The sequence below is a fragment of the Paraburkholderia sprentiae WSM5005 genome (genome assembly GCF_001865575.2).
Lineage (GTDB): Bacteria > Pseudomonadota > Gammaproteobacteria > Burkholderiales > Burkholderiaceae > Paraburkholderia > Paraburkholderia sprentiae.
The window spans coordinates 3,510,724-3,568,394 of record NZ_CP017561.2; the positions used below are offsets into that span (position 1 = coordinate 3,510,724).

The 57,671-nt window shown below is 63.7% G+C and carries 42 protein-coding genes, 1 tRNA gene, 1 pseudogene and 2 riboswitches (2 of these 46 only partly in view); of the genes and pseudogenes, 16 read left to right on the forward strand and 28 right to left on the reverse strand.

Going from position 1 to position 57,671, the window contains the following annotated elements:
• The 7 genes from BJG93_RS16125 to BJG93_RS16155 form a co-directional block, all read right to left on the reverse strand.
• Window positions 1-1,016 carry the 5' portion of a class I SAM-dependent methyltransferase gene (locus tag BJG93_RS16125; RefSeq protein ID WP_027199230.1) on the reverse strand. 1,012 nt of this gene lie to the left of the window's left edge, so only the first 1,016 of its 2,028 coding nucleotides appear in the window; its start codon is at window positions 1,014-1,016; its stop codon lies off the left edge, out of view.
• Window positions 1,013-2,302, reverse strand: a complete 1,290-nt coding sequence (locus BJG93_RS16130; protein ID WP_034479747.1) for a class I SAM-dependent methyltransferase — start codon at window positions 2,300-2,302, stop codon at window positions 1,013-1,015. The genes BJG93_RS16125 and BJG93_RS16130 overlap by 4 nt, the downstream gene beginning before the upstream one ends.
• Window positions 2,299-3,351: a pseudaminic acid synthase gene (gene pseI / locus BJG93_RS16135; protein ID WP_027199232.1), complete on the reverse strand. Its 1,053-nt coding sequence runs from the start codon at window positions 3,349-3,351 to the stop codon at window positions 2,299-2,301. Before pseI ends, BJG93_RS16130 begins: the two co-directional genes overlap by 4 nt.
• Window positions 3,352-3,406: 55 nt before the next feature.
• Window positions 3,407-4,117 (reverse strand): pseudaminic acid cytidylyltransferase, encoded by a 711-nt coding sequence (gene pseF, locus BJG93_RS16140; protein WP_027199233.1) that lies wholly within the window; start codon window positions 4,115-4,117, stop codon window positions 3,407-3,409.
• A complete protein-coding gene (gene pseC / locus BJG93_RS16145) occupies window positions 4,114-5,280 on the reverse strand; it encodes a UDP-4-amino-4,6-dideoxy-N-acetyl-beta-L-altrosamine transaminase (RefSeq protein ID WP_027199234.1) in 1,167 nt (388 codons plus the stop codon). The genes pseF and pseC overlap by 4 nt, the downstream gene beginning before the upstream one ends.
• Window positions 5,277-6,272 carry a UDP-N-acetylglucosamine 4,6-dehydratase (inverting) gene (gene pseB, locus BJG93_RS16150; protein WP_027199235.1) on the reverse strand — a complete coding sequence of 332 codons (996 nt, stop codon included), beginning with the start codon at window positions 6,270-6,272 and terminating at the stop codon, window positions 5,277-5,279. Before pseB ends, pseC begins: the two co-directional genes overlap by 4 nt.
• Before the next feature lie 276 nt (window positions 6,273-6,548).
• The gene (locus BJG93_RS16155; protein WP_027199236.1) at window positions 6,549-7,148 is read right to left on the reverse strand and encodes a formyltransferase family protein; all 600 of its coding nucleotides are present in this window, start codon (window positions 7,146-7,148) and stop codon (window positions 6,549-6,551) included.
• A gap of 5 nt (window positions 7,149-7,153) precedes the next feature.
• On the opposite strand from BJG93_RS16155, the gene BJG93_RS16160 reads away from it, so the two are divergent.
• Window positions 7,154-7,774 carry a YdcF family protein gene (locus tag BJG93_RS16160; protein WP_051374447.1) on the forward strand — a complete coding sequence of 207 codons (621 nt, stop codon included), beginning with the start codon at window positions 7,154-7,156 and terminating at the stop codon, window positions 7,772-7,774.
• Between the two features lie 219 nt (window positions 7,775-7,993).
• On the opposite strand, the gene BJG93_RS16165 is transcribed toward BJG93_RS16160, so the two are convergent.
• Together BJG93_RS16165 and BJG93_RS16170 are read right to left on the reverse strand one after the other, a co-directional pair.
• Window positions 7,994-9,370 (reverse strand): ATP-binding protein, encoded by a 1,377-nt coding sequence (locus BJG93_RS16165; RefSeq protein WP_051374448.1) that lies wholly within the window; start codon window positions 9,368-9,370, stop codon window positions 7,994-7,996.
• Window positions 9,334-10,008, reverse strand: coding sequence for a response regulator (locus BJG93_RS16170; RefSeq protein ID WP_027199237.1), 675 nt, complete (start codon window positions 10,006-10,008; stop codon window positions 9,334-9,336). The genes BJG93_RS16165 and BJG93_RS16170 overlap by 37 nt, the downstream gene beginning before the upstream one ends.
• 199 nt (window positions 10,009-10,207) lie before the next feature.
• Here BJG93_RS16170 and BJG93_RS16175 point away from each other — a divergent pair, with 199 nt between their 5' ends.
• The 5 genes from BJG93_RS16175 to BJG93_RS16195 all read left to right on the forward strand — a co-directional run bounded on the left by BJG93_RS16175 (window position 10,208) and on the right by BJG93_RS16195 (window position 18,109).
• On the forward strand, window positions 10,208-11,464 hold the full coding sequence (locus BJG93_RS16175; protein ID WP_034479749.1) for a TolC family protein: 1,257 nt from the start codon (window positions 10,208-10,210) through the stop codon (window positions 11,462-11,464).
• Entirely contained in the window at window positions 11,442-12,509 is a 1,068-nt protein-coding gene (locus BJG93_RS16180) for an efflux RND transporter periplasmic adaptor subunit (RefSeq protein ID WP_154671866.1), read from the forward strand. The genes BJG93_RS16175 and BJG93_RS16180 overlap by 23 nt, the downstream gene beginning before the upstream one ends.
• A 56-nt stretch (window positions 12,510-12,565) precedes the next feature.
• Entirely contained in the window at window positions 12,566-15,562 is a 2,997-nt protein-coding gene (locus BJG93_RS16185) for an efflux RND transporter permease subunit (RefSeq protein ID WP_231337409.1), read from the forward strand.
• A 171-nt stretch (window positions 15,563-15,733) separates the two neighbouring features.
• Window positions 15,734-16,882, forward strand: a complete 1,149-nt coding sequence (locus BJG93_RS16190; protein ID WP_407675301.1) for an MFS transporter — start codon at window positions 15,734-15,736, stop codon at window positions 16,880-16,882.
• Window positions 16,883-17,284: 402 nt separating this feature from the next.
• Window positions 17,285-18,109, forward strand: coding sequence for an SAM-dependent methyltransferase (locus tag BJG93_RS16195; RefSeq protein ID WP_231337410.1), 825 nt, complete (start codon window positions 17,285-17,287; stop codon window positions 18,107-18,109).
• A gap of 275 nt (window positions 18,110-18,384) precedes the next feature.
• Here the strand turns inward: BJG93_RS16195 and BJG93_RS16200 are convergent.
• A tRNA-Arg gene (locus BJG93_RS16200) sits at window positions 18,385-18,460 on the reverse strand.
• A gap of 308 nt (window positions 18,461-18,768) precedes the next feature.
• Here BJG93_RS16200 and BJG93_RS16205 point away from each other — a divergent pair.
• A complete protein-coding gene (locus BJG93_RS16205) occupies window positions 18,769-19,680 on the forward strand; it encodes a c-type cytochrome (protein WP_027199243.1) in 912 nt (303 codons plus the stop codon).
• Between the two features lie 117 nt (window positions 19,681-19,797).
• Here the strand turns inward: BJG93_RS16205 and BJG93_RS16210 are convergent, their stop codons facing one another.
• On the reverse strand, window positions 19,798-21,888 hold the full coding sequence (locus tag BJG93_RS16210) for a UvrD-helicase domain-containing protein (RefSeq protein ID WP_027199244.1): 2,091 nt from the start codon (window positions 21,886-21,888) through the stop codon (window positions 19,798-19,800).
• A gap of 284 nt (window positions 21,889-22,172) precedes the next feature.
• Here BJG93_RS16210 and BJG93_RS16215 point away from each other — a divergent pair, with 284 nt between their 5' ends.
• The 8 genes from BJG93_RS16215 (at window position 22,173) to BJG93_RS16250 (ending at window position 33,495) form a co-directional block, all read left to right on the forward strand.
• Window positions 22,173-23,222, forward strand: coding sequence for an oxidoreductase (locus BJG93_RS16215; protein WP_027199245.1), 1,050 nt, complete (start codon window positions 22,173-22,175; stop codon window positions 23,220-23,222).
• Window positions 23,223-23,420: 198 nt separating this feature from the next.
• Complete coding sequence (locus tag BJG93_RS16220) at window positions 23,421-23,771, forward strand: hypothetical protein (protein WP_027199246.1); 351 nt, start codon at window positions 23,421-23,423, stop codon at window positions 23,769-23,771.
• A 219-nt stretch (window positions 23,772-23,990) separates the two neighbouring features.
• A riboswitch (glycine riboswitch) is annotated at window positions 23,991-24,093 on the forward strand.
• A 21-nt stretch (window positions 24,094-24,114) separates the two neighbouring features.
• Window positions 24,115-24,274, forward strand: a riboswitch (glycine riboswitch).
• Between the two features lie 79 nt (window positions 24,275-24,353).
• Window positions 24,354-25,472 carry a glycine cleavage system aminomethyltransferase GcvT gene (gene gcvT, locus BJG93_RS16225; protein ID WP_027199247.1) on the forward strand — a complete coding sequence of 373 codons (1,119 nt, stop codon included), beginning with the start codon at window positions 24,354-24,356 and terminating at the stop codon, window positions 25,470-25,472.
• 61 nt (window positions 25,473-25,533) lie between these two features.
• Window positions 25,534-25,914, forward strand: a complete 381-nt coding sequence (gene gcvH, locus BJG93_RS16230) for a glycine cleavage system protein GcvH (protein WP_027199248.1) — start codon at window positions 25,534-25,536, stop codon at window positions 25,912-25,914.
• 70 nt (window positions 25,915-25,984) lie between these two features.
• Complete coding sequence (gcvP, locus tag BJG93_RS16235; protein WP_027199249.1) at window positions 25,985-28,921, forward strand: aminomethyl-transferring glycine dehydrogenase; 2,937 nt, start codon at window positions 25,985-25,987, stop codon at window positions 28,919-28,921.
• Window positions 28,922-29,069: 148 nt separating this feature from the next.
• Complete coding sequence (locus BJG93_RS16240) at window positions 29,070-30,200, forward strand: alginate lyase family protein (protein WP_027199250.1); 1,131 nt, start codon at window positions 29,070-29,072, stop codon at window positions 30,198-30,200.
• A 28-nt stretch (window positions 30,201-30,228) separates the two neighbouring features.
• Window positions 30,229-31,617 carry an L-serine ammonia-lyase gene (locus BJG93_RS16245; protein ID WP_027199251.1) on the forward strand — a complete coding sequence of 463 codons (1,389 nt, stop codon included), beginning with the start codon at window positions 30,229-30,231 and terminating at the stop codon, window positions 31,615-31,617.
• A 138-nt stretch (window positions 31,618-31,755) separates the two neighbouring features.
• Window positions 31,756-33,495, forward strand: coding sequence for a thiamine pyrophosphate-binding protein (locus BJG93_RS16250; RefSeq protein ID WP_027199252.1), 1,740 nt, complete (start codon window positions 31,756-31,758; stop codon window positions 33,493-33,495).
• Window positions 33,496-33,592: 97 nt separating this feature from the next.
• On the opposite strand, the gene BJG93_RS16255 is transcribed toward BJG93_RS16250, so the two are convergent.
• The 6 genes and pseudogenes from BJG93_RS16255 to hemE all read right to left on the reverse strand — a co-directional run bounded on the left by BJG93_RS16255 (window position 33,593) and on the right by hemE (window position 45,063).
• Window positions 33,593-34,741 carry a branched-chain amino acid ABC transporter substrate-binding protein gene (locus tag BJG93_RS16255; RefSeq protein ID WP_027199253.1) on the reverse strand — a complete coding sequence of 383 codons (1,149 nt, stop codon included), beginning with the start codon at window positions 34,739-34,741 and terminating at the stop codon, window positions 33,593-33,595.
• A gap of 87 nt (window positions 34,742-34,828) precedes the next feature.
• Window positions 34,829-38,758 carry a trifunctional transcriptional regulator/proline dehydrogenase/L-glutamate gamma-semialdehyde dehydrogenase gene (putA, locus tag BJG93_RS16260; protein ID WP_027199254.1) on the reverse strand — a complete coding sequence of 1,310 codons (3,930 nt, stop codon included), beginning with the start codon at window positions 38,756-38,758 and terminating at the stop codon, window positions 34,829-34,831.
• Between the two features lie 614 nt (window positions 38,759-39,372).
• On the reverse strand, window positions 39,373-39,546 hold the full coding sequence (locus tag BJG93_RS16265) for a hypothetical protein (RefSeq protein WP_154671867.1): 174 nt from the start codon (window positions 39,544-39,546) through the stop codon (window positions 39,373-39,375).
• 101 nt (window positions 39,547-39,647) lie between these two features.
• A pseudogene (locus tag BJG93_RS16270) lies at window positions 39,648-41,080 on the reverse strand (YeiH family protein).
• 170 nt (window positions 41,081-41,250) lie between these two features.
• Window positions 41,251-43,497 (reverse strand): primosomal protein N', encoded by a 2,247-nt coding sequence (locus BJG93_RS16275; protein ID WP_027199255.1) that lies wholly within the window; start codon window positions 43,495-43,497, stop codon window positions 41,251-41,253.
• A gap of 465 nt (window positions 43,498-43,962) precedes the next feature.
• Complete coding sequence (hemE, locus tag BJG93_RS16280) at window positions 43,963-45,063, reverse strand: uroporphyrinogen decarboxylase (RefSeq protein ID WP_027199256.1); 1,101 nt, start codon at window positions 45,061-45,063, stop codon at window positions 43,963-43,965.
• Window positions 45,064-45,353: 290 nt separating this feature from the next.
• On the opposite strand from hemE, the gene BJG93_RS16285 reads away from it, so the two are divergent.
• Window positions 45,354-46,145 carry a transporter substrate-binding domain-containing protein gene (locus BJG93_RS16285; protein WP_027199257.1) on the forward strand — a complete coding sequence of 264 codons (792 nt, stop codon included), beginning with the start codon at window positions 45,354-45,356 and terminating at the stop codon, window positions 46,143-46,145.
• A 489-nt stretch (window positions 46,146-46,634) separates the two neighbouring features.
• Here the strand turns inward: BJG93_RS16285 and BJG93_RS16290 are convergent, their stop codons facing one another.
• The 11 genes from BJG93_RS16290 to BJG93_RS16340 all read right to left on the reverse strand — a co-directional run.
• On the reverse strand, window positions 46,635-48,365 hold the full coding sequence (locus BJG93_RS16290) for an AMP-binding protein (RefSeq protein ID WP_027199258.1): 1,731 nt from the start codon (window positions 48,363-48,365) through the stop codon (window positions 46,635-46,637).
• Window positions 48,366-48,608: 243 nt separating this feature from the next.
• Complete coding sequence (locus BJG93_RS16295) at window positions 48,609-49,034, reverse strand: F0F1 ATP synthase subunit epsilon (RefSeq protein WP_027199259.1); 426 nt, start codon at window positions 49,032-49,034, stop codon at window positions 48,609-48,611.
• Window positions 49,035-49,190: 156 nt separating this feature from the next.
• The gene (gene atpD / locus BJG93_RS16300; protein WP_027199260.1) at window positions 49,191-50,585 is read right to left on the reverse strand and encodes a F0F1 ATP synthase subunit beta; all 1,395 of its coding nucleotides are present in this window, start codon (window positions 50,583-50,585) and stop codon (window positions 49,191-49,193) included.
• Window positions 50,586-50,686: 101 nt separating this feature from the next.
• Window positions 50,687-51,571, reverse strand: coding sequence for a F0F1 ATP synthase subunit gamma (gene atpG, locus BJG93_RS16305; RefSeq protein WP_027199261.1), 885 nt, complete (start codon window positions 51,569-51,571; stop codon window positions 50,687-50,689).
• A 129-nt stretch (window positions 51,572-51,700) separates the two neighbouring features.
• Window positions 51,701-53,242, reverse strand: a complete 1,542-nt coding sequence (gene atpA / locus BJG93_RS16310) for a F0F1 ATP synthase subunit alpha (protein ID WP_027199262.1) — start codon at window positions 53,240-53,242, stop codon at window positions 51,701-51,703.
• Window positions 53,243-53,298: 56 nt separating this feature from the next.
• On the reverse strand, window positions 53,299-53,838 hold the full coding sequence (locus tag BJG93_RS16315) for a F0F1 ATP synthase subunit delta (RefSeq protein WP_027199263.1): 540 nt from the start codon (window positions 53,836-53,838) through the stop codon (window positions 53,299-53,301).
• A gap of 2 nt (window positions 53,839-53,840) precedes the next feature.
• On the reverse strand, window positions 53,841-54,311 hold the full coding sequence (locus BJG93_RS16320; protein WP_027199264.1) for a F0F1 ATP synthase subunit B: 471 nt from the start codon (window positions 54,309-54,311) through the stop codon (window positions 53,841-53,843).
• Window positions 54,312-54,447: 136 nt separating this feature from the next.
• Complete coding sequence (atpE, locus tag BJG93_RS16325; protein ID WP_007180033.1) at window positions 54,448-54,717, reverse strand: F0F1 ATP synthase subunit C; 270 nt, start codon at window positions 54,715-54,717, stop codon at window positions 54,448-54,450.
• A gap of 81 nt (window positions 54,718-54,798) precedes the next feature.
• Window positions 54,799-55,650: a F0F1 ATP synthase subunit A gene (gene atpB / locus BJG93_RS16330; protein ID WP_027199265.1), complete on the reverse strand. Its 852-nt coding sequence runs from the start codon at window positions 55,648-55,650 to the stop codon at window positions 54,799-54,801.
• 165 nt (window positions 55,651-55,815) lie between these two features.
• Complete coding sequence (locus BJG93_RS16335) at window positions 55,816-56,361, reverse strand: ATP synthase subunit I (protein ID WP_027199266.1); 546 nt, start codon at window positions 56,359-56,361, stop codon at window positions 55,816-55,818.
• Between the two features lie 580 nt (window positions 56,362-56,941).
• Window positions 56,942-57,671, reverse strand: the 3' portion of a protein-coding gene (locus BJG93_RS16340) for a ParB/RepB/Spo0J family partition protein (RefSeq protein ID WP_027199267.1). It continues 158 nt past the right edge of the window; the window shows 730 of its 888 coding nt (coding positions 159-888); the start codon falls outside the window, past its right edge; its stop codon occupies window positions 56,942-56,944.

The following is a 57,671-nucleotide window of genomic DNA, read 5'->3' on the forward strand; positions in this document are numbered from 1 at the left end:
TCGATCAGGTAGTTCGAATCGACGGCAACCAGCAGATCCGCGCCTGCGGCGAATAACTGGGTATCGTCGGTACAGTAGTGGTAATCGCGAGCGGCCGCTCCCAGTTCGCTTAGAACTTTCGCGCAACGACGCTCACCGTCGGTGCGGTTCGCCGGCCTGTCCTTGATGACGCCATTGAACTGAAGCCCGCTCGCGCGCAATGCTTCGCAGCTCGCGACGAACACCATCAACGAATCGGCGTAGATGTCCTCGTTGCAGTGCGCACTGAAGTTAGCCGACCATGTCGTGCCAAATACAAGCAGCGGCAGACCCGGTTTGAAGCCGTATTTCTCGTCGAGAGCCCGACGGCAGTCACCCTTCCTGTTGCGGAACTGGGCGTAGCTGTCCCAGCCCGGGTTACCCGTGATCACGAAGCGATCTTCCGGGTAGCCCAGATCGAGGTAGCCTTCCATACCCCGCCGGCCGAACACGGCAAGCTTGTCTGCGACGATATCGTCGTGCACCGTATAAGGGTCCGCGAGGGCGAGGCCGTGCGCGACGTGGAGCGTCGGGATATCGCGTGATTTGGCCCACGTCGTGGCGACCTTGCCGTCCCCGGTCGCGTCCTCACTCGTGACGAACAAGGCAATGTCATAACGGCTCGCGGCTTCGTTCAGGCGGTCGAGTAACGCGGCTGTCTCGTGCAGGTCGGCAGCGAGCGTCCCGGCGATGACTGTCGACGTCGGCGCCAACGCGCCACCCGGCTCGCGTGCCTCGTTACAACGTGTATTCAGATACTGGACGAACTGCGCCTGCATCAGCGCGGTCTCGACCGCGAATCTCGTATCGCGCGACGGATCGAACATATCCTCCAGGTAGACGACCGTGCTACCCGTCGCTTCGATGCCGGTGCGCATCAGCGGTTCGGTCAGGTCGGCCGAGAGAATCACGACCATCGGTTCGTGCATCTCCAGGAATCGACGCAGCGCGTCGAATTGCGTGCCCCACAACAGGCTAACGATGGCTTTTTGCCTCATTGCCGACCTCCATTGAACAGCCCGAAATGCTTTTCCAGCAACGCCTTGACCAGGTTGTATTCGACGCCGACCGTGACGTCGACGCCGCCCTTGAAGCGGAACGGCGCGTCGGCCGCCCAGCCGCGCGCGATCTCGGTCGCGCGCCGGTCGATGCGCTCCTGCTCGATCCACGCTGATAACTGCTCGAACGCGTCCGGCGGGATCACGCCACCGAAGTTGAAGTCGGGTTGGCGCGCCATCAGCGTCTTGAACAGTAGAAAGAAGAAATGCCGGCTGCGCAGCGGCTGCAGTAGCCGTTCGAGCTCCGTCGCATACTCGTTCAGCGTAAGCGGCAACCAGGGCAGCAGTGCCGCGAAGTCACGCTTGTCGAGCGCTGCGTCGCGCGCGGCGACGTCGGCGGCGAAACGCGCGTTGCCCTCGGGATCGGGGCAGTTGTCGAACACGACGAACATGCGGCCCGTCACGCGCGGCGTCAGATGCGCGGTGAGCGACTCTTCGAGGAACAGGCCCAGGTCGAACAGGTTCTTGTCCCGCGCGAACCACGACAGTGCCCGCTTGAAGCGCTGCGTCGCATCGAGTTCGGCATATGAGAGCCAGTTGACGTTGCCACCGCCCAGAAATGCGCCGTACGGCACCGCAGCGACAAGACGCAATCCTGCACTGTTGGCGAAGTCGACGAGTTCGTCGACGCTCGCGCGCGCCATGTAGTACGCAAAGTCGCCATTGTTTTCGGTCCGCTTCAGCGCGTCGGGCCACTTCGTCTGATCCGTGCCATAGGCGGCGGTCGTGTGATCGCGCGAATGGATGTCGAAGATCAGCCGTCCTTCTGGACGCACGACACGCTTCCATTCGAGAAGCGACTCGCGCCAGTTGGGAAAATGAACCAGCACGTTGAGCGCTACCGCGCAATCGAATTCGTTGTTGCTGCACGGTAGCGAGGTGACGTCGCCCACCTTCAGTGTGATCGGCGCGCCGGCCGCCAGCCGGCGCGTTTCATCGAGCATCGCCTGTGAGCTGTCGATCCCTGTCAGGCGGTAGCCGTCAGCGACCAGCGGCAGCGCCGCCCGCCCCGTGCCGACGCCGATATCGACAATCTCGGACCCGCGCACGAAGCGCCTGATCGTGGCAATCTCGACGGCGTTCTTGAGACTGTTGGTCGATTCGCTCTGAACCATGCGGCCGGAGTACCAGTTGACCATGCCGGGGTCCTGCCAGGCCCCGGTCTTCCAGCGAATGAGGTCCGACAGTGCGTGCTCGGTAGTGGGCGTTGCCAGCCGATTGTTCATTTCAGAATGTCCCAGGAAAGGGGGGTGCCGCGCTTGAGCGGTTGTCTGACTTTCGTCCCAAGAACGACGTCCAGGTATTTCGGCGAAAGACCCATGCCTGGCCGGATGGCGCGGACGTTTTCAGCCGTCAGCGTCTCGCCAGCCGCGATGTCGCGCACGACGTACAGAGACCGCCTGAAAATCGAGGAAGCGCGTTCCTGCTGCGTCGGTCCGTACGCCACGTGGCCGAGCGCCTGCCAGGCGCGTGCCGACTCGACGACGAGTGCCTTCATTTCCTCCGGTTCAAGCGAGAACGCCGAATCGACACCGCCGTCAGCACGGCGCAGCGTGAAGTGCTTTTCGATCACGCTCGCACCGAGCGCGACAGCGGCCACGGCGGCGCCGGTCCCCATCGTGTGATCCGACAGGCCCACTTCGCAGCCGAACAGTTCGCGCAGGTGCGCGATCGTGCGCACGTTGCTGTTCTCGGGCGACGCCGGATAGGAACTGGTGCACTTGAGCAGCACGAGCTGCTCGCAGCCGGCCATGCGCGCGGTGCGCACGGCCTCGTCGATTTCAGCCACCGTCGCCATGCCCGTCGAGATGATGAGCGGCTTGCCGGTCGCGGCAACCCGGCGGATCAACGGCAGGTCCGTGTTTTCGAAGCTGGCGATCTTGTAGGCCGGCACGTCGAGCGTCTCGAGAAAATCGACCGCTGTTTCGTCGAACGGCGTTGAGAACGCGAGCATGCCAAGTTCGCGCGCCCGCTCGAAGATCGGCCGATGCCAGTCCCAAGGCGTATGCGCTTCCTCGTAGAGACGGTAGAGCGAGGTGCCCGTCCAGAGGCTGTTCGGGTCCTCGATATGAAACTCGCCGGCGTCGAGATCGAGCGTCATCGTATCCGGCGTGTAAGTCTGCAGCTTGAGCGCGTGTGCGCCGCTGGCGGCCGCCGCCTCGACGATCTCCAGCGCCCGCTCGAGCGACTGGTTGTGATTGCCCGACATCTCGGCAATCACGAACGGCGGACAATCCAGGCCGATCTGTCGATTCGCAATCTTGAATGCGCTCATTGCGCGTCTCCTTCCCGGTGATACGTCGGGCGAACCGGCTGGCCGATCGGCGCGGTCATGGCGTCAGTTCACCTGCGGCCGTCAGCGCCGCGTACATCCATTCGGCCCGCTGCCAATCTTCGGGGGTGTCGATGTCTTGAACGAAATGCCGGGGCAGCTCGACCGGCAGCGCCGCGGCGGAAAACAGCGTATCGCCGCGCAGCCACGCGTCGACACGTCCCCAGTAGAACTGCCCGGCGTCGTGCCATGCCTCGTCGACATCTTGCGAACGCACGAGTCGGTATTCGGGGTAGATCGCGTCGAGTCCGCCGTCGGCCGTGATGCGCAACGCACGCTGGACGGGAAAGCCGAATCTCGTCACCGAGAACGCGTACGACCTGTCCGCGTGCGATTCGAGCAATTGCAAGCCTTTACGCAGACAAGCCGGGTGCAGGAACGGCGCCGTCGCGTAGATACAGCAGGCGAGCGTCGGCGCATCGCCGAGCCGGCCGAGTTCGTCGAGTGCGTGCTGGACGACTTCCATGGTGCCCGTGTGATCGTCGGACAGTGCCGGCGGTCGCATGAACGGCGTCTCGGCACCGTAGTCCCGGGCGACGCGAGCGATTTCTTCGTCGTCGGTCGTGACGACGATGCGATCGAACAGGCCGCTCGCGCGGGCCGCGCGGATCGAGTAAGCAATGATCGGCAAACCGTGGAACAGACGGATGTTTTTGCGCGGAATACGCTTGCTGCCGCCGCGCGCCGGAATGATGGCGACTAGGCTCATGCGAGCACCGCTTTCAATGTCCTGGCGACGATCTCCTGATCCTCGTCGGAAAGGCCCGCGTACATGGGCAGGCTGATCGCATCCCGGTAGTACTGCTCAGCCTCCGGATACTGGCCAGGCGCAAAGCCCAAGCGCCGATAGTACGGTTGCAAATGCACCGGAATGTAGTGCAAATTGACGCCGATTCCGGCTTGCCGCAAGGCTTCGAAGGTCTCGCGATGCGTGAGACCCGTCGCTCCGTGCTTCAGGCGCACGACATACAGATGCCACGCCGAATCATCGAGCGCATCGTACCTAGGCAGGCTTACGGGCAGACCGTCGAGCAACCTCGCGTAGCGTGCCGCCAGCGCCCGGCGGCGTGCGAGGAACGCGTCGAGCCGCGCGAGTTGCGAAAGTCCGAGCGCGGCCTGCAGGTCGGTCATGCGGTAGTTGAAGCCGAGCTCCTGCATCTCGTAGAACCACGGTCCTTCGTCATCGCCTTCCATTTTCGACGCATCGCGCGTGATGCCGTGACTGCGCAGACTCCGCAGACGCTCGTCGTACCGTGGGTCGTTCGTGAGCACGGCCCCGCCTTCTCCGGTCGTGACGATCTTCACCGGATGAAAGCTGAAGACGGTCATGTGCGCGTAGTCACCGCAGCCAACCGGCCGACCCGCGTACGTCGCCCCAACGGCATGCGAGGCGTCTTCGATCACGACGAATCCAAAGCGGTCCGCGAGACGCCAGATTGCGCGCATGTCGGCGCTGCGGCCCGCGAACGCGACGGGAATGACGACCTTGGGCAACGTGCCGGTGTGCTGAGCTTCGATGAGCTTGCGTTCGAGCGCGACGGCATCGACACAGAAGGTATCCGGATCGATGTCGACGAAGTCGACATCGGCGCCGCAATAGCGCGCGCAGTTCGCGGACGCGACAAACGTGTTGGGCGTCGTCCACAGCGTATCGCCCGGGCCGAGACCCGCCGCGAGACAGGCAATGTGCAGGGCCGAGGTGGCGTTGCACACGGCCACCGCGCAGGCTGCCTGTGCACGCGCGGCAAGCGCGTTTTCGAAGGCGGGGACGGCGGGGCCTTGCGTCAGCCAGTCCGAGCTCAACACTCGAACAACGGCGGCGATGTCGGACTCGTCGATCGACTGACGCCCGTACGGGATGGTTGCGCTCATACGTCTCGTTTGTCGAGTGCTCTCAACTCCGGGACGCTCAGAAAATGACGGTTGTTGTCCGACGTGTAGGTGAAGCCTTCTTCCGCCGGCACGCCACGCTCGCCAAGACCGTTCCTCGTGTAGTCGTCCTGCACGACGAACTTGATCGACGGCGTGATCACGTAGTGATCGTCGAACGTGATCGTGTTCATGCTGTCGTCGCGCGTGATCATCATTTCGTGCAGCTTCTCGCCCGGCCGGATGCCGATGACGTGCTGCGGCAACTCGGGGGCCATTGCCCTGGCCAGGTCGACGATGCGCACCGACGGGATCTTCGGCACGAACAGCTCGCCGCCATGCATGCGCTCGAACGCCTTCATGACGAAGTCGACGCCGTGGTCGAGCGTGATCCAGAAGCGCGTCATCCGTTCGTCGGTGATGGGCATACTTTGCCCGCCTTCGGCGACGAGCTTGCGAAAATACGGCACGACCGAGCCGCGCGAGCCCACCACGTTGCCGTACCGTACGACGGCAAAGCGCGTCCGTTGCTTGCCGACGAGATTGTTGGCCGCGACAAACAGCTTGTCGGACAGCAGCTTCGTGGCACCGTAAAGATTGATCGGGCTCGCGGCCTTGTCCGTCGACAGCGCAACCACCTTTTCGACGCCATTCTCGATGGCTGCGTTAATGACGTGTTCGGCGCCGTCGACGTTGGTTCGGATGCATTCCGTCGGGTTGTATTCGGCGGCGGGAACCTGCTTGAGCGCGGCGGCGTGCACGACATAGTCGATACCCCGCATCGCCTGCCTGAGACGCTCGCCATCGCGTACATCGCCGATGAAGTAACGCATGCAGCCGGCCGAGTACTTCTGCTGCATTTCGTATTGCTTGAGCTCGTCGCGCGAGAATACGACCACGCGCGCCGGCCGCCACTTTGCGAGCAGCGTCTTGACGAACATCTGGCCGAACGAACCCGTTCCGCCTGTGATGAGTACCGATTTGTTGTCGAACATTCCCCGATCCTTCTAAGCCGTCAGATACCGCCGATGCGATCACACCCGGCACCCGCCGGCCTGCGGCAGCGGATCGATCAATCGATGCGCGCCACGCGGGTGATAGGTACAGCGAGCGCGAAGCTTGCCATCCAGTGACGTATGCTATTCGAGACGGAGGGGCGTCTTAGGCTGGATTTGGAGGCGTTTTACCCTTCTAATCGGCAAACTGGCAGCCCCGTCAGACGGCGCGTCCAGGCCGGCCGGAAACGGGCGACTACCCGACAGGGAAGCATGTCACGAAGACGCGATGAGCCGCCGATGGCGTTCGCGCAGCGTGAGCAGCGGAACGTCCCATCCCTCGGTGCCGAGGAGCTGGTCCCTGAGACGGGCGAAATCGGCCGACGCATGGAACGTCCCCGCCTCTCGCTGCGGCTGGCTGATGATGCTTCGGGTGCGCAGATCTTCCCAGTGGTCCCTGAACAGCGTCTGGATCGCCTCGTGAAGCCGCCGGTACGAACTCGCCAGCGTCTCGCTGGCTTCGTCTATCGCAACCTGCTGCTGCAACAGAATGGGGCCCGTATCGATTCCTTCGTCGATCTCGTGAATCGTCACGCCTGGAGGGGTGTCGTCGAGGTACGACCACGCGTTCGGATCAGCGCCACGATTGAACGGCAACATCGAAATATGCAGGTTGACGAAGCGGCCGGGCAGCGTATCGAGCACCGCCGGCTTTAGAATATGGCGGTACGAGTAGCTGACGATCAGATCCGGCCCATGCTTGACGAGATCGTCTGGCACCAGCTTGTGATCGACGACGATCACGTCTTCGCGCTCGCGTAGCCACGTGATCAACGGATCGCTAATTGCGTTATTGGTCAGAAACAGGATTCTCATCTCTCATGCTCGATGCCGAGGAAGGGCACTACGACGCCGCCATCGTACTTGCCAATTTGATGGACGCGCAAGGACGACTCAACGACGAAACGCGGGCGCGCCTCGCTCGTGCCGTCGCGCTCTTTCAAGCGGGGCGAGTCCCGCTCATCGTGACCAGCGGCTGGGCGTATCGCGCTGATTCCGACATCGCTATCGCCGACGCCATGCGCCGTCACGCGATCGACGTCCATGGCCTCCATGACCACACGGTCGTCGCCGAAACCTCGGCACGCGACACGGTCGGCGATGCCGTCTTTACCAAATTGCGGCTTGCACGGCCGCGCGGCTGGAAGCGTGTAATTGTCGTAACCAGCGCTTATCACGGCGCGCGTTCGCTCGATATTTTTTCGTTCGTTTATGGTCCCGGCTTCGGCGTTGCGTTGTGCGCGGCCGCGTCGTCGGATACACCGGCGCTGCGCGAGGCCGAAGCGAAGTCGCGAGCAGCGTTCGAGCGGACGTTTGAAGGCGTTGCGGCAGGGGACGACGGGGCGATCGTCGCTCGGCTGAGCACGCGGCATCCGTTTTATAACGGCGACGTCTATGCCGCGCTGACGGACCGGCTTCTGACGAACATGGAAGAGGGTTGAGCTCGAGCGCTTTGTGCGGCATCGAGGTGTGGCATTGCTATCGACGCCGGGCACGCTGCTGGTAGTCGGGGTATGCGCCTGTTGGGCTATCGACAACAGCCAATAGCGAGCGGGCTGGCTCAAGATGTGCAAGTCCTGCCTTGGCTGCAATGTCGGCTGCGGCAGACAGTTGCCGGACGGTCACGACGAAAATCGCGCGCTCCATAGCCGCGGTGCAATCTAAAATTTAGAAACGCCCAGGTCATTCGGCTGTGCAACGCTCGGCGTCAAGTTGAGCGGTTGAAAACATCGGGCGCGAAATCCGCCCTCGATGTTCTCGAGCACCAGCCGCCCACCTGTATGTCGCGCAATTTCGGACACGATAGAGAGACCCAATCCGCTTCCTGACGCTGATGAGTGGTTCAACCGATAGAACGGCTCCAGCACGCGCTCCAGTTCGTTATCTGGTATGCCTGGTCCTGTGTCAGTGACCTCGAATATCAGCTCGCCCGCTTTCTGAAACGCCGACACGTCGACCTTGCCGCCATCCGGTGTGTATCGCACGGCATTGTCGACCAGATTCCTCAGCACCATTGCCATGGATGACGCATCAATCACAACTTCGATGTCGTCAACCTGTTCAATCCCCAGGTCAATGTTCTTCGAGTGGGCAAGTTCGATGCTGGCATTGATGGTGTCAGTCACCGCCGCACTCAACGACCACGCTGCCGGCTGCACCAAGGCCCCCTGCTCAGACCTCGCCAGAGCCAGCAGTTGTTCCACCAGCCGGTGAGTACGTCGCAAGCCGGACTGGAAAGCCGAGAGTCGCTCGCGAGCATCGGGCGACGTGATGGTCGCGCCCAGGTTACCCGCCTGCAACGACAGGGCCGCAAGCGGTGAACGCAACTCATGCGCCGCGCTCGCGACGAAACGGCGCTGATGACCGATGGCGTCTTTCAGCCGTCCAATGAGCCTGTTGATTGACCGGACAAACGGAAGCACTTCGGCGGCGATGTCATCTTCCGGCAACGGCTCGAGCGAGGCGTCCGTTTGCCGGTCCACCACCATCGCCAGACGGGAGAGCGGCGCGAGCTTCGTTCTGACAATGACGACGACGACCACGAACAGCCCGGGCATCAACAGAAGCACGGGCACGAGCGTCCTCATCGCTCCGTCTCTCGCAATTTCGTCACGCAATGCGGAAGGCTCCGCGACCGCGATGCGATCGCCGGTCCGCAGCGTACGGATGTTGACGCGCCAGCGCTGTCCGCTGTCGTCCAGGTCGTGAAATCCGTCGGCCATCGCACGGGGAATCGTGAGTCCCGCTGCCTGCGCCATGTCTGCCGATGTCACGCTTAGTCTGTCGATAACGACCTTGACATCCGAGTCCTGCGAGCTCTCGACCGAAGACCGCGTTCCCGTGAGCGCCAGTGCGTGACTGTCAATCAAAGCAGCAATTTCGTTCAGCTGGCCATCCTGCAGCGCTCGCGCCTCCTGGTAGGCGAACGCGAAAGAAAAACCGCATGCAAGCACGCCCACCACCGCCATCACAACGCCGATCCACGCCGAAAGCTGCAGCGTCAGAGAGTGTGATCGTTTCCCTTGTCCACCAGCCATCCCACACCTCTCACATTGCGAATCACCGACGCGCCGAGTTTCCTACGGATGCCGTGAATCAGGACCTCCACCGCGTTACCTTCCACCGGGTGCTCCCACGCATAGAGCTTTCGCTCCAGCTGGGCTCGCGAGAGAACCGTCCCGGGGCGCACCAGCAGTGCGCTCAAAAGAGCGAACTCGCGACTCGTCAGGCGGCACTCGGTTCCGTCGTAGTCGGCAAGGTGCGTCGCCGCATCAACCGTGAGTTTTCCGCTCGTCATTCGCGTATCGCCATGGTCGCCTAGCCTGCGAGTGACTGCCCGAAGGCGCGCAAGCAGCTCGCCGATTTCGAACGGCTTCACGAGGTAGTCGTCAGCGCCGGCGTCCAGTCCGGCGATTCTGTCGTCGACGTTGTCGCGCGCGGTGACAATAATCACTGGAAGTTTGTTCCCGCCGATACGCAGCGACCGCAGCAGGTCGATGCCATCCCGATGCGGCAGGTTCAGGTCCAGCAGCAGGACATCGTGTTCGTGACCCAGCAGCGCTCCGGCCGCCGCATCGCCATCGCGTACCCAGTCGGCCGCATACGCCGCATCTTTCAACGCCTGGACGATTGCATCGCCGATCATCTCGTCGTCTTCAACCAGCAGAATTCTCATCGGTGTCAAGGAATCACAGGTGTTTGCTAAGCAAAAACTAAGTCTTGCCCAATAGCATCCGAAGCGTCTCTTACGCCGGACAGCCATCGTGCCCAGTCGTGCCTACGATACTAGGACGCCAAGCGGAATTCACGCAACCAGTCACCAACGACAAGTCAGGCTATGCGCGCTCGCGCGGGTCTCGTTTATGGCATTGCTCATGACGCTGGCTGGCTGCGTGTCATACGCCCCCAAGCTCCTTCCGGCGGCGCCGGAATGGCCCGACGACATCGCCGCAACCAACACGCCGCTGACCGTCGACCAGGTGGTCGAACGCGCGCTCGAGCACAGCCCCGATGTCCGCCGCGCCGAACGCGAACTGGATATCGCCAACGCGCGGAAATATGCGGATGGCTTGCTCCCGGATCCTCAGCTTAGCTTCAGCACCGACCGCCCCGGCGCAGCTGGATTTGTCCCGGCGTTCATGGCCGGGCTCAGCTACGAAGTGTCCGCGCTCATTGACCACCCTGCGAAGCAGCGAGGGGCGACTGCGGCCCTGGAAAAGCAACAGTTCGCGTTGCAATGGACGAAATGGCAGGTCGCCAACCATGCCTACGCGCTGTACGTCACCGATGTGAGTCTTTCGCGCGTTAAAGCCGAGGTCGAACAACTGGCGGTCCATGAACAGGTTGTCGACAACCGTATGCGGCAGGCGCTTGCACGGGGCGACGTGACTCGCGATACCGCGGTGCAATCGGAAGCCGCATACCGCGACAGCTTGCAGCAACTGAACACACTCGAGCAGGACCATCTCAAAGCGCGGCAGGAACTCACTACATTGCTCGACCTGCCGCCTCGCACACGCCTGGCACTTGCGACACCGCCTGAACCCTACGAGGTCCCGCCTGACGTCGTGCGTGACGCGCTCACCCATCTGAGCCAGCGTCGTCCGGACCTGCTGGCATTGCGCGCCGGCTATGCGGAACAGGACGAGCGCTACCGCGCAGCACTGCTCGGGCAATTTCCCCGTCTGGATATTGGCATCACGCGAGGGCGTGACACGTCTGCCATCTACACGTCGGGCATCGCCGTCACCGTGACGTTGCCGCTCTTCAACGGCAATCGGGGAAACATCGCGGTCGAAAACGCCACGCGTGAGAGCCTGTACGAGGAGTACATGCAACGGCTCAAAGACGCGTATGTCGCAGTCGACAACATCGTTTCAAAGCTGGACCTGCTCAACGAGCAGCTCCGTAACGCCAGGTCAATGGAAGCGACGCTGGACCGGGCGACGAAACAGGCGCGAATCGCTCGCGCTCGAGGCGACGTGACACTTCCGACGCTGATGAACCTCGAATCGCGACTGCTGAACCAGCGCATCGCGACCGCGAAGCTCCTGAACGCCGCGCTTGCGCAGCAGGTCGAGCTGTGCACGTTGATTGGCGTTAGCGCCATTGACCACCAATCTCTCCAATAGGTCCGAGATGAAGCCCGTTCGTCTGCTGGTCATTGCCGCTATCGTGAGCGCGTGGTACACGGCCGGGCCCAGCGTGTTCGCCCAGGACGCTGTGACGATGCCTGCCGTGCAGAAGCGCATCCAGGTGAAGGTATCCGCGCCGGCGCACGTGCAGGCCGTGTCCAATGCGGTGCTGTCCGCACCGACGACCGGCATCGTCACGGGCTTGCGAGTCACACCGGGTGAAACGCTTCGCGCGGGGCAGACGATTGCGCATCTGAGCGGACCGTCGGTGATGTCGGAGAAGAACCGTCTTGCGGCCGACCTGAAAACTGCCCAGATACGCGTGTCCGCCGCAATACAGGTTGCGGCGATTGAACAACAGAAATTTGATGACCAGCTGAGCACGCGCGACGCTGTCGCCCGCGTTCGCGCTGACCTGGACGCAGCGCGTCAACAACTGGTAGCCGCACAGTCAGCCGCTCAGGGCTATGCCGGCCTTACCACCATCACCGTGTCAGAACCCGGTACGGTCACAACTGTCAGCGCGGCCGACGGCCAATACGTGAGTGCCGGACAGGCGCTCGTGACCGTCTCGTCATCACGCGACCTTCACGTGGTGGCAGATTTTTACGGAAGCGACGCGGCTCTGGTTACGGTCGGTATGAAGGGAGCGTTCCTGTCCGAACGCGGCGATGTACCCACCTACCTGGTCGTCAAACGCACATCATGGAGTGTTACGACGCCTGGTCAGCTGGAGGTCTGGCTCAGTCCCGTCGAGGGCGGCAGCCTGGAGTCTGGCTCCGTCGGGACGATATCGCTGTCCGCATCGAACAACAGGCAGCTAGCCGTTCCATCCACGGCGCTGGTACTCGACGGCGGCGAATGGTGGGTACTGGTTCACGACAAGACGGGAAATCACCGTCGCCGCGTTGCGCCCGGGCTGGCCGATAGGGGCTGGACCTCCGTCAGGAATGGGCTCTCAGCGGGCGAGCTAGTGGTGACGCAGGACGCGTATCTGTTCTTCCACCGGGATTTCTCTACGCGATATCAGCAGGCTGATTGATGTCCTCCGACAAGAACATGCTAAACGACATCGTCAAGCGGCCCTTGCTATGGGTCATGCTGTACGGCGCATTGATTGCATATGGCATCTATGCACTCGTGAACATCCATTCCGAAGTCCTGCCGCAGTTCAACATGCCGCAGGTGAGCATCGTGGCCCAGTTCCCCGGCGCGACCACGCTCGACCTCGAGGGCTTGATTGCGCGGCCGCTCGAGGCTGAACTTACGTCGCTTCAGTCCTTGAGCGACGTGCGGACGGTCGTGAGCCAGGGCTCGGTGAAGATTGAAGCGCGTTTCTCAGAAGGAACTACGGCGGCAAGCGCGTTGCAGGATGTCAATGGCGTAGTGGGCCGTGTCAATGGCACGCTTCCCAAAGGGACGACGTTGACCACCGAAATCTCCGGCAACGCAATCAACGAAGTCGCGGACTACGCAATACGGATCCCGGACGGCGTAGATGCCTCCAAGGTACAGCGCCTCGTCGAATCGAACTTCGCACCCCGTGTCCGGGCGGTCGCCGGCGTGCAACGCGTTGCAGTCGTCGGCCCAGGCGCAGACGCAATATGGGTGCGTCCTGACCTCGGGAAATTACAACGATTCAACGTCTCGGCATCGGCGCTCGCGTCGTCACTGGAAACCACGACGGCGATGGTGCCGAGCGGGTATCTCGACGTCGGTCACCAGGACATCTTTATCGAAGGCAGGAATCTGCCGACTGCGCCGTCTGCCTATGCCGGCGTGTCCGTACAGACGCCGAGCGGCGGTGTGCCGCTCGGAGCGATGGCTGACGTTATCCGCTCGGCCCTGCCGTCACACCACGAGGTCAAACTCGACAACCGGCCCACCGTCGCGCTGATCGTGTTCAAGCAACCCGGTGCGTCGACAGTGCCGGTCGTCGACGCAGTGGACAAGACACTACGTGAGCTCGAACCCCAACTGCCTCGCGGTGCGCATTTCGTACGCATTTATAGCCAGGGCCACATTGTCGGGGTGGTCGCCCAGGATTTGACACGGAACCTCGCCATCGGCGCGGTGCTGGCCGTGGCCGTCCTGTTCTGGATGCTCGGCGCGAGTCGCGGCATATGGGCACTCGCCTTGAGCATCCCGCTCTCGCTTCTGGTGGGTATTGCCGGCCTGTATCTGATGGGGCAGACACTGAACCTGCTGACGTTCGGTGCGCTTTCAGTCGCGGTTGGTCTGCTGGCAGACGATGCCATCATTGTGCTCGAGAGCATCTACCACCGCTGGGAGCTCGGCGATGGCCGGTGGGAAGGGGTCGCACAGGGCTTGCGCGACATCGCGGGTCCCGATATCTCCGGCACGCTGACGACCGTGTCGGTATTTCTGCCGCTCGCCTTCGTGGGCGGCCTCGCCGGACTGTTCTTTGTGCCGTTCTCGCTGGCGATGACCGTGAGCCTGATCGCCTCGCTGCTGATCTCGCTGAGCCTGATTCCGCTAGTCCTGGGCGCCATCGGACCACATGTCGAAAAGCGCGCGACATCAGGTTCACGAGCGGTTGCCTGGCTCAAGCGCCATAACTTCCGGTTGCTCGAATTCACCCTTCGCCGTCCAAGCTTGTCCCAGTGGACGTGCATCGCCATCTTCGTGCTCTCCATGGCAGGACTCGCGCTGGTTCCTGTCGACTTCCTGCCGCTGCCTAACGAGGAAGTGCTGCTCGAAAGCTTCACGCTGCCTCCCGGTACCTCGTTGCACGACACGCAGGATGTGGCCGACCGTATCAGTCAGCGTCTGATGGGACTAGCCCCGGTCGCGCACGTCTTCACACGCGTGGGTTCGGCATCGGGGACGTCCTACACCGAGCCCGCTTACGCGGGGGAGATTCAGATCGCACTGAAGCCGAACGTGAATGCAGGCAGTCTCGACAAAATCGGTCAGCAGGTTCTCGCCGCGTCGAAGCTCCCCGCCGTACAGACAGCGATTGGAACGCCGACCCTGGAACGGGTGGGTGAGACACTTTCCGGGTTGCCCCAGCCGTTCGTGATCGACGTGTACGGCGATTCCATTACGACGCTGCAATCGCTCTCATCCGAAGTGACGAGCCGACTCGCGGAAGTACCTAATCTGTCCGACGTGTTCAACAACGATGGCTATCCCATCACCGAATTGCAAATCACGCCGAATCCGGCCGGTCTCGCTCTTCACGGCATTACGCCGGCGCAACTCTTCGCACAGCTGCACATCCTGCTGGCGGGGCAGACGATTGCAACGGTTCCCGAGGGTAACAGCCGCCTGGACGTCTTCGTTCGACTGGCGGACCCCACACAACTGTCCATTGAGCAGCTGAAACAGATCCCCATCATGGCCAATGGCTGGGCCGCCTTGCGGGACGTGGCCGACGTCCATATGACGACGGGGCCGAACGTTATCCGGCATCTGAACGGCCTTCGTGCGATTGAGATACTGGCCACACCGACCGCGCCGCTCGGGCAAGTCATCTCCGCCTCGAAGAAAGCGCTCGAAACGCTTCGCATGCCGGCGGGATATGAAGTGAAGTTCGGTGGCTTGTATCCGCAACTGGAGCATGCGGCAATCAATGTAGCCATCGCGGCGGCAGTCGCACTCGCGCTGATGCTGGGTATCCTGACGCTGCAATTCGATGGTCTGCTGGTGCCGGGACTGCTTCTGTTGCAGATGCCGCTGGCGTTTTCCGGCGGCGCAATCGCGCTGGTGGTGAGCGGTGTCGGTCTGAACGCCATCGGGCTGATTGCGTTTCTCACACTGATTGGCGTGAGCCTGAACCACGGCATCGTGCTGTTGCAACTGGTGAAGCGCAACGAAGCGCGGGGACAGTACGTACTCGATGCGGTACGAGACGCAGTCGAGGTGCGGTTCAGGCCGATTCTACTGACGGTTCTGACCGCATCGCTGGGTCTGCTCCCGACCGCGCTCGGCTTCGGCAAAGGCGCGGCCCCGGAACGAGGGCTCGCCATCGTTACACTGGGCGGGCTGGTGTGGAGCGGTTTGCTCAGTACGAACCTGCTGCCGGCGCTCTATGTATACCGGCGCGAGCGGCAACGCCGGAATACGCCTTAAATGATGTCGACGCCCAAGGGCCCCTCAGGCAGGGATCGAGTTCGACCGCACCGTTGCGCGGCGGTGTGACAATACCCGGATTGACGCAGAAACCTACTGAACCGAAAACACGTGCGGACCGATTCAACCCAGCGCGCCAGTACGCTCAGCCAGATTCCCCGTGACATCTGGATGCTCGGCTTCGTGAGCATGTTCATGGACATCTCGTCGGAAATCATCCACAGCCTGCTTCCGATGTTCCTCGTGACAAGTCTCGGTGCAAGCGCCACGATGGTCGGCCTGATCGAAGGCGTGGCAGAGGCGGCTTCACCCATCGTCAAGGTGTTTTCGGGTGCGCTGAGCGACTACCTCGGTAACCGGAAGTGGCTCGCGGTCATCGGATATGGCATGGGGGCGCTAAGCAAGCCACTGTTTGCGCTGGCGCCCACGGCGGGAATCGTATTGACGGCACGTGTGATCGACAGAGCAGGAAAAGGCATTCGGGGCGCACCGCGCGACGCACTCGTGGCTGACATCACCCCCGCGCATCTGCGCGGCGCGGCCTATGGCCTGCGGCAATCACTGGACACAATCGGCGCCTTTCTTGGGCCGTTGCTCGCGGTCGCCCTGATGCTCCTGTGGGCGGACAAGTTCCGTTGGGTATTTTGGGTCGCGGTGGTGCCGGGACTCGTTGCCGTAGCGTTACTCGCTTTCGGTATCTCGGAACCCGCTCGGCAGCCGGGAGCAAAGCGCGTCAACCCGATTAAGCTCGAAAGCCTGAAGAAACTCAGCCGGCCCTACTGGTGGGTTGTGGCTGTCGGTGCAATCTTCACGCTCGCACGCTTCAGTGAAGCCTTCCTCGTGTTGCGCGCCATGCAGGGCGGTGTGCCGATAGCTCTGGTGCCACTCGTCATGGTGGCGATGAACATCGTGTACGCGCTGTCGGCGTACCCGTTCGGAAAACTGGCTGACTCGACGAGTCACACCAGCCTGTTGGCCGCCGGCATTCTGGTGCTCGTCGCATCCGACATCGTGCTGGCTCATGGCAACGCATGGCCGATCGTGATATTTGGAGTAGCCCTGTGGGGGCTGCATATGGGATTGACGCAGGGTCTGCTGGCGACCATGGTCGCGCAATCAGTACCGGCCGAACTGAAAGGCACTGCGTTCGGCTTCTTCAACCTGACGAGCGGACTGGCGATGCTTGTCGCCAGTGTCTTGGCCGGTCAACTCTGGGACCGTCTGGGAGCGAGTGCGACGTTTTATGCCGGAGCGGGCTTCTGTATCGCCACGCTGTTTGCGCTGCTGATCCGGCCAATGACTCGCGACAGCAAGACATGACGGAGCTGGTCGCGCTGACGAAGGCGAAGCAAAAGATTTACAGCTCGTGCGAAATCGACCCGTCTTTCGCCGACACGAACAGGCGCATCCGATCGGCCTGGCAGTCACGGATATCCGGCCCGCGTGCTGCGCGGGTTTTCCGACGCCGACCGCGAAATGATCCGCGACTTGCTGCTCGAGCACCTCGTGGCCTGGAGCGTCCAGCTCGTGCGATACTCCCTGATCCTGACACCCCCTTACACGCAAATCAGGATGGCATCGCTACGAAACGCAATGGCCAGCATCGTGAACGCCTCAAAGAAAGCGCCGCTCATCGGCCCTATCCAGCTCGCGCTTTACGATCGGTACTGGCGCGCGAGAACCGCGCGCGAATGGTCTGCACGGTACACGAGCGCGCCGCTCGTGATCGACGGCAAGGGGTCGCCCGAACCATCGTTGCGCGATATTTCCTCGCAGCTCTGCACCGCGTCGCAATGTGTTGAGGACCGTTATCGCCGATGGTGTCGCGAAATGAAATCGCCCGCGCGCCTCGCCCGCAAGCAATGGGAATTCGTCTATACGCTCGAAGCTCTTGCGCAATCCGGCATGCTGGCCGCCGGCAAGCGCGGCCTCGGCTTTGGCTGCGGCGGCGAGCCTCTATCGGCTGTCATGGCAAAGCACGGATGCACGATCACCGCGACCGACCTGCAAACGGCTGAGGCCGCCGAGAAAGGATGGGTCGCGACCAACGAGCACGCCTCGACCCTCGAAGGCCTCAACAGTTACGGCATTTGCGCCCCTCGACAATTCGCCGAGCGCGTTTCGTTCGAGTTTGCCGACATGAATGCGGTCCCCGACAAATTCGCCGGCTCGTTCGATTTTGTCTGGTCCTGCTGCGCGTTCGAGCACCTTGGTTCTATTCGGCACGGCCTCGACTTTGTGAAGAACTCGGCGCGCTGCCTCAAACCCGGCGGCGTCGCCGTTCACACAACCGAATTCAACCTCTCGTCGAACGACGAAACGCTCGAAGATCCCGGCTGCGTGATTTTCCGCCGGCGCGATATGGAGTTGCTACGCGACGAGCTGGAAGCCGAAGGCTACGCCGTCGCACCGTTCAATTTCAATCCCGGTAGCAAGCCGGTCGACCACCACATAGACGCCCCGCCCTATTCGTCGTCGCCGCACCTGAAAATCAAGCTCGAAGGCTACGTTGCGACGTCTATCGGCCTGATCGTGACGAAGCCGTAAGCGATCACGCAAAACACCAGAGGCCCCTATATTTAGGGGCCTTTTGTGTACCCGACGCACTCACAACAGCGTCGCTCGCATCTCGCGCGAGCTGTCGGCACCATTGCCGACATGAGCGCAAACGAATCCTCACGCCAATTTCTGAACGGTATGCGCAAAGGGACGGTCGCGGCCGTCGACGGCGCGCTCTGCCGCATGGCGCCAGCAACGCCGAAGTTAACTGCAATTTAGCTGTAGTTCGGAGGGGGAGGAAACGGGGGAATCGTTGTCAGACTTGGCGCGCCCGGCTGGGATCGAACCAGCAACCCCTGCCTTCGGAGGGCAGTACTCTATCCATTGAGCTACGGGCGCATCACCACAAACTGCGGGGGAACTTACGCGAAAGCACGGCAACCAGAACAGGCGCGACGCCAACGCGAGAGACCACAAGAATACCCGGTTTCGGCCGAACCGTCCACCGGACGGCCTCCGACGCCCGCTCCAGCGTCTTCCCCGAGCCCTGCCACCGTCCCTGCCGCTCCGGGTAAACGCCTGCTGAACACCCTCCAGGCCCCCTCGCCGCAGCCGAAACCTTGCGTCTATAATCGTCCGTGGCTGATAAAGAACAAGAAGTTGCCGTCGCGCTGTACCGCTCACATACCCACGGAGACGAGACAAGCATGAGCGAAGCACCACACGGAGCCCCGATCAAAACCCCAGCACAGCTCATCGCCGCCGTCATCGCCGGGTTCGCTGTGCCGATCATCATCATCGTTCTACTCGCCGTCTACGTCGACAATTCGACGCGCACCGGCGCCGGCACCGACTCCCTCTCCGAAGCCGAAGTCACCTCCCGCATCCATCCAATCGCCCAGGTCGAGATCCGCGACGCCAACGCGCCGCGCGTCTACAAGAGCGGCGAGGAAGTCTACAAAGCGGTCTGTTCAGCGTGTCACGCGTCAGGTGCCGCTGGTGCGCCGAAATTCACCAACACCGCCGACTGGGCGCCGCGCATCGCGCAAGGCTTCGACACCCTGTGGCACACCGCGCTGTCCGGCAAGGGCGCCATGCCGCCGCGCGGCGGCACGAGTCCCGACGACTACAGCGACTTCGAGATCGCCCGCGCGGTCGTCTATATGGCGAACAATTCGGGCGCGAGCTTCCCCGAGCCGGCGCAACCGGCGGCGGGCGCAGCCGCCGCATCAGGTGCGGCCGCGGCATCCGGTGCAGCAGGAGCGCCAGGCGCATCGGACGCGGGCGCGGCACAGCAGGCCGCCGCAGCCATGGCGGCGATGGCGAGCGTGCCGCAAACGCCCGCGCCGGCAGCAGGCGGGGCGCAAAGCGCCGACGCCTCGCAGGCCGGCAAGGCGCTGTATCAGTCGGTATGTCAGGCCTGTCACGCGGCCGGCGTGCTCAACGCGCCGAAGTTCGGCGATAAGCAAGCATGGGCGCCGCGCCTGAAGGACCCGATGGACACGATCTACAACTACGCGCTGCACGGCAAGGGCGCGATGCCGCCGAAGGGCGGTTCGAACGCGTCGGATGCGGACGTCAAGGCCGCGGTCGACTATATGGTCAGCGCGGCGAAATAAAGCGGGCGGCATCGGCCGCTGAACGAAAAAATCCCTGCATGCGCTACCGCGATGCAGGGATTTTTTACGTGCATTGGCTGGCAAGCGCACCTGCCTGGCACTCAAAGCCTCAGGCGGTCATGCCTTCTGTAACAACGCCTTCAGACTCGCGAGCCGGTCCTTCGGCGACATCGGCGCCTCTTCCGGCGTCGGCGGCGGCGCATCGTCGAGCAGCATTTCGTTGATGAAGCGCGACGGCTCGCAGACGATCGTCTCGCGCGCCCGCTTGCGCTTCTTGCACCAGTTCAGATGCAGGCTGCGCTGCGCGCGCGTGATCGCGACATACATGAGGCGACGCTCCTCCTCGATGCGCGCGTCGTCGATCGGCTCGTCGTCCGCGCCGCCGCGATGCGGCATGATGCCTTCCTCGACGCCGACCAGGAACACGTGCGGATACTCGAGCCCCTTCGACGCATGCACGGTCGACAACCGCACCGCATCGGGATCTTCCTCGCGGCCTTCGAGCATCGACATCAGCGCGACCGTCTGGATCAGGCCAAGCAGATTCTTGCCCGTATCGCCGAAACCGTCGGCGGTATCGTAGCCGGTCGCCTCGCTGCCGTTGCCGTGCTCCGGCTCCTTCTTCGTGCCCTTACGCTTCAACCACTCGATGAACTCGAGCACGTTCTGCCACTTCGCCTGCGCCTGGCGTTCGTCGAACGCGTCGTACAGATACGCTTCGTAGTGGATCGCCGCCATCAACTCGTCGAGCAGCGTGCCCGCCGCGTCGTTCTCCGCGCGGTCGGTCAGGCGCTGCATGAAGTCGCAGAACGTGCGCATCGGCTCGATCTGGCGCGGCGACAGGCGCGCCTCGATGCCGCCCATGTAGACCGCCTCGAACAGCGACACCTTCGCCTGGCCCGCAAACGCGCCGAGCGCCTCCAGTGTCGTATTGCCGACGCCGCGGCGCGGCGTCGTGATCGCGCGGATGAACGCGGGGTCGTCGTTCGCGTTCGCGATCAGGCGCAAGTACGCGCAAATGTCCTTGATCTCAGCCTTGTCGAAGAACGACTGGCCGCCCGACAGCACGTACGGAATCCGTTCGCGGCGCAGCACCTGCTCGAAGATGCGCGCCTGGAAATTGCCGCGATAGAGGATCGCGTAGTCGCGAAAATGCGTGCGCCGCTCGAACTTGTGCGCGGACAGCCGAAACACGACGGACTCCGCCTCGTGCTCCTCGTCGTTGCAGCCGGTCACCGTGATCGTGTCGCCCGTGCCATGCTCGGACCACAGCTTCTTCTCGAACAGCTTCGGGTTGTTGGCGATCACGTTGTTCGCGGCGGTCAGGATGCGTACCGTCGAGCGGTAATTCTGTTCGAGCTTGATCAGGTGCAGGTTCGGAAAATCCTTGCCGAGCTGGCCGAGGTTTTCGAGGGTGGCGCCACGCCAGCCGTAGATCGCCTGGTCGTCGTCGCCGACCGCCGTGAACGCCGCACGCTTGCCGGCCAGCAGCTTCACCAGTTCGTACTGGCACGCGTTGGTGTCCTGATACTCGTCGATCAGCAGATAGCGCAGCTTGTTTTGCCAGCGGTCACGCACTTGCTCGTTGTTCGCGAACAGCTCGGCGGGCAGGCGAATCAGATCGTCGAAATCGACCGCCTGATAGGCATGCAGCGTCGCCACGTAGTTGCGATAGACGATCGCCGCCTGATGCTCGTCCTCGGTCGACGCGGTCGCGATCGCCTGCTCGGGCATGATCAGGCCGTTCTTCCATAGCGAGATGATCGACTGGATCTTGCGGATGAAGCCCTTGTCCGTCGAACCGACCTGCTCCTGGATCATGCCGAAGCAGTCGTCGGAATCCATGATCGAGAACTGCGGCTTCAGACCGACGTGCTCCGCTTCTTGCCGGAGAATCTGCACGCCCAGCGAGTGGAAGGTACACACCGTCAGCTGGTTCACGGGCACCTTGCGGCCTTCCTTGCCGGGCGCAGTCAGCGTCTTGCCTTCGAGCAGCTTGCCGACGCGCTCGCGCATCTCGGCCGCGGCTTTGTTCGTGAACGTGACGGCGGCGATGTGGCGCGGCTCGAAGCCCTTCGCTTCGATCAGATGCGCGATTTTCTGCGTGATCACGCGCGTCTTGCCGCTGCCGGCGCCGGCGAGCACGAGACAGGGCCCGTCGAGATAACGGACCGCTTCACTTTGAGCGGGATTCAGGCCTGCGGACATCGTTTGTGGATGGGTATTACGGTTGAAGGCCGCTGAGGTCGGACTGGCGGGAGGCGCCGGCCGAAGGCCCGGGACATGCTGCGCGGCGCAATGCGCGCGAGAGGTGCGATGTTAACATGGACATCCTCAATGGATGCCTCGATGGACCGGACGCCCCGACAGACTGCGCGCAAGGCCGCCCGAATGCCGAGCCCCGAGCCCGGCCCACCAATGCCACAATAATGAGGTTGCGCGCCGCCGCCGCGGTGGCAAGACGGCGCGCCGCTCGCCCCAGGAAGACTCGCATGTCTGCATCGCTGAAGATTGGATTGATCGGCTATGGCTTCGCCGGCGCGACGTTTCACGCACCGGTGATCGAACATTGCGGACGCGCGAGCGTCGCCGCAATTGCGACCGGACAATCCGAGCGCGCGCGCGCCGACTATCCGCACGCGAAAATCGTCGCTGATCTCGACGCGCTGCTCGCGCTCGACGACATCGACTGCATCGTGATCGCGACCCCGAACGACACGCACTTCGACCTCGCGCGCCGCACGCTCGAAGCGGGCAAGCACGTAGTCGTCGACAAGCCGGTCACGCTGAGCGCCGCCGACGCCCATACGCTTTCCAATATCGCGCTCGCGCGCGGCAAGCTATTCGCGCCCTTTCACAATCGCCGCTGGGACGGCGACTTTCTGACTGTGCGCGATCTGCTCGCACGCGCGGAACTGGGTCGCGTCACACACTACGAGTCGCATTTCGACCGCTTCCGGCCCGGGGTGCGTCAGCGCTGGCGCGAGGATGTGACGCGCGGTGGCGGCCTGCTGTTCGATCTCGGACCGCATCTGATCGACCAGGCGCTCGCCCTGTTCGGCGCACCGAACACGGTGGCGGCGACGGTGCGCTCACATCGCGACGAAGCGAGCGCCCCCGACTACGTGCACATTCAGCTCGGCTACGACGAGTTCGAGGTCATGCTGCACGCAAGCGCACTGACCGCCTTGCCCGGACCGCGCTTTGCAATCCACGGCACGCGCGGCAGCTACGTGAAGTACGGGCTCGACACCCAGGAAGATCAGCTGAAAGCCGGTCTGCGCCCCGGCGACGAAGGCTTCGGCGCCGGCAATGCCTCCGGCGTACTGCGCGTGCTCGAAGGCGACCAGGAAGTCGAGCGCGAATTGCCGACCCGCAACGGCGAGTACGCCGGCTTCTATGTTGCGTTGGCCGACGCGATCCAGAACGGCATCGCGTTTCCGATCCGCGCGCGCGACGCAGTCGATGTCATGACCATCATCGAACTGGCCGCGCGCAGCTCCGAGCAGGGCGTGCGGCTGCCGTTCGAGCGCATTCGCTGAGCCTCGCCCCGCCATCCGCTCCGTGAGTCACAAAACGAGGCGGCCTTTCGCGCCGCGAATGCCGCCGGTGCGGGCCTTCCTGACGTTCCAGAAAGGAACATAACGTTACAAATTCGCCTGCTGCCGAGTCAGCGGGCGTTCCTGCTCATCCGTTCCTAGCCGGTAGCAACCAATACGACAACGACTCCCGGAGAATCCATGTCTCGAATCATCCGTGCCCTCGCCGCATGCGCGCTGCTCGGCTCCGTCGCCGCCTGCGTGGTGACGCCCCCGCCAGCGCCGCATCCGGGGCCCACTGTCCAGCAGATCGCGGATAAACGCCTGCATCAGGTCGACGGCCGCATCGATAATCTGGCGCACCGTATCGATAACCGCGTGGATCAGGGCTATTACCCGCCGCCGCAAGGCGCCGCGCTGCATCACCGTCTCGAGACGATCCGTCAGGAAGCGCATGACATGGCCGCCCAGCACGGGGGCGGTCTGTCCGCGGAAGAACAGCGCGTGCTGAACCAGGAGCTGGACAACGCGGCTCATGCGATCGGCGAGTGAGCCGCCGGGTAAGTCGCAAAACCGAGTCGGCAAACGAGCTAGCAAGTGAGCATCCACTACCGCTCATCATGCGTTGACGCATAGCGTTGGGAGATGCAACAGACAAGCGCGGAACCGGCGGTCCGCGCTCTTCCTTTTGACGCCCCGAACCGCCGCAGCCGCCTCCACACCGCTCGCGGGCCCTTCATTTGACAAGCCCCGGCCCGTCGCGTAAATTCGCCGCACGCGTCGGGAGAGCGCGCCGGCCGGCGAAAAATCGCAGGCCGCGCCGCCGAAGGGGCACACCCGCAAACTCTCAGGCAAAAGGACCGACCGCGTCGAAAGAACCCGCCTTGCGGCGGTTTTTTCGCACTCTGGAGAGCGGCAGTAGCCATCCGCGTGCATTTCGTGCACAGCAGGCAGGCTGCCCACCGAAGGGGCGCGCGTTTCACCGTGACGGATCGAGCTCATTGAGCACGTCACGGCAGCGCAATCTCTCAGGTATCGAGGACAGAGGGGTCATGCAGGACCACGCTCGCAGGCATCGCGCCGCGACGCGTTGCCCCGCATGGCCTTTTTGTTTCGCGAGACGCCCGAGGCCCCATGACCGAACTCAAACACACCCCGCTCCACGCCGCTCACCGTGCGCTCAATGCCCGCATGGTCGACTTCGGCGGCTGGGACATGCCCGTCAACTACGGCTCGCAGATCGACGAACATCGCGCGGTGCGCACCGACGCCGGCATGTTCGACGTGTCGCACATGTGCGTGGTCGACTTCGCCGGCGATCGAGTGCGCGCGTTCTTCGAATACGCGCTCGCCAACAACGTCGCGAAGCTGCAAACGCCGGGCCGCGCGCTCTACTCCTGCATGCTGCATCCGAACGGCGGTGTGATCGACGACCTGATCGTCTATTACTTAGGCGAAGACCACTTTCGCGTGGTCGTCAATGCCGGCACCGCCGACAAAGACATCGCCTGGTTCGACCGGCTCAATGCGGGGGGCGGCTTCGGCCTCACCATCACGCCGCGCCGCGATCTGGCGATCGTCGCCGTGCAAGGCCCGAACGCGCGCGAAAAAGTCTGGCAAACCGTGCCGGCAGCGCGCGCCGCGACGGAAGCGCTGAAACCGTTCAACGCCGCACGCGTCGACAGCACGCCGTTCGGCGAGCTGACCGTCGCGCGCACCGGCTATACCGGCGAAGACGGCTTCGAGATCATCGTGCCGGCTAACCACGTCGAAACGCTGTGGAACGCACTCGCCGCCCATGGCGTGCGCCCGGCCGGTCTCGGTGCCCGCGACACGCTGCGCCTCGAAGCCGGCATGAACCTGTACGGCCAGGACATGGACGACGATATCTCGCCGCTCGACGCCGGCCTCGCATGGACCGTCGACCTGAGCTCGCCGCGCGAGTTCGTCGGCAAGAGCCGGCTCGAAGCCGACGGCTCGCGCGCCGCGTTCGTCGGCCTGGTCCTGCTGAAGGAAAACGGCAAGGCCGCGGGCGTGCTGCGCGCGCATCAGAAGGTCGTCACGCCGCACGGCGACGGCGAAATCACCAGCGGCACGTTCTCGCCGACCATGCAGGAATCGATCGCCTTCGCGCGCGTGCCGAAAGGCGTGCAGCCGGGCGACACCGTGCACGTCCGGATTCGCGACAAAGCCTGCCCCGCACGCGTGGTAAAACTGCCATTCGTGCGCAACGGCAAGGTGCTGGCGGTCTAAGCGGCCGGCGCACGCCCCCTAAATTCAATCACTACGGAACATACCGTTCAGGAGCATCCCGATGAGCATCCCGGCCGATCTGAAATACACCGAATCGCACGAATGGGTCCGCACCGAAGCGGACGGCACGCTGACGGTCGGCATCACCGACCACGCGCAGGAAGCGCTCGGCGACATCGTCTTCTTCGAAGTCCAGGAACTGGGCAAGTCCGTGACCGCGGGCGATACCGTCGCCGTGATCGAATCGGTGAAGGCCGCTTCCGACATCTACGCGCCGGTTTCGGGCGAAGTCATCGAAGCGAACACAGCCGTCGCCGACTCGCCGGACACGGTCAACAGCGCGCCGTACGACAGTTGGCTGTTCAAGATCAAGCCGACCGCCGACGCGTCGCTCGAGCGTCTGATCGACGCCGACGCGTACGCGAAGTCGATCGGCTCCTGATTCACCTTCCGTTTTAACCGCCAGGCGCGGCGCTCGCAAAACGGCGCGCGCCGCGCCGCCAGGACCACCCATGAAGCTCGAACACCCGGATCGTCTGATGAACCGCACTCCTCTCTCGCTCGCCGCGCTCGAAGTGCATGACGCCTTCGCCGAACGGCATATCGGCCCGGATGCGGCCGACCAGCAAGCGATGCTCGAAGCACTCGGCTTCGCGTCGCGCGCGGCATTGATCGACGCCGTCATCCCGAAGACGATCCGCCGCACCGAAACGCTGCCGCTCGGCCCCTTCGCGCAACCGAAGAGCGAAGCCGAGGCGCTCGCCGCGCTGCGCGAGCTCGCGGACCAGAACCAGGTGTTCCGCTCCTACATCGGCCAGGGCTATTACAACGCCCATACGCCGACGGTGATCCTGCGCAACGTGCTGGAAAATCCGGCGTGGTACACCGCGTACACGCCGTATCAGCCGGAAATTTCCCAAGGCCGTCTGGAAGCGCTGCTGAACTTCCAGCAGATGGTCACCGACCTGACCGGACTCGCGATCTCCAACGCGTCGCTGCTCGACGAGGCGACCGCCGCCGCCGAAGCGATGACGCTGCTGCAACGCGTCGGCAAGCCGAAATCGAACGTGTTCTTCGTTGCCGACGACGTGCTGCCGCAAACCATCGAAGTCGTGAAGACGCGCGCGACCCCGGTCGGCATCGAAGTCAAAGTGGGCCCGGCCGATGCAGCCGCCAACGCCAACGCGTTCGGCGTGCTGCTCCAATATCCGGGCGTCAACGGCGACGTGCGCGACTACCGCGCGCTGACTGAAGCGATCCACGCGGCGGGCGGCCATGTCGTCGTCGCCGCCGACCTGCTCGCGCTGACGCTGCTCACGCCTCCGGGCGAATGGGGCGCGGACGTGGCCGTCGGCAATACCCAGCGTTTCGGCGTGCCGATCGGCTTCGGCGGACCGCATGCCGCCTACCTCGCGGTGCGCGACGAATTCAAGCGGCAGATGCCGGGGCGCCTGGTCGGCGTGACCGTCGACGCGCAGGGCAACTCCGCGTTGCGCCTCGCGCTGCAAACGCGCGAGCAGCACATCCGCCGCGAGAAGGCGACCTCGAACGTGTGTACCGCGCAGGCGCTGCTCGCCATCATGGCGAGCATGTACGCGGTCTATCACGGCCCGCGCGGCCTGAAGACGATCGCGCTGCGCGTGAACCGGGTCGCCGCGCTGCTCGCCGAAGGCGCGAAGCAACTCGGCTACACGCTCGCGAACGAGACCTTCTTCGACACGCTCACGTTCAATAGCGGCGCGCGCACGCAAGCGCTGCACGACGCCGCGCGAGCGAAGCGCATCAACCTGCGCCGCGTCAGCGACGCGCAAGTCGGCGTGTCAGTCGACGAAACCACCACGCGCGGCGATCTCGCCGATCTGCTCGCGATATTCGCGCAGGCCGCGGGCGTCAGCGAGGTGCCGCAAGTCGACGCGCTCGATTCGGCACTGAGCGCATCGAACAGCGCGTCGGTGCCGGCCGCGCTCGAACGCACGAGCGCGTACCTCACGCATCACGTATTCAATCGACACCATTCGGAAACGGAAATGCTGCGCTATCTGCGCAGCCTGTCCGACAAGGACCTCGCGCTCGACCGCTCGATGATCCCGCTCGGCTCCTGCACGATGAAGCTGAACGCGACCTCGGAAATGCTGCCGGTCACGTGGCCCGAGTTCGGTCAGATGCATCCGTTCGCGCCGGCCGAGCAAACCGTCGGCTATCGCAAGATGATCGATCAGCTCGAACAGATGCTGGTCACCGCGACCGGCTATGCGGCGGTATCGTTGCAGCCGAACGCGGGCTCGCAGGGCGAATACGCAGGTCTGTTGATCATTCACGCCTATCACGCGTCGCGCGGCGAAGCGCATCGCAACGTCTGCCTGATTCCCGCTTCGGCGCACGGCACGAACCCGGCGTCGGCGCAGATGGCCGGCATGCAGGTCGTGGTCGTGGGATGCGACGCGCAGGGCAACGTCGATGTCGAAGATCTGAAGAAGAAGGCCGCGCAGCACGCCGACAAGCTCGCGGCGATCATGATCACGTATCCGTCGACGCACGGCGTGTTCGAACAGAACGTCCGCGAAATCTGCGAGATCGTGCACGCGCACGGCGGCCAGGTGTACGTGGACGGCGCGAACATGAACGCGATGGTCGGCCTGTGCGCGCCGGGCCAGTTCGGCGGCGACGTCTCGCACCTGAACCTCCACAAGACCTTCTGCATTCCGCACGGCGGCGGCGGACCGGGCGTGGGTCCCGTCGCGGTCGGCGCGCACCTCGCGCAGTTCCTGCCGAACCAGACTTCGTCCGGCTACGAGCGCGCGCCGCAAGGCATTGGCGCAGTCTCGGCCGCGCCTTACGGCTCGGCGTCGATTCTGCCGATCTCATGGATGTACATCGCGATGATGGGCGCGAAGAATCTGGCCGCCGCGACCGAGACCGCGATCCTCAATGCGAACTACGTCGCCAACAAGCTCGCGCCGCATTATCCGGTGCTGTATTCGGGCCCCGGCGGCCTCGTCGCGCACGAGTGCATTCTCGATCTGCGTCCGATCAAAGACACGAGTGGCATCACCGTCGACGACGTCGCCAAGCGCCTCGCCGACTACGGCTTCCACGCACCGACGATGAGCTTCCCGGTGCCGGGCACGCTGATGGTCGAGCCGACCGAGTCGGAGTCGAAGGAAGAGCTCGACCGCTTCATCGAGGCGATGATCGCGATCCGGGAGGAAATCCGCGCGGTCGAGGAAGGCCGCTCCGATCGTGAGGACAATCCGCTGAAGCACGCGCCGCACACGGCGGCGGTCGTGATCGCCGACGACTGGAAGCACGCCTATGCGCGCGAGACCGCCGCCTATCCGCTGAAGACGCTGATCGCGAACAAGTACTGGCCGCCGGTCGGCCGGGCGGACAACGTGTACGGTGATCGCAACCTGTTCTGCTCGTGCGTGCCGATCGCAGATTACGAATAAGCAGCGCCCGCCGCCGGCCGCCAACGCAGCTCGCGTGAGCAGGCGGCGCCGCGCGGTGAAGGTGCGCGGGCGCCCGCGCGCGTTTCTGTCGTTGAAAGCCGCAACCGGCTAACATCACACACCGAATCAGCCTAACGAGGAGTTTCGCATGGCGCGAAAGGTGCGATTGATGCAAAGCCAGGCAGCGGCGGCCGGCGCCCGTGTGTGGCGATCCGCGTACGCGGTGCTGCTGGCCGGCGCGGCCGCGTTGCTGCCGCTGCGCGAGGCGCAAGCCGCGATGAATTTCTGCGCGGCGCCAGCGCTGCAAACGAGCGAGCGCACCAATGCCGACCCGGGCGTCAAGGCGCTCGTCGCCAACGTGCAGGCGCGTCTGAACGAGCAGCCGCACGCGCTGGCCAAATTGCACACGGAGGGCACGCTGCCGCACGAGGGCATCTACGACCAGAGCGTCGCAGCGGAGCAGGATCTCGACCTGCTGCGCGACGCCGCGCTCGCGTGGCGCGCGACCAGCGACGACCGCTTCCTGAAGCTCGTTGACCGTCTGTTGTATGCGTGGGTCACGACCTATCAGCCGAGCTTCAATCCGATCGACGAAACGCGTTTCGAAGGGCTGATCCTCGCGTACGACATGACCGCGAGCGCCTTACCGGTGAAGACGCGCAACGCGGCGATGGCATTTCTGACGAAGCTTGCGAACGGCTACATCGCGCAGATCGACGCCCAGCCGCGTCCGCTCACGGGCACGTTTCGCAACAATTGGCAAAGCCACCGCATCAAGCTGATCGCGATGGCCGCGTTCACGCTCGACAATCGCAAGATGATCAATGCCGCGCAGCGGCTGTTCGTCGAGCATATCGGCGACAACATTGCGCCGGACGGCTCGACGATCGACTTCGGCGAACGCGACGCGCTGCACTATGTGACGTACGATCTGCAACCGCTTGTGACGGCCGCGCTCGCCGCGCGCCGCCACAACCGCAACTGGCTGCAGGAGAAGGGCGCGAACGGCGCGACGCTGCTCGCGGCGCTGAACTGGCTCGCGCCGTTCGCTACCGGCGGCCAGACGCATCAGGAATTCGTGCATTCGAACGTTCCGTTCGATGCCAAACGTCGCGAGGCCGGCTTGCCCGGTTATTCGGGTCAGTGGGATCCCAAGGACGCGACGGAACTGTTTCACCTGGCGGCGCGTCTCGATGGACGCTTTACGCCGGTCGCGCTGCAGCTCGCACCGACGCCGCCCGCGTGGCTCGCCGTGTGTTTGCCGCTGCCGGCGCGCTAAACTTTTTATTTCCAGCAGGGAGTGGTACATGGCAGTCAGCGTCTTCGATCTCTTCAAAATCGGCATCGGTCCGTCGAGCTCGCATACGGTCGGGCCGATGCGCGCGGCGCTGATGTTCGTCCAGGGACTCGAGCGCGACGGGCTGCTCGACACCACCGCATCGGTGAAGGCGGAGCTGTACGGCTCGCTCGGCGCGACCGGCAAAGGGCACGGCACCGATCGCGGCGTGATGCTCGGCCTGATGGGCGATGCGCCCGACACCGTCGACCCCGGCACGATCGCGCAACGGCTCGACGCCGTGCGCGTGTCGCGCAAGCTCGCGCTGCTCGGCACACATGAGGTGCCGTTCGTGCAGAAAGAGCACATCGCGTTTTATCGCCAGGCGCTGCCCGAGCATCCGAATGGCCTGAAACTTTTCGCGTTCGACGCGCAAGGCGCGACGCTACGCGAGTCGACCTACCTGTCGGTCGGCGGCGGCTTCGTCGTGACGGCCGGCGCGCCCAACACGAAGGTGTTGAGCGCCGTCGATCAACTCCCGCATTCGTTTCGTACGGGCAACGAATTGCTCGCGCTGTGCGCGTCGAGCGGCAAAAGCATCGCGCAGCTGATGTGGGAAAACGAGCGCGCCTGGCATACCGAAGAAGAAACGCGCGCCGGTCTGCTGAAAATCTGGGACGTGATGCAATCGTGCGTCGCGCGGGGGTGCGGCATCAACAATCCCGATGCCGATGGTCACTTGCCGGGGCCCTTCCAGGTGAAGCGGCGCGCGCCGCAGCTGTATCGCGCATTGACGGGCAACCCGGAGCGCGCATTGCAAGATCCGTTGTCCATGGTCGACTGGATCAATCTGTACGCGATCGCCGTCAACGAAGAGAACGCCGCGGGCGGACGCGTCGTCACCGCGCCGACCAATGGCGCGGCCGGCATCATTCCGGCCGTGCTGCATTACTACACGCGCTTCATGCCGGGCGCGAACGAGCAGGGCGTGATCGACTTTCTGATGACGGCCGCCGCGATCGGCATCCTGTACAAGCTGAACGCGTCGATCTCCGGCGCGGAAGTGGGCTGCCAGGGCGAAGTCGGCGTCGCGTGCTCGATGGCCGCGGGCGCGCTCGCCGCCGTGATGGGCGGCACGCCGAAGCAGGTCGAGAACGCCGCGGAAATCGGCATGGAGCATAACCTCGGTCTCACCTGCGATCCGGTCGGCGGCATGGTGCAGATTCCGTGCATCGAGCGCAACGCGATGGCATCGGTGAAGGCGGTCAATGCCGCGCGCATGGCGTTGCGCGGCGACGGCAGCCACTACGTGTCGCTCGATTCGGTGATCAAGACGATGCGCGAAACGGGCGCGGACATGAAGACCAAGTACAAGGAAACGTCGCGCGGCGGACTCGCGGTCAATATCGTCGAGTGTTGAGTGGTTGGGTGCTGCATTGCATGACAGCGCCTGCGTGCCCGGCGTAAGCTGTCGAAGCGCCCATCGGCCGCTGCCGCCGGTTCGATCGATGCGGCTCCATCCCAACGCACTCACGCACTGCCAGGAGGCTTCTTCGCAATGTCGCTGCCGAATGCTCCCGCTTCCAATTCATCTTCCTTTTCCGCTTCGGATACCGCACGGACCACCGGCGCACGCCTCGTCGTCGATGCATTGCTCACGCACGGCGTCGAACGCGTGTTCTGCGTCCCCGGCGAAAGCTTTCTCGCCGTGCTCGATTCGCTGCACGACGAAACCGCGCGCATTCAGACGGTCGTCTGTCGTCACGAAGCCGCGGCCGCGAACATGGCCGAAGCGGTCGGCAAGCTGACCGGCCGCCCGGGTGTCGCGCTCGTCACGCGTGGACCGGGCGCGACGCATGCGTCGATCGGCGTGCACACCGCGTTTCAGGACTCCACGCCGATGATTCTGCTGATCGGCCAATGCGCGCGCGAGCATCTCGATCGCGAGGCGTTCCAGGAGATCGACTACCGGCGCATGTTCGGTCAGATGGCGAAGTGGGTCGCGCAAATCGATGACCCGAAGCGGATTCCCGAATATCTGAGCCATGCGTTTCACACGGCGACGTCGGGCCGCCCGGGGCCGGTCGTGCTGGCGCTGCCAGAAGACGTGTTGAGCGACGCTTGCGATGCCGTGCCCGGGGCGCCCGCTTATCAGCGCGTGGCGGCGTCGCCGTCGGCCGCGCAGATCGCGAAGCTGCGCGAACTGCTCGAAGGCGCGCAACGGCCGATGGTGATCGCCGGCGGCAGCGGCTGGACACCGGCGGCATGCGCGGACCTGCGGCAATTCATCGAAAGCTGGCAGTTGCCGATCGGCCTCGCGTTCCGCTTCCAGGACACCTTGGATAACGACCATCCGAACTACGCGGGCGACGTCGGTCTCGGCATCAATCCCGCGCTCGCTCAGCGCATCCGCGACGCGGACCTGCTGCTCACGCTCGGTCCGCGCCTCGGCGAAGCGACGACCAACGGCTATACGCTGCTCGACATTCCGAAGACCCGGCAGACGCTCGTGCACGTGCATCAGGGCGCGGAAGAACTCGGGCGCGTGTATGCGGCCGATCTGCCGATCGTCTCCGGCATGCCTGAGCTCGCGGCGATGCTGGCGGAGCTGAAGCCGTCGTCGTCCGGCAAGCTCGTCTGGGCGGGTGCCGCCGAAGAAGCGCATCGCGCGTATCTGGAATGGCGCAAGCCGCGCCCGATTCCGGGCGACGTGCAGCTGGGCGAAGTGATCCAGCAGCTGCGCGCGCACTTGCCCGACGACGCGATCGTCACGAACGGCGCCGGCAATTACGCGACGTGGCTGCATCGACATTTCTCGTATCGACACTTCCGCTCGCAGCTCGCGCCGACCAGCGGCGCGATGGGCTACGGCGTGCCGGCGGCGCTCGCGGCGAAGTCGCTCTATCCGCAACGCGCGGTGGTCGCGCTCGCCGGCGACGGCTGCTTCATGATGGCCGCGCAGGAGCTCGCGACCGCGATGCAGTACGACCTGCGCGTGCTGTTCATCGTCGTCAACAACAGTCACTTCGGCACGATCCGCATGCATCAGGAGCGGCACTATCCGCATCGTGTGCATGGCACCGGCCTCACGAATCCGGACTTCGCGGCATTCGCGCGATCGTTCGGCGCTCATGGCGAAACCGTTGAACGAACCGAGGCGTTTCTGCCCGCGTTACAACGCGCGATCCAATCGCAGTTGCCGGCCGTGATCGAGATTCGCATGCCGCAGGAAGCGAGCACGCCCGCAGCGACGCTGGAGCAGATTCGTGAGCAGGGCAGGAAGATGCGCGGGGAGTAAAGATGGCCCGCGTGGCCTGACAGCGCGTCGAACGCGTAGCCAATGAAAAACCCCGCCGAAGCGGGGCTTTTCTTCATCAACGGCAGTCAGCAAAAAATTACTTGCCGCCCACGCTTTGCAGCGTCGTCCATTTGCCATCGACGACCTTGTACAGCGTGATACCGCCGTTCTTCAGATCGCCGTGCTGGTCGTACGCGAGGTCGGCCGACGTCACCGCCGGCTTCGACGTCTTCGCGAGCACCGGCAGGTACTTGGCCGGGTCGGTCGAGTTCGCGGTCTTCATCGCGGTGAACATCGCCATTGCGCCGTCGAAGGCGTACGGCGAGTACGTCTGCACGTCTTCGTTGAAGCGCGCCTTGTACTTCTCGACGTACGCCTTGCCACCCGGCATTTCATCGAGCGGCAGACCGGCAAGCGAGGCCACCGTGCCGTTCGCCGCGTCGCCGGCGAGCTTGATGAAGGTCGGCGTGTGGACCATCTCGCCGCCCATCAGCGGCGCCTTCACGCCGAGCTGCTTCATCTGCTTGACCATCGGTGCCGCTTGCGAATCCGCGCCGCCGTAGTAGATCAGATCCGGGTTCGTCGATTTCAGCTTGGTCAGGATCGACTTGAAATCGACGGCCTTGTCGTTGGTGTATTCACGGTCGACGATCTTCGCGCCCGCTGCCTTCGCTGCCTTCTCGAACTGATCGGCAAGACCCTGGCCGTAAGCCGTGCGGTCGTCGACGATCGCGATCTTCTTCATGCCGAGGTTCTTCACCGCGAACGCGCCGGCGACCGAGCCTTGCTGCGTGTCGGAGGTCATCATGCGGAAGGTCGTCTTGAAGCCCTGCTGCGTGTATTCCGGCGCGGTCGCCATCGCGATCTGCGGAATGCCCGCGTTCGCGTAGATGCGCGAGGCCGGAATGGTCGTGCCCGAGTTGAAGTGGCCGAGCATGCCCTTGATGCCGTCATCCACGAGCTTCTGCGCGACCGTCGTGCCGGTGCGCGGATCGGCCTGGTCGTCGGCCGAGTCGAGCACGATGCGAACCTGCTTGCCGCCGATCACCGGCTTGGTCGCGTTGAACTCTTCGACCGCGAGCACGATGCCGTTCTGAAAGTCCTTGCCATAGTGCGCCTGTGCGCCCGTCATCGGACCGGCGAAACCGATCTTCACGTCTTCCGTCGATTGAGCGTTGGCCGTCCCCGCCAGCGACATTGCGGCAACCAGAGCTGCGCCTGCCAGCTGTTTCATTTTGTGTTGCATAGCTTCTCCTTGATACCAGGTGTGGATGAAGCGGATTCGGGGTCGCCGTGCCGCTTCCGTTCTATTGAATGGATCGCCGAGGTTGGCTCAACCGATCGTCATCAAATTCGCATTGCCGCCTGCCGCCGCGGTGTTCACGCTGACCGAGCGCTCGGTGAGCAGACGCTCGAGCGCATAGTCCTCGTCGCCGCTCGCGAGCGCTCGGGCCGCGACGCCTTGCACCGACACGATCGGCCCCGGCCGCTTCGCGACTTCCTTCACGAGCGCGAGCAGTTCGTCGCTGTCGCCTTCGAATAGCACGGCGTCGAACGGCGCATCGGCGCTCTTCTTCACGCTCGCGTGCGCCTTCAGCGACGCGGGCAGCTGCGAGACCAGCTGTTCACCGGCCGCGCCCTCAAACAACGCACGATTTCCCGTAGCCAGCGCCGCGGCGAACTGCACGCGCGCGCCGCTCGCCGTCGACGCGATACACAACACCGTGCCGCGGGGACCCAGCGTATACGTATTGCGCTCGCCGGTCGGCCCCGACAGTACCGCGGTTGCGCCCGCCGGCACATGCGTCAGATAGCCATCGCAACGCGCGGCGAGCTGCGGCTCGCGCTCGGCGATCAGCCAGTCGCGCAATGCGGTCAGCGCGGCCGCCGGATTGTCGCCGTTTTCCGCCGTCTGCGGTACTTCGACCACCAGAGCCTGCGCGAGCGACGTCGGCAAACCCGCCGGCCGCGTCGCCAGTAGACGCTGTAGATACAGCGCGCCACCGGCCTTCGGCCCCGTGCCCGACAGCCCTTCGCCGCCGAACGGCTGCACCCCGACCACCGCACCGATCACGTTGCGGTTCACGTAGATGTTGCCCACGTGCGCGCGGCTGATCACGTGCGCGATCGTTTCGTCGATGCGCGTATGGATGCCGAGCGTCAAACCGTAACCCGTCGCGCGAATCTGTTCGAGCAGCTTGTCGAGCTGGCTGCGGCGATAGCGCACCACGTGCAGCACCGGGCCGAACACTTCGCGCTTCAGCTCGTCGATGCTGTCCAGCTCGATCAGCGTCGGCGGCACGAAGGTGCCTTGCGTCGCGCCGTCCCGCAGCGGCAGTTGTTCAACCTTACGGCCCTTGTCGCGCATCGCCGCGATGTGGGCGTCGATGCCGCGCTTGGCGTCGAGGTCGATCACCGGGCCGACGTCGGTCGACAGCCGGTCCGGGTTGCCGAGCGCGAGCTCACGCATCGCGCCCGTCAGCATCTCGAGCGTGCGGTCCGCGACATCGTCCTGCAAACAAAGAACGCGCAACGCCGAACACCGTTGACCGGCGGAGTCGAATGACGATTGCAGCACGTCGGCGACGACTTGCTCGGCCAGCGCCGACGAGTCGACGATCATCGCATTCTGGCCACCGGTTTCGGCGATCAGCGGAATCGGCTTGCCATCCGGATCGAGTCGGCCGGACAGCGTCTTGTTGATCAGGCGCGCGACTTCGGTCGAGCCGGTGAACATCACCGCACGCGTGCGCGGATCGGCGACCAGCGCGGCGCCGACCGTCTCGCCATTGCCCGGCAGCAGCTGCACCGCGCCCGCCGGCACGCCCGCTTCGCGCAGAATCCGCACCGCCTGTGCGGCGATCAGCGGCGTCTGCTCGGCCGGTTTTGCGAGCACCGTGTTGCCGGCCGCGAGCGCGGCGGCCACCTGGCCCATAAAAATCGCCAGCGGGAAATTCCACGGACTGATACAGACCACCGGACCGAGCGGCCGATGCGTGTCGTTCGAAAACTCGTTGCGGATCTGCGTCGAGTAATAGCGCAGGAAGTCGATCGCTTCGCGGATTTCCGAGACCGCGTTGGCGAGCGATTTGCCCGCTTCGCGCACCACGAGGCCCATCAGCGTGTGCATCTGCGCTTCGAGCAGATCGGCGGCGCGCGCGAGGCAATCGGCGCGCGCCTCGACCGGCGTCGCTTGCCAGATCGGCGCGGCGGCCACGGCATGGCCGAGCGCGGCGCTCACGTGTTCCGCCGTCGCCTCGACGACCGTGCCGACGAGATCACGCTGGTCGGCCGGGTTGCGCACGTCGCGCCCAGCGCCGAGCGCGATCTGGTCGTTTTCGAGCATCGGCGCGGCGCGCCACGGATGATGCGCGCTCGCGAGCAGCGCCGACGACAGCGACGCGAGCCGATGTTCGTTCGACAGATCGAGGCCCATCGAATTGAGCCGCTCGGCGCCGTACAGATTGCGCGGCAGCGGAATGCGCGCGTGCGGCGCGCCGAGCGGCACGATCTTCGACGCTTCCTCGACCGGATCCGCGACCAGCTCTTTGATCGCGACGGATTCGTCGGCGATGCGATTCACGAACGACGTGTTCGCGCCGTTCTCGAGCAGGCGGCGCACGAGGTACGCGAGCAGCGTCTCATGCGTGCCGACCGGCGCGTACACGCGGCACGGGCGGTTCAGCTTGTCGCGGCCGGTGACTTCCTCGTACAGCGGCTCGCCCATGCCGTGCAGGCACTGGAACTCGTACTGGCCGGGGTAGTAGTTGTTGCCCGCGAGGTGATAGATCGCCGCCAGCGTATGCGCGTTGTGCGTCGCGAACTGCGGATAGACGGCATCGGGCGCGCCGAGCAGTTTTTTCGCGCAGGCGAGGTACGACACGTCGGTGTAGATCTTGCGCGTATAGACCGGATAGCCTTCGAGGCCATCGACCTGCGCGCGTTTGATTTCGGTGTCCCAATACGCGCCCTTGACGAGCCGCACCATGACGCGGTGACGACTGCGGCGCGCCAGATCGATCAGATAGTCGATCACGAACGGGCAGCGCTTCTGGTACGCCTGCACGACGAAGCCGATACCATTCCAGCCTTGCAGTTCCGGATCGAAGCACAGCGCTTCGAGCAGATCGAGCGAGATTTCGAGGCGGTCGGCTTCCTCGGCGTCGATATTGAGGCCGATGTCGTAGCGGCGCGCGAGGATGGCGAGCGAGCGCACGCGCGGCAGCAACTCGCTCATCGTGCGTTCCTGCTGCGCGCGCGAGTAGCGCGGATGCAGCGCCGACAGCTTGATCGAGATGCCCGGGCCTTCGTAGATGCCGCGGCCGCCCGCGGCCTTGCCGATCGCGTGGATCGCCTGTTCGTACGACGCGTAGTAGCGCTGCGCATCGGCCTCGGTGGTGGCCGCTTCACCGAGCATGTCGTACGAATAGCGAAAACCGCGCGCCTCGTACTTGCGGCTGTTCGCCAGTGCTTCGGAGATGTTCTCGCCGGTCACGAACTGCTCGCCCATCAAGCGCATCGCCATGTCGACGCCCTTGCGGATCAGCGGCTCGCCGCCCTTGCCGATCAGGCGCGTGAGCGCCGACGACAAGCTCGTCTCGCTATTGGTCGTCACCAGCTTGCCCGTGATCATCAGGCCCCAGGTCGCCGCGTTGACGAACAGCGACGGCGCCTGACCGACGTGCGATTTCCAGTCGCCTTTGCTGATCTTGTCGCGAATCAGCGCGTCGCGGGTCGCGCGGTCGGGGATCCGCAGCAGCGCCTCGGCGAGGCACATCAGCGCAACGCCTTCCTGGCTCGACAGCGAAAATTCGTGGATCAGCCCTTCGACGCCGCCGCCCTTACTTTTCGAGCGTAGCGTCTCGACGAGCTTGCCGGCCATCGCCTGGACGTCGCCCGCGAGATTGGCCGGCAACCGCGCCTGGCCGAGCAGGAACGGCACGCACTCGGGTTCAGGGCGGCGATAGGCGGCGGTGATCGCCGCGCGCAACACCGACTGCGGTTGCACGTTCTGCGCGAATTCGAGAAACGGATGAGACGCGCCGTCTTCGTCGTTTTCGACCGCCGCGCCGTCGGCGAGGTCGGCCGTACCGGTCGCGCCCGACAGTTCGGCCGGCAACTGGCCGTGCTCGATCTTTTCGAGGTACGCGAAGATCGCCTGCTTGATCAACCAGTGCGGGGTGCGCTCGAGGCGGGTGGCGGCATCTTTGAGCCGGGAACGCAGGAGGTCGTCGACCTTGACGCCAAGGGTGGTGCTAGCCATGTTTCCTTCTTTGGTACCGGGCGCGAGCCTGGCGAAAGACTAAAAGTTGGGCGAATCGTACGCCTCCAAATAAAAAGGTGCAACCAAACCGTCGCAATGGTTGCACCCTGCGGGGAGCCTTGATGGGCAAGCGTTTCCGGCGGATGGCTGACAGCCGGACGGGCAGGTTTCCGATCGGTACTTTCCCTGGCGTGATTCTTTTTGAAATAAGCCTTATCAAACGACTTCGCGCGCCGATATACAGAAGCACGGCAACGGCCGGGCTGAAACGTCGGTTTCAGGGCACGCAGAAAAGATAAACGGGGTTCCCGAGGGTTGGTGTGATGGAAAAGTGGCTGGTAATACTGGGCATCTGGGCGATGTGCGCGGCCTGTGCAGTGTTTTTCATTCGAGGCGCGACCAGCGGCTCGAATCGGCGCGAAGAGGAGCACAACAGTGGGAGCGCGGCTTCGCGTGGATCGGCGGGCAATCCGCGAAGCGCGCTGAACGATTGAGTTCAGGAAAGCGTGCGCGACGACTCATGAAGCCGGATGCGCGCGTGGATGTGTGGACTTGCGACTGGATTGGCGCGGAGGACTGGCGCGCCGGCATTGCGCCTGTGGGTCGCTCTTCGGTCAGCGCGGTCCTGGCGGCGGCGCAACCGGCTCGAACCGCCCACAGACATCACCGGGCGATACGAGCTGATCGTGCAGACGACACAACCGGGTATCGGCGACGCTCGCGCCGAATCCAGAACTGAACGTGACGAGCCCGGGGATACGCCGCTCGAGCGCATCCCGTTCGCTCATACGATGCCGGCATCCGGCGCAGCACGGCGCGCTGCTGCGCTCTAGCGGGCCGACGTATGCCGCCGCGGCGGCGCCCCGATCCGTCGCAATTTTCACTGGCGTTATCCGAGGCTGTTCCAGTACGACGCGAACAGGTGCGCGGACAGCGCGCATAGCCGATCGCGATATTGACCACCACGCCTGCGGTAAAAGCAAGGAACGGCTTCAGACCGGTCGCGGCAAGCGAGCGGAAGCGCGTCGTCAGACCGATGCTCAGAAAGCAGAAGGTAAACGCCCACGTGCGCAGCACCGTGATCGGCGCGACGAACTCGGGCGTGACGACCTTGCGGTAGTCGGCGAGCGAGTAATGGCTCGCGATCCACGTGACCAACGCCGACGCGATCACAAAACCGATCACGAACTTCGGGAAACGCGCCCAGATCTCACCGGCGTTCGCGCGCGCGGTGATGCCGCTATCCTGCGCTTCCCAGCGCGTCGTCGCGACGATTGCGAGCACGAACGCCCAGATGCCGATCCAGATGTCGCGGCCTACCACCTTCATCAACGTGAACGCCTGCAAAGACGCTTCCGGCGCGCCGGCGATCGCGCCGCCCGCGTGCCGCGCGAAATCGCCGTAGGCCTGGGCGGCGGCGATGCCGGCGGCGTCGGCGAACTCGGAGGTACCGATCCAGGCGCCGGCAACGGCTGTCGGCAGTCCGAGCGAGCGCGACACGAACGGCAGCACGAAGATCATCACGATCGCCCATAACACGACCAGCGTGATCGCCACCGACGCCTGCTCGCGCTTCGCCCGTACCGCGCCGGCAATCGCGATCGCCGCCGACACGCCGCACACCGCACCGCCCACACCGAGCACCGCGGCAAAGCGTCGATCGAGCCCGAACGCCCGCGCGACGAGGAAGATCACGAAGAAAGTGACCAACGACACGATGCTCGCCTGCACGACCGCGATCGGGCCGGCCCACACGAGCAGCGTGAACGGCAGCGTCGCGCCGAGCAGCACGATGCCGACCTTGATGTAAAACTCGACGCGCAGCCCCGCCGCGAGCCACGCCGGCAGCGTGAACAGGTTCGACACGAGCAGCCCGAGCGCGAGCGCGACGAGCGGTGGCTCGAGGTTGTACTTCGCTGCGTCGACCCACGCGCCGAGCGTCAGGATCAGCGCGGAAGCGACGAACACGACGACGAACGCGGCCAGGAACGCGCCGACGCGCTGCCTGAGCAGGGCGACACTGGCGCCGAACAGCAGCGCGAATGCCGAGAACAGCGCAATGTAGTTGGGCAGGTGCTTGCCGAGGTCCTGCCCGGCCTGCGCGAAGCTCGACCATTTGGCTGGCGCGACCGCGAGCCACTTGATGCTGCTGCCCGACGTGAACAGCGCCCACGCAATCATGATCACGAGGAGGCCGACGCCAGCGGCGAGCCAGTCTTCGGTCAGCGAAAAGCCGCTGCCCCGCCCGGTTTGCGTGTTTTCTGTGCCTTTGCGCTGATCCGGCGCGGCGCCCGCCGGCGCAGTGTGATGGGTGTCGCTCATTTGCAGATGCCCCGAGAACGTTGAGTGGCATCGGCGCGAGATGATTGTCGTTTAGCCCCTAAATGCGCCGATTTCGCGACTATAGGCGAGCGCTAGCGCGAAACGAAACGATCATTCGCTCTATGGATATGACGCAAAGAAGTATGGCGGGCGCACGCTGGCGCGCGGCGTCAGATGTCGAGCGGGTCGACCTCGAGACTCCAGCGCAGCACGCCCTTGAGCGAGCGCAACAGTGGCTGCCACGCGCGCAGCGTGGCCTGCAGCGCGGCGCGCGACGCGCTTTCGATCAGCAACTGCGCGCGGTGCACGTGCATCACCTTGACGATCGTGAGCGGCACCGCATCGTAGACCGTCACGCGCTCGGCGGCTGGAATCTGCGCAAGTTCGGCCGCGGCCTGCTGCAGAAACGCGAGCGCCGCTTCGAGTGTGCGGCCTTCGGCGCGCAGCAGCGCCTGATAGACGAACGGCGGCAGGTGCGCGTCGCGTCGCTCGGCGAGCGTCGCGTTGGCGAAGCCGACGTAGTCGTGGCGGCCCAGCGCGTGATAAAGCGCGTGACGCGGGTAGCGCGTTTGCACCAGCACTTCGCCCGGCAAACCGGCGCGCCCCGCGCGGCCGCTCACCTGCATCAGCTGCGCGAACAGGCGCTCGCTCGCGCGGAAATCATGTGAAAACAGTGCAGTATCGGCGTTGAGCACGCCAACCAGCGACACGCGCTGGAAATCGTGTCCCTTCGCGATCATCTGCGTGCCGACCAGAATATCGACCTCGCCCGCGTGCACGTCCGAGAACAGTGCCTGCGCGCTGCCCTTTCGGCGCGTGCTGTCGGCGTCGATACGCAGCACCCGGGCGCCCGGCACGGCGCTGCCAAGCGTTTCCTCGACCCGCTGCGTGCCGCGCCCGAGCGGCGCGATATCGACGTTGCCGCACTCCGGGCACGAACGAGGGATACGAGACTCCCAGCCGCAGTGATGGCAGCGCAGTGCGCGCTCGGGCTTGTGCAGCACTACGTAGGCGCTGCAGCGCGGACAGCCCGCCACCCAGCCGCAGGCGTCGCAGGCGAGTTGCGGCGCGTAGCCGCGACGGTTCAGGAACACGAGGCTCTGCTCGCCGCGTTCGAGCCGCGCCTTCATCGCGGCGATCAGCGGACCCGACAAGCCTTCGATCGACGCCCGCCCGCGCCGGCGCTCGTCCTCGAGATCGATGAGCCGCACGGTCGGTAATACGGCGTCGGCGACGGCCCGCCGCGAGAGCGTGAGCCGCTTGTAGCGCCCCTGGTCGGCCTGCCACCAGCTTTCGAGCGACGGCGTCGCCGAGCCGAGCACGACCGGCACGCCCAGCTGCTTCGCCCGATAAATCGCCAGGTCGCGCGCCGAATAGCGCAAGCCCTCCTGCTGCTTGTAAGCCGGATCGTGCTCCTCGTCGACGACGATGATCGCCAGCTGCGGCAGCGACGCGAGCACCGCGAGCCGCGTGCCGAGCACGATGCGCGCTCGGCCGGTGTGCGCGGCGAACCAGTTGCGGGCGCGCTCGCCTTCGGCGAGGCCGCTATGCAGCGTGACGATCGCGCTGACGTCGAGCGCGGCGAAGCGGGCGCGGAACGCCGCCTCGAACTGCGGCGTCAGGTTGATTTCCGGCACCAGCACGAGCGCTTGCGCGTCGGGCTTGGCGGCCAGAATCGCGGCGAGCGCGCGCAGGTACACCTCGGTCTTGCCACTGCCGGTCACGCCGTGAAGCAGGAACGCGGCGAAGCCGTCGGCGTCGCGGATCGCTTCGACGGCACTGGCCTGTTCGTCGGTGAGGGTCGGCAGGGCCGGCGCGGGCGCGTCCGGCAGCGACGCGGCGGCTGGCACCGCAGCGGCGTCGATCACCTCGAGCGTCACCCAACCTGCGGCCCGCCATGTGTCGAGTGTGGCCAGCGCCTTCGGGTGCAGCGCGCGGGCGTCGGCGGCGAGCAGGAAGTCGGCTTGCGCGAGTGCTTGTGCGAGCTTGGCGAGCGCCGTCGCGCGAGCCGGCAATGCGTCGGGCAACGCCGCACGGCCCTCCGACGTTAGCCGATAGCGTTCTTCCGGCGCGAACAGCCGCGACCAGCGCGACGCGTCGCGCAGCGCCTGCGGCAGCGCGGGCAGCGCCACTTCGCCGAGACCGCGTTGATAGTAGTCGGCGGCGAATGAGGCGAGTGCAAGCCAATGGGCCGACACGGGCGGACACGCCGTGCAGACGCTATGCACATCACGCAGACGCTCGGCCGGCACCTCGCTGTGAGCGGCCACTTCGCAGACGAGCCCCACGACGTGCCGCTTGCCGAACGGGACGCTGACGAGCGTGCCCACGACAGCCGCGTCGGATGCACCCCAGCGGTAGTCGAACAGGGTCGGCAGCGGATGGTCCAGCGCGACGCGGACGAACACTTCGCTCACTCGGCGTCGCGCAGCAGATGACGCGGCACGAGGCCAAGCCTCGGCGCGAGGTGGGGCGCGCGCGCCGCAGCGCGATCGAAGTTAAAGTAAAACCTTAATTTCACCGCTAAGTTTTGGATTCGACTGAACAATTGCACTCGACTCGCGGCCCTGTGGATAACTTTGTTGAGAACTTCGCTTGGGTTGGCCGCAAACGGCGTGGCAGCGGCCTTGTGTGGGATTCCGCACACTTCGCTGCGCTGCCCGCAAAGCCTTGCCCGACAAGGCTTAGATCAAATGCGCCGAGTGTGTGCAAGGGTCGGGGCACGATTAAAGCCTCTACCGCGCCGCAGCGTGCGATGTGTGCATAAGTCAAGTCTTGACATTCACAGGACCGCCATTTGACGGCCTCTTCGGCGATCTGTTGTCCTTAGGCCGAGAGCCCAATTCGCTGCAACGCAACAAAAAAAGGTAATGATTACCGCGTCATGCGGGCGTATGTGCACCGCTACGGATAGCGCGGCTGTGTCGATGGACTTCGTCGACCAGTTCGGCCACATGCTCCGGCGGCGTGAATTGCGAAATGCCGTGACCCAGATTGAAAACGTGGCCGGGATGATTGCCGAAGCTGTCGAGAACCGCGCGCGCTTCCATGCGGATCGCGGCTGGCGGCGCAAACAGCACCGACGGATCGATGTTGCCCTGGAGCGCCACCTTGCCGCCGACACGCTCGCGCGCCTTGCCGAGGTTCATGGTCCAGTCGAGGCCGACCGCGTCGACACCGCTAGCGGCGATGTCGTCGAGCCACAGCCCGCCGCCCTTCGTGAAGGCAATCACGGGCACTTTTTCGCCGTCGTGCTCGCGCTTCAGCTGACTGATCACCTGCTCGATGTAGCGCAGCGAAAAACGCTGGTAGATGCCATCGGCGAGCGCTCCGCCCCATGTGTCGAAAATCATCACCGCTTGCGCGCCGGCTTCGATCTGCGCGTTCAGGTACGCCGCGACGGAGCCCGCGTTGACCTCGAGGATCCGCTGCAGCAGATCCGGACGCGCGTACAGCATCGATTTGACCGTGCGAAAGTCCGCCGAACCGCCGCCTTCGACCATGTAGCAGGCGAGCGTCCACGGACTGCCCGAGAAGCCGATCAGGGGCACGCGCTGGCGGCCTTGCGCATCCTTCAGCGCCGAGCGGATTTCTCGCACGGCGTCGGTCACGTAGCGCAGTGTCGCGTCGATGTCGGGCACCGCGAGCCGCGCGACGTCGGCTTCGGTGCGCACCGGACTGGCAAATTTCGGCCCCTCACCGTTGACGAACTCGAGACCGAGGCCCATCGCGTCGGGCACGGTCAGGATGTCGGAGAACAGGATCGCGGCGTCGAGCGGATAGCGGTCGAGCGGCTGCAACGTCACTTCCGTCGCGAAAGCCGGGTTCTTCGCGAGGCCGAGGAAACTGCCGGCGCGGCCGCGCGTGGCGTTGTATTCCGGCAGATAGCGGCCAGCCTGGCGCATCAGCCAGATCGGCGTGTAATCGGTTGGCTGGCGCAGCAGCGCGCGCAGGAAAGTGTCGTTCAGGAGTTGATGGGCCACGTTGCGTGCGACTGAAGAGCCGAGGGCAAAAGAGCATTTTACCGGAGGTGGCTTCGGACATTGCGCGTGGTGGCGTAATCACGGCGGCGGCGGCACGTCCCGGGAAACGGGTGGGCGCAGCGCCGGTGCACCTGGACGACCGGCCGGCCCCCACTGCGCGCACGAGCCTGGGGCTCGCTGTCTCCCGCTGCCCGTGCCGCCCTGGCCGAACGGCCGATGTTCAAGCCCGCGCTGCCAAGCTACTATCCGACAGCCTCACCGACCAATTACATACACCACCAGGAGACTCGATGAAGAAGGCAACACTCGCAATGCTCGGCGCACTCGCCGGCGTCCTGATGCACGCCGGCGTCGCCAGCGCGCAAAACCCCGCGGCCGCGCCGTCCAGGCTAGACGACATCATCAGCCGCGGCACGCTACGAGCCTGCACGACCGGCGACTACAAGCCGTACTCGTTCTATAAGGGCGATGGCCACTTCGAGGGCATCGATATCGACATGGCGGAGTCGCTCGCGAAGTCGCTCGGCGTGAAAGTCGAGTTCGTCAAGACGTCGTGGTCCAATTTGATGAACGACTTCGTCGCGAAGTGCGACATCGGCATTGGTGGCGTGTCGCCGACGCTCGAGCGCCAGAAGCACGCGTTCTTCACGCAGGCGTACATGGTCGACGGCAAGACGCCGATCGTCCGTTGCGACGACGCGAACAAATATCAGACGGTCGCGCAGATCGATCAACCGTCTACGCGAGTGATCGTCAATCCGGGCGGAACTAACGAGAAGTTCGCGAAGCAATACTTCCCGCACGCGAATCTGACCGTTTATCCGGACAACGTGACGATTTTCAAGCAGATCCTCGCAGGCAAGGCGGACGTGATGGTGACGGATGCGTCGGAAACGCTGTTGCAGCAGAAGCTCAATCCCGGCTTATGCTCGGTGCATCCCGACAAGCCGTTTCAGTACGGCGAGAAGGCATGGCTGCTGCCGCGCGGCGACGTCGCGTTTCAGCAATACGTTGACCAGTGGCTGCACCTCGCACGAGCGACCGGCGAGTATCAGGCCATTGCGGATCAGTGGCTGAAGTAAGGCAGGCGTGGCGATGGCGGGCCGTCAGCTGTGGACTTGTTGCGACAAAGTGCGGGGCGGCCTGCGCAAGCTTGGGGACTGCGCGTCGGAGCAGCAGGGTCATGCGCGGCACTCATCGGCAATTACTACTTTGCGCCGCTTTGGGATTGGCAAAAAATCCCGCAGCGCCTTACCTGGCGGGCGTTACAACCTGAAACACTTTGTTACCGCGTTCATAGAGTTATTCGCCCACAATGCCCTCAAACGGTTTCAACACGGATGTGGCGGTGTGCATGGTGTGAGCGGATACGATGCACTTGCCGGTCGGCGCTTGCCGAAGCCCTGTGAAGGGGCATCCCTGTTGGGGCCGTAATCGACGTAGGGTCGTCGTGATTACCGTCCCATCTTTGGTCTCCTCGCGCTAACCCCGTAGCGTGTGGTTTTTAGCGGGCTCCAGGCCCGCTTTTTTTTCGTCTGCTCAAACGTTTGCGCGCCGCTACCGCGGCGTGATCACGCCGTCTTGTCTTCTCTGAGCTTCAACTCGCCGATCATCCGTTCGCGCATCACGAATTTTTGTACTTTGCCGGTCACGGTCATCGGTAGTTCGTCGACGAAGCGGATGTAACGCGGCACCTTGTAGTGCGCAATCTGTCCGCGGCAGAACTGCTGGATCTCCTCGGCCGTCGCCTGTTCGCCCGTCCGCAGCACAATCCACGCACATACTTCTTCGCCGTACCTGGCATCGGGCACGCCGAACACCTGCACGCTCTGGATCTTCGGGTGACGGAACAGAAACTCCTCGATCTCGCGCGGATAGATGTTTTCGCCGCCGCGAATCAGCATATCCTTCAGGCGGCCGACGATGTTGCAATAGCCTTGCGCGTCGAGCGTCGCCAGATCGCCCGTGTGCATCCAGCCATCGACAATGCTCTCGTGCGTTTTCGCCTCGTCGCCCCAATAACCGAGCATCACCGAGTAGCCGCGGGTGCATAGCTCGCCGGTTTCGCCGACGGGCACGATGTTGCCCAGCGGGTCGACGATTTTCACTTCAAGATGCGGCTGAATGCGCCCTACGGTCGTCGTGCGCTTGTCGAGCGGATCGGTGGTCGAGCTCTGGAATGACACTGGGCTGGTCTCCGTCATGCCGTAGGCGATCGTGATTTCGCTGAGGTGCATCTTCGAGACGACCTTCTTCATCGTCTCGATGGGACATGGCGAGCCCGCCATGATGCCGGTGCGCAGCCGCGAAAAGTCGTATGAGGCGAAGGCCGGATGGTCGAGCTCGGCGATGAACATGGTCGGTACGCCGTGCAGCGCGGTGCATTGTTCCTCCGCGGTCGCCGCCAGCGTCGCGGCTGGATCGAAGCCCTCGCCCGGAAACACCATGCTCGCGCCAACCGATACGCACGCGAGCACCGCCAGCACCATCCCGAAGCAGTGGTACAGCGGCACCGGAATGCACAAACGGTCCTGCTCGCTGAGCCGCATCGCCATCGCGATATAGCGCGCGTTGTTCACGACGTTGCGATGAGTCAGCGTCGCGCCCTTCGGATGGCCCGTCGTGCCGCTCGTGAACTGGATATTGATCGGCTCGCGGCACGATAGCGTCGCGCCGATCGCATCGAGCCGGGCGGCATCGAACGACGCACGCCCGCGCTCGATCACGTCGGAAAAGCTCAGCATGCCTGGCGTCTCCGTATCGCACATACGGATCACGTAGCGCAGCTCCGGCAGCCGTACGGCATGAAGCTCGCCCGGCGCCTGCGTGGCCAGTTCGGGCGCGAGCTCCTGCAGCATCTCGAGGTACATCGACGTCTTGAAGCGCTCGGCACTGATGATCGCCTTGCAACCCACCTTTTTCAGCGCATATTCGAGCTCAGCGAGCCGGTAGGCCGGGTTGATGTTGACGAGGATCGCGCCGATCCGCGCGGTCGCGAACTGCGTCAGCAGCCACTCGACGCGGTTCGGCGACCAGATGCCGACGCGGTCGCCCTTCGCGATACCGAGCGCTAGCAACCCGGACGCGAGTACATCCACTTCCTGCGCGAATTCGCTCCACGTCCAGCGGATGAGCTGCTCGCGAAACACGACGGCCGGCCGGTCGGGAAAGCGCGCGGCGGTGTCACGCAAAAACTCGCCGACGGTCGCTTCGCTCAACGGATTTTCAGTCGACCCGCGGACGTATGACAGTCCATCCGCCGGTTCGATCAGCGCACCTTCGCCCGAGCTATGCGTTGCCATGGTGTTGTCTCCGTGAGCGCAAGCGCGCTCGATTGAAATAAATTTTGAAATCGATTGTGCACCGGCGCGTATCCGCCTGGCATCAAGTCTTACCCGCACCGCGCGGGACCGCATCGCGCCGAGCTCGGCGAACCACATTGTCTGTTTTCCGATCTTGTGGATTCTGCCGACCTTTACGTAAACGTCAATCATGCATCAAAAAAAAGCAGCCGCTCGGGCTGCTTTCTTCTACTACTTACTGCTTTAGTGCTGGCCACGCAGCTTGCGCAGACGCTGGATTGCCGCGAGCTGCGCCGTCGCGTACGCGAGTTCCGCCTGTGCGGTCGCGTACTCGAGGTTCGAGCCCGTGTTCTGCAGCGCCTCTTCCGCACGCTTGCGCGCGTCTTCGGCCTTGGCTTCGTCGAGATCCTTACCGCGGATCGCGGTGTCGGCGAGAACCGTCACTGCGCCCGGCTGAACTTCGAGGATGCCACCGGCGACGAAGACAAACTCTTCTTCGCCGTTTTCGGTTTCGATGCGCACCGCACCCGGACGGATCCGCGTGATGAGCGGCGTATGGCCCGGCAGAATGCCGAGCTCACCTGCTTCGCCCGGCAGCGCGACGAATTTCGCCTGGCCCGAGAAGATTTGCTCTTCCGCACTGACGACGTCTACTTTGATGGTTGCCATATGTGTCGACTCCTGTCGACGAGAGCTAGCGCTTTAGTGCCGACTCCCGTCCCATGCAAGGCGCGTTAAGCGTAATAAGAGGCGCCGCCTTTTGCTCAACCCTGCCGATCTGGCAGAGATGCGCGAGGCCCGCGCCCGCTTCGTCACACCCGACCTTTACTGGATCTTCTTGGCCTTTTCGAAGGCCTCGTCGATCGTGCCGACCATGTAGAACGCCTGCTCCGGCAGGTGGTCGCACTCGCCTTCAACGATCATCTTGAAGCCACGGATCGTTTCCTTCAGCGGCACGTACTTGCCCGGCGAACCCGTGAACACTTCAGCGACGTGAAACGGCTGCGACAGGAAACGCTGGATCTTACGAGCGCGCGCGACGGCGAGCTTGTCTTCCGGCGCGAGTTCGTCCATGCCCAGAATCGCGATGATGTCGCGCAGTTCCTTGTAGCGCTGCAGCGTTTGTTGCACGCCGCGCGTGATCGAGTAGTGCTCTTCGCCGATCACGTTCGGGTCGATCTGACGCGAGGTCGAATCGAGCGGGTCCACCGCAGGGTAGATACCGAGCGAAGCGATGTCACGCGACAGCACGACGGTTGCGTCGAGGTGGCCGAAGGTCGTCGCAGGCGACGGGTCGGTCAAGTCGTCCGCAGGGACGTACACGGCCTGCACCGACGTGATCGAGCCAGTCTTGGTCGACGTAATACGCTCTTGCAGCTTACCCATTTCTTCAGCCAGCGTCGGCTGATAGCCCACTGCCGAAGGCATACGACCGAGCAGTGCCGACACTTCGGTACCGGCCAGCGTGAAACGGTAGATGTTGTCGACGAAGAACAGCACGTCGAGGCCTTCGTCGCGGAAATGTTCGGCCATCGTCAGGCCGGTCAGTGCGACGCGCAGACGGTTGCCCGGCGGCTCGTTCATCTGGCCGTACACCAGCGCGACCTTGTCGAGAACGTTTGAGTCCTTCATTTCATGATAGAAGTCGTTCCCTTCGCGGGTGCGCTCGCCCACACCGGCGAACACGGAGTAACCGCCGTGTTCCTTCGCGATGTTGTTGATCAGTTCCATCATGTTGACGGTCTTGCCCACGCCGGCGCCACCGAACAGACCGACCTTACCGCCCTTAGCGAACGGGCAGATCAGGTCGATAACCTTGATGCCGGTTTCGAGCAGCTCGGTCGACGGCGACAGTTCGTCGAACGCCGGAGCCTTCTGGTGGATCGCTCGTGTGGTTTCGCTCGAGATCGGGCCGGCTTCGTCGATCGGACGGCCCAGCACGTCCATGATACGGCCGAGGGTCGGCTTGCCGACCGGCACGCTGATCGGGTTGCCCGTATTCTTCACGATCGTGCCGCGGCGCAAACCGTCCGAAGCACCCAGACAGATGGTACGGACCACGCCGTCGCCCAGCTGTTGCTGGACTTCGAGCGTCAGCTCCGAACCTTCGAGAATGAGCGCGTCGTAAATCTTCGGCATGGTTTCACGCGGAAATTCCACGTCGATCACCGCGCCGATGCACTGTACGATCTTGCCTTCTACCAAAGCAGTAGTACTCATCGCTTTTCCTTTAGATACTCAATTCTTCACTCGCGCAAAGGCGCAGTTTCTCCGATGGGTGCGCCGCTCGGGCGCACACGAAACGACCTGCCTGACCGGGGTCAGACGGCCGCCGCTCCACCGACGATTTCCGACAGTTCTTTTGTGATAGCGGCCTGACGGCTCTTGTTGTACACCAGCTGCAGATCGTTGATCACCGTCTTCGCGTTGTCCGAAGCGGCTTTCATCGCGACCATGCGGGCCGACTGCTCCGATGCCATGTTTTCCGCGACGGCCTGATAGACCAGCGCTTCGACATAACGCACCAGCAGTTCGTCCACCACTGCCTGGGCATCCGGCTCGTAGATGTAGTCCCACTGCGTGCTCGGCGTCGTACCGTCTTCTTCCGTGCGCTCGAACTGGTCCGCCGACAGCGGCAGCAGCTGCTCGATCACAGGCTCCTGCTTCATCGTGTTCACGAAGCGCGTGTACGCGAGGTACACAGCCGAAATCTTGCCTTCCGAGAACAGGTCGAGCTGCACCTTGACGGCGCCGATCAGTTTTTCCAGATGCGGCGTATCGCCCAATTGCACGACGTTGGACACGACCTTCGCCTGCAGCCGGTTCAGGAAGCCCAGGCCCCTGCTGCCGATCGCGGTTGCCTCGATCGTCTTGCCCTGGCCTTCCAGTTCCTTGAACTTCTGCAGCGACGCGCGCAGCACGTTGGTGTTCATCCCGCCGCAAAGACCTTTATCGGTCGTGACGAGGATGATGCCGGCCGCTTTCGCACCTTCGTTCGACATCATGAACGGATGACGATACTCCGGGTTGGCACGGCTCATGTGCGCAGCGATATCGCGGACCTTGTCGGCATACGGGCGAGCAGCGCGCATGCGCTCCTGAGCGCGGCGCATCTTGGATGCAGCCACCATCTCCATCGCTTTCGTGATCTTGCGCGTGTTTTGCACGCTCTTGATCTTGCCGCGAATTTCCTTCATTCCAGCCATTGCTTGCTCCTTTGTCGGCCTCAGTTAGCGCTTTAGCGCTTACCCGGGTCCTATGCAAAGCGGCCGAAGCAGCGCGGGAGCATTCGCATGCGGCCCGCGCCGCTTCAAGGTCCGTTTATGCCTTGCGGATCAATAAGCGCCGGACTTCTTGAAGTCTTTGACGGCCGTGTGCAGCAGGCCTTCGTCGTCCTTCGAGAGTTCCTTGGTATCTTCGATACGCTTGACCAGGTCAGCATGGCTCGACTTCAGGTGGTCGCGCAAGCCCTTCTCGAACGGCAGGACTTGAGCAACTTCGAGGTCGTCGAGATAGCCGTTGTTCGCCGCGAACAACGACACAGCCAGTTCCCACACTTGCAGCGGCTGATACTGCGGCTGCTTCAGCAGTTCCGTCACGCGACGGCCGCGCTCGAGCTGCTTGCGGGTCGCTTCGTCGAGATCCGATGCGAACTGCGCAAATGCAGCGAGTTCACGGTACTGCGCGAGATCGGTACGGATACCACCCGACAGCTTCTTCACGACCTTCGTCTGAGCCGCACCACCCACACGCGACACCGATACGCCAGCGTTAATTGCCGGGCGGATACCTGCGTTGAAGAGGTCGGTTTCAAGGAAGATCTGGCCGTCGGTAATCGAAATCACGTTCGTCGGAACGAATGCGGTCACGTCGCCCGCCTGCGTTTCGATGACCGGCAGTGCCGTCAGCGAACCGCTCTTGCCCTTCACCTCACCATTGGTGAACTTCTCGACGTAATCTTCCGACACGCGAGCTGCGCGCTCGAGCAGACGCGAGTGCAGATAGAACACGTCACCCGGATAAGCTTCGCGGCCCGGTGGGCGGCGCAGCAGCAGCGAGATCTGACGGTATGCCCAAGCCTGCTTGGTCAAGTCGTCATAGACGATCAGTGCGTCCTCGCCGCGATCGCGGAAGTATTCACCCATCGTGCAGCCGGCGTACGGTGCGAGGTATTGCATCGCGGCCGATTCCGAAGCCGAAGCGGCCACGACGATCGTGTACTCGAGCGCGCCAGTTTCTTCCAGCTTGCGCACCACGTTCATGATCGACGAAGCCTTCTGGCCGATCGCGACGTAGATACAGACGAGGTTCTTGCCCTTCTGGTTGATGATCGCGTCGACTGCGACTGCGGTCTTGCCACACTGACGGTCGCCGATGATCAGCTCGCGCTGGCCACGGCCGATCGGCACCATCGCGTCGATCGACTTCAGACCGGTCTGGACCGGTTCCGAAACCGACTTACGCCAGATCACGCCCGGAGCAATCTTTTCGATTGCATCGGTCTTCTTCGCGTTGATCGGGCCTTTGCCGTCGATCGGGTTGCCGAGTGTGTCGACCACGCGGCCGAGCAGTTCGGGACCCACCGGCACTTCGAGAATGCGGCCCGTCGTCTTGACGATGTCGCCTTCCGAAATATGTTCGTATTCACCCAGAATCACAGCGCCGACCGAGTCGCGCTCGAGGTTAAGTGCGAGACCGAACGTGTTGCCCGGGAATTCGAGCATTTCGCCTTGCATCACTTCCGACAGCCCGTGGATACGCACGATACCGTCGGTCACGGAGATCACGGTGCCCTGGTTGCGAACGTCTGCGCTCGCGTCAAGGCCCTGGATCCGGCTCTTGATCAGCTCGCTGATCTCAGAGGGATTGAGTTGCATTATTCGCTCCTGATAGTCAATTCTGTTGCGTGCCAGCCGCTAAAGCGCGAAGCACTTCAGGCCGTCAGGGCCGTTTGCATGCTGGCGAGCCGCGCGCGGACCGAGGTATCGAGCACTTCGTCGCCGACCGTTACGCGCACGCCGCCGATCAACGACTGATCGACTTCGACCGTCGGCTTCAGTTTGCGCTTGAACTTACGTTCGAGGCTTGCGACGAGTTCGTTCAACTGCGCACCTTCGAGCGGGAACGCGCTGACGATCAGCACATCTGCCGCTCCTTCGCGGGCGTTCTTCAACTCTTCGAACTGCGAGGCGATTTCCGGCAGCAGCTGCAGGCGATGGTTGTCCACCAGCATCTGCACCAGATTCTTCGCTTGCGCATTGTCCCTGAGCGGCGACTTGACCGCGGCCAGCAGCAGATCGCTAACCTGGGCGCGGCTCACTTTCGGGCTCGAGGCGATCGACAGCACTTCGGGCAGACGCGCAACCTCTGCCAGCTCCTGCACGAGCGTGGACCAGGCGGCGATGTCACCGGTTTCGGCCACGCCAAACAGCGCTTCCGCGTACGGACGGGCGATGGTTGCAAGTTCGGCCATGATCAGAGCTCGGCTTTCAGTTGATTCAGCAGGTCAGCGTGAGCTGCCTGGTCGACTTCGCGCTTCAGGATCTGTTCAGCGCCCTTCACAGCGAGTGCAGCGACTTCGCCACGTAGCGCCTCGCGCGCCTTCACGACCTGCTGATCCGCGTCGGCCTTCGCCTGCGCGATGATGCGAGCGGCTTCGGCCTGCGCCTGAGCCCTGATTTCGTCGGCGACTGCGACAGCGCGCTTTTCGGCGTCGGCAATGCGTTGCTGGCCGTCGTTGCGAGCCTGGGCCAGTTCCTGGTCGACGCGCTTATGAGCGGCTTCGAGTTCCTGCTTGCCCTTTTCAGCGGCGGACAGCCCGTCCGCGATCTTCTTCGCGCGCTCGTCGATGGCGTTGATCAGCGGCGGCCACACGAATTTCATCGTGAACCACGCGAGGATCAGAAACACGACCATTTGCGCAAACAGGGTTGCGTTGAGATTCACGGTGTTTCCTTAAACGTTGCTAGTTCGGAAAGTGAAACGGCAAGGCGCTCATCGATTCTGCTCGATCAGCGCCCCAGTACCCGTTCCGCCCTGCGCCTTTACCTGTTATAGCTCAGGCGCAAACCTCCGAGGAACCTCAGCCTGCCAGCTTCGAAAGCAGCGGGTTCGCGAACGCAAACAGCATTGCCACACCAACGCCAATCAGGAACGCCGCATCGATCAGACCAGCCAGCAGGAACATCTTGGTTTGCAGCGGGTTCATCAGTTCGGGTTGACGGGCACATGCTTCGATGTACTTGCCGCCCATCAGACCGATACCGATACAGGCGCCGATAGCACCCAGGCCGATGATGATGCCGATACCGATGGCGGTCAGACCCTGGATGTTGGCGATGAAAGCTTGCATGATCACTCCTTTGTGAAAAGTCTTTTAGAACTGGTTGGAACTGGGATTTAAAAAACTACGATTCCTTGCCGACAACGCAGATTAATGCGTGTCGTGTGCCTGGCCGATGTACACCAGCGTCAGCATCATGAAAATGAACGCCTGCAGCAGAACGATCAGGATGTGGAAGATCGACCACACTGTGCCGGCGACCACGTGGCCGATGAAGCCAAGCACCGTCGTGTCCGCGCCGAAGCTCCAGAGGCTGCCGAGCAGGGCAATCAGCAGGAACAACAGTTCGCCTGCATACATGTTGCCGAACAACCGCATGCCGAGCGAGACCGTCTTCGCGACGAACTCGATGACGTTCAGTGCCAGGTTGGGGATCCACAGCAGTGGATGCGCGCCGAACGGAGCGGACAGCAGCTCATGCACGAAGCCGCCGGCGCCCTTGATCTTGAGGTTGTAGTAAATCATCAGCACGAACACGCCGAGCGCGATGCCGATCGTGCCGTTCAGGTCGGCGGTCGGCACAATGCGGTGGTGCGGGATGGCTTCGGAGAGACCCAGCCAGCCGATCACACGGCCCGGCAGGTCGACAGGAATGAAGTCGAGCGAGTTCATCAGCGTGACCCAGACGAACACGGTCAGCGCGAGCGGCGCAATGAAAGTGCGCGAGCCGTGGATCATGGCCTTCGATTGATCCTCGACCATTTCGACCAGCATTTCGATCGCGCACTGAAAGCGACCCGGCACGCCGGACGTTGCCCTGCGGGCTGCCAGATGCAACAAGACGATCGTGACGAGGCCGCACACGATCGACCAGAAAAGGGTGTCGAGATTCCACACATGGATGTCGAAAATCGACGTCTGGTGTGCGGTGGAAAAGTTCTGCAAGTGGTGCGCGATGTACTCGGACGGATCCATTGCGCGCGTGCCTTCGCTAGCTGCCATATCGTTAAAGCCACCCAAATTGTCGAAAATCGTTCGAGGCCGCTCCCGCCGAAATACCGTATTGCGGGAGCGCGCCGGGTGCGGGCTGTGTCTCATCCGCACACTCGTGCCGGCACTATGCGCCGGCCTTAAATTCTTTTTGCTGCTATTTTTTGTGCTGCTACCTTAGCGCCACGCCAAGGCGATCCAATAAGTCTTCAGCGCGATGAGGTACGTCACGAGAAGCGGAATCCAGCGTACGTCGTGATACCAGAAGGCGATTGCCACAAACATCGCAATCGTTGTCCCCATCTTGAGTGCTTCGCCGACCATCCAGCTCATCACGGTCTCGGCGCCGCCCTGCTTTTTCAGTCGCGCCGCGAACAACGCGCCCGGCACCCAGCAGATCGCTCCCCCCAGGAACGCGGACAGCGCAGCAACGCCCGGCGGCTTGTAGAACAGCCACCACAACAGCGTCACAACGAGGGACAAGACCATTTGCGCCGCGACGACCCTGAACGGCGTCACGCGCGACGGACGACCCACGCCGGGACCAAACAGCTTTTCCGCCTCGGCCCGCGTGAGCGGAACGATATTGTTATCTTCCTGCGCGTCATCCCACGCTTCGCCCGGATCGAACTGCCGACCGGCGGACGTATCGGATACGGAGCGTTCAGCGCGGTGTCTGTCGTCACCGGTCTCCGGCGACAGATTCGACGTTTTACCCGCCATCGCAATGTTCCGAAAGTCTCGTTCAGCCCGCGAGTTTACGCAGCGCTTACGTGGTTGCCGTGCAATTAAATCCGGGCGATTGTAAGCGATAGTTGCAGGCAATTCAAGACTTTAGGCCAGCCTATAAAGGCGTGAAACGTGTCTTCACGATGCGATAAAACCCGTGGTAGCCAGCGCTAAACACATCAAATGTAAGGCGGGACGGGGGCCGCAAAACGCTTGCCGGAAATCGCATGGATCGAAGTCCATTGTCAGGCCATTTCAATGCGGTGGCGGACGTGTCGAAATTGCAACAAGGTACCCTTTTTAAAGGGCTGAGCGGCGCAGCTCATCTATCGGCCTGAATCGTCTTTTGGCCGCAAGGTTCGAGGCTGATCGACGGTCTTGTGATGCAGGCGATGACCGATGGTTGGCTCCTGGATATCAAGCGCTCGAACCAAGGATTCCTGATTATTTGGGCATCAGCTAATTTAGGAATCCACGGCAATCGCTCGCACTAGGTAAACCGGCTCGCGGGCTAATCATGCTGCGCAGCCCGTCAGCCGTTCGCCACCCTTCGCTGTCTAGCGCCAATCCCCGGTCAGACGTCCGCGCTCCCGCGCAGGCGGACCAGAATCCCCTCCAACGCGTCCAGATCCCCGAAGTCCACGAGCACCTGGCCGCGACCACGTCGGCCGAGTTTGATTTTCACCGTCGCCGACAGCAGGTCCGACAGTTCCTCTTCCAGCCGTCGCGTGTCGCGACCGCCATCCGGATTCGCGCGCGCCTTGAGCGCCGGCGTCACCTTCGTGGTCGTCGCGACCAGCTTTTCGGTCTCGCGCACGGACAGACGCTTGTTCACGACCTGGTTGGCCAGCGTGATCTGCGTCGCGGCATCGACGGCGAGCAGCGCGCGAGCGTGCCCCATGTCCAGATCACCGGCGAGCAGCATCGTCTGTACCGGCGTCGCGAGGTTCAGCAGACGCAGCAGGTTAGACACCGCGCTTCGCGAGCGTCCCACCGATTCCGCCGCTTGCTCATGCGTGAAATTGAATTCGTCGAGCAGGCGCTGGATCCCCTGAGCCTCTTCGAGCGGGTTCAGATCCTCGCGCTGAATATTTTCGATCAGCGCCATCGCCGCGGCGGCCTGGTCGGGCACGTCCTTTACAAGCACCGGCACCTCGTCGAGGCCCGCGAGACGCGCCGCGCGAAAACGCCGCTCTCCCGCGATGATCTCGTAGCGGTCCGCCGCAATCGGACGCACGAGGATCGGCTGCATGAGTCCTTGCGCACGGATGCTTGCCGCGAGTTCCTGCAGCGCGCCTTCGTCC

What these genes read in the sequence shown, in the direction of transcription:
- BJG93_RS16130 (WP_034479747.1), bottom strand. Translation starts at nt 2,302, where the DNA reads ATGAACAATCGGCTGGCAACGCCCACTACCGAGCACGCACTGTCGGAC.
- pseI (WP_027199232.1), bottom strand. Translation starts at nt 3,351, where the DNA reads ATGAGCGCATTCAAGATTGCGAATCGACAGATCGGCCTGGATTGTCCG.
- pseF (WP_027199233.1), bottom strand. Translation starts at nt 4,117, where the DNA reads ATGAGCCTAGTCGCCATCATTCCGGCGCGCGGCGGCAGCAAGCGTATT.
- pseC (WP_027199234.1), bottom strand. Translation starts at nt 5,280, where the DNA reads ATGAGCGCAACCATCCCGTACGGGCGTCAGTCGATCGACGAGTCCGAC.
- pseB (WP_027199235.1), bottom strand. Translation starts at nt 6,272, where the DNA reads ATGTTCGACAACAAATCGGTACTCATCACAGGCGGAACGGGTTCGTTC.
- BJG93_RS16155 (WP_027199236.1), bottom strand. Translation starts at nt 7,148, where the DNA reads ATGAGAATCCTGTTTCTGACCAATAACGCAATTAGCGATCCGTTGATC.
- BJG93_RS16160 (WP_051374447.1), top strand. Translation starts at nt 7,154, where the DNA reads ATGCTCGATGCCGAGGAAGGGCACTACGACGCCGCCATCGTACTTGCC.
- BJG93_RS16165 (WP_051374448.1), bottom strand. Translation starts at nt 9,370, where the DNA reads ATGGCTGGTGGACAAGGGAAACGATCACACTCTCTGACGCTGCAGCTT.
- BJG93_RS16170 (WP_027199237.1), bottom strand. Translation starts at nt 10,008, where the DNA reads ATGAGAATTCTGCTGGTTGAAGACGACGAGATGATCGGCGATGCAATC.
- BJG93_RS16175 (WP_034479749.1), top strand. Translation starts at nt 10,208, where the DNA reads ATGACGCTGGCTGGCTGCGTGTCATACGCCCCCAAGCTCCTTCCGGCG.
- BJG93_RS16185 (WP_231337409.1), top strand. Translation starts at nt 12,566, where the DNA reads ATGCTGTACGGCGCATTGATTGCATATGGCATCTATGCACTCGTGAAC.
- BJG93_RS16190 (WP_407675301.1), top strand. Translation starts at nt 15,734, where the DNA reads ATGCTCGGCTTCGTGAGCATGTTCATGGACATCTCGTCGGAAATCATC.
- BJG93_RS16205 (WP_027199243.1), top strand. Translation starts at nt 18,769, where the DNA reads ATGAGCGAAGCACCACACGGAGCCCCGATCAAAACCCCAGCACAGCTC.
- BJG93_RS16210 (WP_027199244.1), bottom strand. Translation starts at nt 21,888, where the DNA reads ATGTCCGCAGGCCTGAATCCCGCTCAAAGTGAAGCGGTCCGTTATCTC.
- BJG93_RS16215 (WP_027199245.1), top strand. Translation starts at nt 22,173, where the DNA reads ATGTCTGCATCGCTGAAGATTGGATTGATCGGCTATGGCTTCGCCGGC.
- BJG93_RS16220 (WP_027199246.1), top strand. Translation starts at nt 23,421, where the DNA reads ATGTCTCGAATCATCCGTGCCCTCGCCGCATGCGCGCTGCTCGGCTCC.
- gcvT (WP_027199247.1), top strand. Translation starts at nt 24,354, where the DNA reads ATGACCGAACTCAAACACACCCCGCTCCACGCCGCTCACCGTGCGCTC.
- gcvH (WP_027199248.1), top strand. Translation starts at nt 25,534, where the DNA reads ATGAGCATCCCGGCCGATCTGAAATACACCGAATCGCACGAATGGGTC.
- gcvP (WP_027199249.1), top strand. Translation starts at nt 25,985, where the DNA reads ATGAAGCTCGAACACCCGGATCGTCTGATGAACCGCACTCCTCTCTCG.
- BJG93_RS16240 (WP_027199250.1), top strand. Translation starts at nt 29,070, where the DNA reads ATGGCGCGAAAGGTGCGATTGATGCAAAGCCAGGCAGCGGCGGCCGGC.
- BJG93_RS16245 (WP_027199251.1), top strand. Translation starts at nt 30,229, where the DNA reads ATGGCAGTCAGCGTCTTCGATCTCTTCAAAATCGGCATCGGTCCGTCG.
- BJG93_RS16250 (WP_027199252.1), top strand. Translation starts at nt 31,756, where the DNA reads ATGTCGCTGCCGAATGCTCCCGCTTCCAATTCATCTTCCTTTTCCGCT.
- BJG93_RS16255 (WP_027199253.1), bottom strand. Translation starts at nt 34,741, where the DNA reads ATGCAACACAAAATGAAACAGCTGGCAGGCGCAGCTCTGGTTGCCGCA.
- putA (WP_027199254.1), bottom strand. Translation starts at nt 38,758, where the DNA reads ATGGCTAGCACCACCCTTGGCGTCAAGGTCGACGACCTCCTGCGTTCC.
- BJG93_RS16265 (WP_154671867.1), bottom strand. Translation starts at nt 39,546, where the DNA reads ATGAGCGAACGGGATGCGCTCGAGCGGCGTATCCCCGGGCTCGTCACG.
- BJG93_RS16285 (WP_027199257.1), top strand. Translation starts at nt 45,354, where the DNA reads ATGAAGAAGGCAACACTCGCAATGCTCGGCGCACTCGCCGGCGTCCTG.
- BJG93_RS16290 (WP_027199258.1), bottom strand. Translation starts at nt 48,365, where the DNA reads ATGGCAACGCATAGCTCGGGCGAAGGTGCGCTGATCGAACCGGCGGAT.
- BJG93_RS16295 (WP_027199259.1), bottom strand. Translation starts at nt 49,034, where the DNA reads ATGGCAACCATCAAAGTAGACGTCGTCAGTGCGGAAGAGCAAATCTTC.
- atpD (WP_027199260.1), bottom strand. Translation starts at nt 50,585, where the DNA reads ATGAGTACTACTGCTTTGGTAGAAGGCAAGATCGTACAGTGCATCGGC.
- atpG (WP_027199261.1), bottom strand. Translation starts at nt 51,571, where the DNA reads ATGGCTGGAATGAAGGAAATTCGCGGCAAGATCAAGAGCGTGCAAAAC.
- atpA (WP_027199262.1), bottom strand. Translation starts at nt 53,242, where the DNA reads ATGCAACTCAATCCCTCTGAGATCAGCGAGCTGATCAAGAGCCGGATC.
- BJG93_RS16315 (WP_027199263.1), bottom strand. Translation starts at nt 53,838, where the DNA reads ATGGCCGAACTTGCAACCATCGCCCGTCCGTACGCGGAAGCGCTGTTT.
- atpE (WP_007180033.1), bottom strand. Translation starts at nt 54,717, where the DNA reads ATGCAAGCTTTCATCGCCAACATCCAGGGTCTGACCGCCATCGGTATC.
- atpB (WP_027199265.1), bottom strand. Translation starts at nt 55,650, where the DNA reads ATGGCAGCTAGCGAAGGCACGCGCGCAATGGATCCGTCCGAGTACATC.
- BJG93_RS16335 (WP_027199266.1), bottom strand. Translation starts at nt 56,361, where the DNA reads ATGGCGGGTAAAACGTCGAATCTGTCGCCGGAGACCGGTGACGACAGA.